Raw genomic sequence first — 44,545 nt, forward strand, 5'->3', positions numbered from 1 at the left:
ACCGCCACCCTGGACGTGATAGCGCTCCATCCCGGGCACAAGCAGGCCAGGCTGCACGATCAGGCTCGGACGCGGAGGGGCGGCGACCACATCAGGATAGATCACACCAGTCGCAACCATCACCACCCTCCTCGCAGCACGCCGCAGCCACCGGCCAGACTAGCAGCCGGCTGTGAACCGGTCCGCCGCGGCAGGTTAAAATCAGCGCGCCAAATGTGAAAAATTGTTATCGGCTACTGCACGTCGAAGGTCGGCTTGAACCAGGCTGGCGCCAGGCTGCGCTCGAGGTCGAGCGCCTGGATGTTGTTCCTGTCGATCACCTCGACAGGCGGCCCGACATGGCGGTAACGCAGCGTGCCCTCGATCGCCCGGATTGCTTGGTCGATGGCGATGCGGCCCTGCAGCGGCGGTGAGTCAGTCGGCGCCGCCACCACCTTGCCCCGATTGATCTCGCGGAACGTGCCGTGGGTGAAATAGTCTGCCAGCACCTGGACGTGGTTGGCGCGGCCCTGCGCCCTGAGGATGCTGACCGCCGCATCCGCCGTCGGCGCGCTGCCGACGATGTAGTCGATGTCGGGCTGGGCCTCCAGCATTTCCTCGATCAAGAGCAGCTGGATCTCGACACCGGTGTCGCCCCATTTGACAGACGATATCTCGGCCGAACTCTGCTTCAGCGCCCGCTGGAAGCCGGCTTCGACGAACTTCACCCAGCCGGCACCTTTCGGCCCGGGAAACCAGGCGACGCTGACCGGCATGGTGCCGGCCGGATGCATGCGGGCGAGATAGGCACCGATCGACTGCCCCATCTCCTCCCAGGAGACGCCGGTCTTGGCCGAGATGCCGGCGTCGTCGATGTCGTTGACCGCGGCGATGACGGGGATGCGCCTGGCGATGTCCTTGATCGTCGGCGTCAGGCCCTCATAGGACACGGTGCCGACGATGAGCGCGTCGGCGGTGGCGCTGCAGGTGCGGATCTGCTCGATCTGGCGGTCGAGATTGGGATAGCCGCCGGCCTCGACGACGGTCAGCTTGACCCCCGCCGAACGCGCCTGCTCGACCATGCCGTAGTTGACGCTGACCCAGTAGGAATCCTTGAGATGCGGATAAGACGCGCAGATGCGCCACGGCTTCGCCGCCCTGGCGACGGGCTGGTAATCGATCGTCGCCGGCGGCCTGGAATAGTCGAATGGCGGCTCCCAGGCGTTCAGCTTCCATGTCGTTTCGGCGGCATCGGCGGACTGGACAATGCCACAGGCGAGAAATGCCGTAGCGATCAGGTTCAGGCAGTGGCTTGGGGCGGGGGCACGCATCGTCTTACGCTAGTGCATGACCCCGAAAATCGAAATCGATTTTCGGAAAGGATCATGCCCACTCAAAAGCTGCAGCTTCCGCTTGCCGCGCAAACCATGGTTATATGAGCCATGCTTCATAAGTTCGGCATCGGCGGGAGGCTGTTTCTCGCCTTCCTGTGCATCACGGCGTTGTCCCTGACATCCGGCATCGTCAGCTGGCTGATCCTGCGCAACATTGCCGATGCACAGGCCGTGGTGAACGCCCAGGCCCTGCCTGCCGTGGCCGCGACCCAGCGTACCGCCGAGCTAAGCGCCAAGCTGATCGCCACAGCGCCCGCGCTGGCCGCTGTCACCTCGCGCGACGGCCTGCTCGCCGAACAGGCCAAGCTCGCAACGCTGTCGCAGGAGATCGTCAAGTCGCTGGCCGAGGTCCGGCGCCTGTCGATCGACCCCGAGCTCGTCGAGGTCTTCGCCGGCTCGGTCGAGAAGATGCTGGCCAACCTCAAGCAGAACAACGAGCTGGTGCGCCAACGTCTCGACGAGGACAAGGCTTATCGCGACAGCGCCGAGGCCGCGACCTCGGCGGCGCAGTCGGTGCTACTGCTTTCGGAAACCTTGATCTCCAATGCCTCGGCCGGCGCTTCTGCGGTGACGGCAAGCCTCTACGGCCTGATCGGCGATCCCGGACGCCGGGAGGACGCCTACATCGCGCTCGACCGGCTGATCGAGCACGATATCTACCTCATGGAGCGCATGTACGAGCTGCGCCACCGCAGCGCCCAGATCAGTCTGCTGATCAACCGCCTCGGCCGCGCCGAGACACGGGCCGAAATCAACGAAATCAGCGGCATCTTCCACGACCACGCCAAGGTCATCAGGCGCCGCATCCTCAGCATCGACGACCCTGTCCGGCGCAAGCAGGGCATGGAGTTCTTCGGCGCCATCGAGGCCGCGGCCGGCGACGTGCCCGTGTCCAGTTCGATCTTCGGCCGCCGCCAGCGCGTCGTCGACCTCGCGGGCAGCCTGAACGCCATGGCGGAGGCCAACCGCGACCTTGCCGTGACGCAGAACCAGATCGCCCGCAACATCCTCGACCGCTCCGACGAGTTCGCCCGCACCACCGCCGAGCGCGCCGACAATGCGGTGCGCATCGGCGTCATCGTGCTTGTCGTGACCCTGCTCGGCGCCATCCTCGCCTCGGGCGCCATCGTCTGGTTCTATGTCGAGCGCAATCTCGTCCGTCGCCTGAGCGGCCTGTCGCGCGCCATGCAGCGCCTGACGGCGGGCGATCTCGACGTCACCGTCACCGACAGTGGCGACGACGAGCTGCGCACCATGGCGGTGGCGGTCAACCAGTTCCGTGACGAGTCGCGCCGCCGGCTCGAGCTGGAGCAGGAACGCGCCCGCATCACCGACGAGCTCCGGCGCCACCGCGAAGAATTGCAACAACTGGTCGAGGAGCAAACCGAGCAGATCAGGCTGGTCAACACGCGCCTGCGCCAAGAGGCGATCGACCACGACGAGGCGCGAGCCCGCGCCGAGCAAGCGAGCAGTGCCAAGTCAGCATTCCTGGCGACGATGAGCCACGAAATCCGTACGCCGATGACCGGCATGCTGGGCATGATGCGCCTGCTCTCCGACACCAAGCTGGGGCCAAAGCAGCGCGAGCACCTGTCGGTCGCGGCCAGTTCCGGCGAAGCCCTGCTCGGCATCCTCAACGCCATCCTCGACTACTCCAAGGTCGAGTCGGGCAATGTCGCCATCGACAAGGTCGATTTCGACCTCGGCAAGCTGGTCAGCGGCGTTGTCGCCTTCATGCGCCCGATGGCCGCCGAAAAGGGGCCCGACCTCAGGCTTGCCCTCGACAGCAAGATTGCGCCCGCCTTCAGCGGCGACGCCGGCAAGATCCGACAGATCCTGTTCAACCTCGTCAGCAACGCCATCAAGTTCACCGAGCACGGCCACGTGATGGTCGAGCTCAAGGTGACGAGCAACCGCAAGGACATACAGGCTTTGCGCCTCTCGGTCGCCGACACCGGCATCGGCATCGCGCCCGAGCGGCAGCAGGACGTCTTCCAGCCCTTCACCCAGATGGACGCCTCGATCACCCGCCGCTTCGGTGGCACCGGTCTCGGCCTTGCCATCAGCCGCGAATTCGCCGGCCTGATCGGTGCCGAACTGCGCGTCGCCTCAGAGGCCGGAAAGGGCAGCACCTTCACCCTCGACATGCCGCTGCGCAAAGCGAAAGTCGCAGAACTCTCGACCGAAAAGCGCCAGCGCGGCCGCAAGACCAAGCCTACGGCCTGCAACATCCTGGTGGTCGAGGATGATGACGCCACGCGTCTGGTCTCGACGACCGTGCTGGCCAATGCCGGTCACCGGGTCAAAGCGGTCAGTTCCGGCTATCTCGCGCTTGAGGCGGTCGGCGAATTCAAGCCCGACCTTGTCGTCATGGACGTCAGCCTGCCCGGCATCGACGGCATCGAGACGATGAAGCGTATCCGCGACAAGCTCTCGGCTCCCGACTTGCCGGTCGTTGCGATGTCCGCGCATGTGTTCAAGACCGACGTCGCACGTTATCTCGATGCCGGCGTCGATGCTTTCGTTGCCAAGCCGATCGTCCACGAGCAATTGCTCGACGCCGTCGCCTCGCTCGGCAGCCCGGCCGCGTCGTCGCAAGCTCAAGGCGTGGCCGCTCTCGACGTCGCCGCCTTCAAGGCCGATGTCGACATATTGGGCTCCGAGACGGTGCGGCGGCTGCATCGCATCGCCCATGACAGCCTTCCCAAGCGCTTCCAGGCGATGCGCGATGCGCTCAAAGCGGATGACCGCGAAGCGTTGCGCGACCTCGCCCATGCCACCCGCAGCACCGCCGGCTCGCTCGGCTTCCCACGGCTCCTGCAGGCGGCGGAAACGCTCGAGTCGGCAGCAGCGCAAGGCCCGACGGCTGAGCTCAGGCAGATCGTCGGCGCCTGCGAAACGGCCTTCGCCGACGGCTCGCGGCAGTGGGAACAGATGCTCGAAGGCAGCGCCGTCCCCGTCCAGCCTGCCTAGGTCAAGGCTTACGGAGTCGCAGCGACTCGCACCGGTTGGACAGCATCGGGCGCAAAGAAATAGCCCTCGCCATGGGCGGTGACGATGATGCGCGGCGTGCGCGGATTGTCGTTCAGCTTCTGCCTGAGTCGCCTGACCAGCACGTCGACGGTGCGGTCGCTGGCATCCCATTCGCGCCGCGAAATCTCGTGCAGCAGCCGCTCCCGCGACAGCACCTGGCCGGGATTGGCGGTCAGCACCGACAAAAGCTTGAACTCGGCCCCTGTCAGCTCGACGAAGGTGCCGTCGGCGGCCTGCAGCGTGCGTCGAGCAACCTCAAGCGTCCAGCCGTAGAAATGGCGCGTGGCCGAAGCCGGCTGCGGTATCCGGCCCTTGCCGACGCGGCGCAGCAGACCCTTGACCCGGGCGAGCAACTCACGGTGCTCGACCGGCTTGGTGACATAGTCGTCGGCGCCGATCTCCAGCCCGACGATGCGGTCGACGGTGTCGGTTCGTCCGGTGACCAGGATGATGCCGACGTCGGACCGCTCGCGCTGCTCGCGTGTCAGCTTGAGCCCGTCTTCGCCGGGCAGGTTGATGTCGATCATCAAGAGATCGGCCGGGTGCCTGGACATGATGGCACGCATCTGTTCGCCGTCGCCGGCCTCGCTGACCTTGTAGCCTTCGGCCAGGAAATAGCCCGCGAGCTTCGCCCGCGTGACCGCGTCATCCTCGACGATCACGATGTGATGCTGAGCCCGCATGCCATTCTATCCTCCCGACTTCTGTTGACATCATTTCACAAGTCGGGCCGCGCGGGCAACGACGGAAGGAGCCGGCGCCGCACTTGTCGTGGCGTCGCCGGCCCCTGCGTCTGGCCTGGGATCTGTCACTTCAGCCTTTCTTGGCCGAGAAGCATGGCAGGACGTCCTCCTCGAAATACGGCTCCTGGTTGACCCAGAACATGTAGCGGACCTTCAGGAAATCCTGCGCAAAGGCATGAAGGCTTGGCACCAGGTTCGCCCGCTTCGCCACGACATTCGTCGAGCCCGTCTCGCCGATGTAGTTGCCGTCCTGCACCGCAATGCCGAGCGGCACGCTGAACTTGCCTTCATGCATCATGGCCAGGGCATGGTTGAGCTGGCCCTTTTTCATGTACATGAGATCGGGAGCCCCCATGCCGACGCCGATCTTGTCGCCAAACTCATAGATGCCGCGCAGATATCCCTTATCCTCCCAGGGCAGCCATTCGCCGGGCATGAAGTTCGCGTAGAGCATGGTGGTCGAGGTCGGGAAGGCGGCTTTCATGGCTTGCATGTTGGTCTTGAGCGCCACCACATACTTGTCCGGGGTAAAGGACGAATCCGTTTCCGGCGAAACGCCGATTGCCGTTTCCTGGAGGTTGATGCCTTCGATCACACCGTCGAACTCCTTGCCGAGTGCTGCAAGCAGTGCCGCGAAACGCAGCTGGACCTTGGCGTTCCAGCGCTTGGCAACCCAGCCTTCGACGGCTCCGTCGTCGGTATGTTGCGCGGTGACGCCGCCGTCGTAGTCACCCTTCAACAGATAGTCGGGCACCGGCTTGTATTCGGGAGAGAAGGACGCTTCCTGCAACTGAATGAAGAGCCGCTTGCCGTGTTTGGCGAGATAGTCGACGTCGGACTGGATCAGCGAGAAATCGTAGTGCCCTTCAGTCGGCTCAAGCTGGCGCCACGAATACATGATCTGCGCGCCGACGAAGCGGCCGCTGGTCAAGAAGGCATGGTCGCGGATCGCATCGCGATCCCGGCTGAAATAGACGAAATGTTCGATCTTGTCCGCCGCCAGCGGACATGTGGCGCCCGTATATTGCTTGTAGGCGTTCTCGTATCGATTGGCGGGATTGTCCCACGCCATGGAGGATGTGGCGGCAATCGCAGCACCAAGCGTTACGACAGCGCCAAGAAGACGGTTCAGCTTCATAGGTCTACCCTTGAGTGGATCGGGGCCAGCAGCCCGTTGCCCTCAATTGTCTAGTTTTCGGACAGCGCGCTTTCGACCTCGAAGTGGTGCAACTCGCGTGCAGATTCTGTGCAGGCCCGCCCGAGCGCAAACTCTCCGATTGGAGCTAGCCGAACGCGATCTCGAAAATGGCACCGCCCGGAGCGGCAACTGGCGTCAATCGCGCGCCATAGAGGTCCAGGATGGCCACCACGATGGCCAGGCCAAGGCCCGTTCCGCCATCTTCCCGGCGCGTGGTGAAGAACGGTTCGGCCAACCGGCCAAGATCGATGTCGGCAAATCCCTCGCCATTGTCTGAAAGCCTAAGGGTGCCTCCATCCCAATCGAGCTCGAACCTGGTCGCCCCATGGTGGCGTGCATTCTGCGCCATGTGCGCCAGTATGGTTTGTCCATGCGCAACCGACAGCGGCAGGATGGCATCCAGGGGAGCCAGGCTGATGTCGAGGCCGGCAATCTCGGGCAGCATCGCCCGCGCCGGGCCAGCTTCGCCGCGCATACCCTCGCGTGACCTTGTCATGTCGCGGAGTTGCTGGAGCAGCAGATCCATCCGCTGCCCTTGGGTCTTGATGCTACCTATGAGGCTCTGCTGTGCAGCGCCGGACAGGTCGCCATCCTCGAGCAGTTCTGCAGCACCCATGATGGAGGTCACCGGCGATTTGAGCTCGTGGGTGACGTGGTTGGTGTAGATGCTGATTTCCTTGCTGCGCCGCGACAGCGTGCCGGCCATGATGATGACGGCCTCGCCAAGTTCGGCGATCTCCCGCATACCGTAATGGCTGAGCGGGGCAAGCTCGGAATGGCCACCATTGGCGACCATTCTCGACTGGTCGCGCAAGGCGCGGATCGGCCGGAGCATCGTCCGCACCAGCAGCGTTCCCACGACAGCGGCGCTCAACAGTGTCACGGCGACAAGGACGATGGCGGCGATGCGCTCTCCGGCGAAATACTCCGACAGCCCGGGAGCGGTCCTCGACAAATAGACCGCACCGATAACTCTGTTGTGGCTGATGACGGGATAGGCAACCATCACCCTGAAACCTGTCCCGCCGCCAAGCGCAGCCAGGCGAATCCGACTACCCGCGTCACTCCGCCAGCGCAGCGCGGCCCCGACATCGCCTTGCAGGGCTTGCTGGACTTCCGGCACCGCGGCAAAACTCGCCGCCTCGCCAGCGAGCAGGTCAATCCCCTGATGATCCAGGAAAACGACAGTCGAAAGCGTCGTCCGGCTGGCATTGTCGGCCAAGGCGCCCAGCCCCGGTGCAATCCTGACATGGCGCGGATCGAGCCTCTCGGTGGTCGGTATGGGATCGGGGCGAACGGGCTCGACAACATCCTGGCGAAGGTTCAGGAGCGGTCGAAAGGTTCGTGAGGCGGCACTCCAGAAAATGCGCTTGGGTGGCGGCAGATAGTATCCAGGTATCGGCCCCTCTGCTTCGGGCGGCACAGCCTCGAAAGCTACGGCATAGGCGCCGGCATAGATCGCCGCTTGCTTGATCAGCGAAGCCTCCGTCTCGTTGACGAGCCGGTTTGTTCCGATCTGCAACGCCAGCGTGGTCAGGACAGGCACCGCAAGCAGGCTTGCGCAGACGATCGACACCACCAGCGGCATGGACGGCCGCCATTTCCGGGTTATCTGGCTCACGCGGTGCCGGGTCCCGCGACGCAATTGCCAAGCCGCAGGCCCACTCCTCTCACTGTTTCGATCACGTCGGAATAACCAAGTGCCGCGGCCTTGGCGCGGATGTTGCGCACATGGCTGTCCACCGTACGTCCTGACAAGGTGTTGTTCCCGCCATAGGCCTTGTCGATCATCGCCCCTCGGCCGACGACGATCCCGGGCCGGGCCGACAGGATCTCCAGCACCGAAAATTCCGTTGCCGTCAGCGGCAGATCCTTGCCGGCAAGCGAGCAGACGTGGCGTTCGCTGTCGAGGCTGAGGTCACCATGCCTCGTGATGCCCTCCGCCTGCTTGCCGCGTGCCAGTATGGCCTTGATCCGCAACAGCAGTTCGCGCGGCGAGAACGGCTTGCTGACATAATCGTCCGCCCCAAGCTCGAACCCCACGATCCGGTCAACCTCGTCGTCATGCGCGGTCAGGAAGACGATCGGAACATGCGATCTGGCACGGATGGCCTTGCAGCATTCGATGCCGCCCATGACAGGCATTCCAATGTCAAGCACCACCAGGTCGGCATGGTGCCGCTGCAAATGCTCCAGAGCCAGTCGCCCGTTGGCCGCCTGCTGGACATGCATTCCCGCCCTTTCCAGCGCAATGCCGAGCACGTTGCGGATATCCGGGTCGTCATCGACAACGAGAATGCTGGGGTTCATAGCGCGATCACCAAGGAGACATGCCACCGGACGGCCGACACCAGCTTCTTCTATCGAAGCAGGCGGTTGCAAGCCAAGGACTGTCCGGCAACCTCGAATACAAAAGCGCGAAGATGATGGCGCCTCCCCGCTGGCCTTGGAGCCCTCGGCCTGAAAATAGCCCGCGCGTTCCGTCGCGCGGCCCGGCTTGCCATTAACATCATTTCACAAGTCGGCTCACGACTTTTACACCCCGGCCGACACCGGTTCACTTCTCACCGCTATGTTTGCGGGGATGGCGCGGAAATCCAACAGGCCCACAGAGGCCAGCATCCCGCCTTCCATGGGAACAATCGCAACATACGGAACGGGAGGTTCAATGACCAATTTTACCAAATCCGCAAGCATGGCCACGATCATGGCTTTTGCGGCCGGCACGGCGTTCGCCCAGGATTCCACTGACGCCATCAAGATCCCGACCCACAACTGGTCGAGCCAGATCGTCGGCGCCCACATCGTCGGCAAGCTGCTCGAGAAGGGCGGCGCCAAGGTCGAATACGTCTCCGCCGACAGCCAGGTCGTCTACACCGCGCTGTGCGAAGGCGACGTCAGCCTCGTGCATGAGGTCTGGGAAGGCGCCTTCGGCGTTGCCTTCCAGAAGGTGGTCAAGGAAGGCTGCGTCGTCGATGCCGCCACCCACGACGCCAAGACGCGCGAAGAGTGGTGGTACCCGACCTATGTCGAGGAAGTCTGCCCCGGCCTGCCCGCTTGGGAAGCGCTGAACGCCTGCGCCGACAAGTTCGCCACGGCCGAAACCGCGCCCAAGGGCCGGTTCCTCGGCGGCCCGGTCGACTGGCTCAAGCATGACGCCGAACGTGTCGAGGCGCTCGGCATGAACTTCGAGGTCGTCAATGCCGGTTCGTCGGCAGCACTGTGGGCCGAGCTCGAGTCCGCGTTCAAGCGCAAGGAGCCGATCGTCCTGTTCAACTGGACGCCCAACTTTGTCGAAGCCCTTTATGACGGCAAGTTCGTCGAGTTCCCGGCCTTCGATCCCAAGTGCAAGGACGATCCGGCCTGGGGATCCAACAAGGAGCTCAGCTACGACTGCGGAAACCCGAAGGACGGCTATCTGAAGATCGCCGCCTGGAAGGAATTCCCGACCAAGTGGCCCAAGGCCTATGCCATCCTGCAGAAGATCAATTTCTCCAACATGGACATCGCCGTGCAGGCGAAGCTCGCCGACATCGACAACATGGAGCCCGAGGCGGCCGCCGACAAATGGCTGGCCGACAACGAGGCACGCTGGAAGGCCTGGCTGGGTTCGGCCAGCTAATCTTCCGCATCCATCCGTCCCGTCATGGCGTCGTGACGCCCGCTTAAATGCGTGCGCCACCTCGCCGCGCGTACCCATCGGCCCCCCTTTGGCGAGAGGCAGACATGTCCGAAGCAAAAATCGCATGCCGCAACCTTTGGAAGCTCTACGGCTCCGATCCCGCCGGCTTCCTGCGCCGCAACCAGAACAACCCTTCCATCGAAACCATCAGGGCCGAAGGCTACGTCCCCGCTGTCCGTAACGTCTCCTTCGACGTGATGCCGGGCGAGATTCTCGTCGTCATGGGCCTCTCCGGTTCGGGCAAGTCGACCCTGCTGCGCTGCCTCGCGCGCCTGATCGAGCCGACCTCGGGCGAGGTCATGTTCGAGGGCCGCGACATCCTCGCCGCTTCCGAGCGCGAGCTGATCGAGCTCAGGCGCCACAAGATGGGCATGGTGTTCCAGCACTTCGCCCTGCTGCCCCACCGCACCGTACTCGACAACGTCGCCTTCCCGCTCCAGGTCCGCGGCACCGACCGGCAGAAACGGGAAAGACGCGCCCGCGAGGTCATCGAACTCGTCGGCCTCAAGGGCCGCGAGGGCTATTATCCGCGTGAGCTCTCCGGCGGCCAGCAGCAGCGCGTCGGCATCGCCCGCTCGCTCGCCGTCGGCCCCGACGTCTGGTTTCTCGACGAGCCCTTCTCGGCGCTCGACCCGCTCATCCGCCGCGAGATGCAGGACGAGTTCCTGCGCCTGCAGAAGGTGCTCAACAAGACGATCGTCTTCATCACCCACGATTTCGACGAGGCGATCCGCGTCGCCGACCGCATCGCCATCATGAAGGACGGCGTCGTCGAGCAGCTCGGCACCGCCGAGGAGCTGGTGACTTGCCCGGCCACCCCTTATGTCGCCGAGTTCACCCGCAACGTCTCGCATGATCGCCTGCTGTCGGTGCGCGCCGTCATGGCGCCCGCATCCTCCCGCACGCCCAACGCCGCGGCGGTACAGGCACAGGCTTTGCTGGCCAGCGTCGCACGCCAGGTGCTGACGTCGGAACGTCCTGTCGACGTCATCGACGATAGCGGCGCGCTCGTCGGCACGCTGACCCGCGACGGTCTGATCGACGCGCTCTACGGCAAGGAGCAGTGCGCATGAGTGCCGCGATACTGACCCGCCAGGAGGCGATGGAACCGCAAAAGCCGCTGGCCGCAATGACCAAACCGCTGCTCGTCGTTCTGCCTTTCCTCGTCCTTTTGCTTGCAGCCTCGCTTTTACCCGACTGGGCGGTGCATGTGCCCAAGGGCTGGACGATTCCCTTCGTCGACTGGGCAAACACCGTCTTCGATCACCTGCGCGACGACGCCATCTTCGGGCTGTTCTCATTCCGCGACCTGACACGCGCTATCGCCGAGCTGATCACCTGGCCACTTGCCTTCGTCGAGGGTCTGCTGGTCTCGGGCCTCCCCAAGATCGGGGTGCCCGCCATGCCCTGGGTGATGACCGCTGGCCTGTCAGGCGTGCTCGGCTGGTATCTCAAGGACTGGCGCCTTGGCGCACTCGCCGCTGGCTGCGTCGCCTACATGGCGATCTTCGGCAAATGGGAACTGTCGATGATCACCCTGTCGGTGGTCCTCGTCGCCGCCCCCATCGCCGGTCTCATCGGTTTCGGCATCGGCATTCTCGCAGTCAAGAAGCAATGGTTCGAAGCGCTCATCGTGCCGCTGCTCAACGTGCTGCAGTCGCTGCCGCATTTTTCCTACCTGATCCCGATCGCCGTGTTCATCGGCGTCGGCCACAAGGCCGGCACGATCGCAACCGTCATCTTCGCCATCCCGCCGATGGCCCGCCTGACCATCCTCGGCCTCAAGGGCGTTGCCGAAGAGGTGCGCGAGGCCGGCAAAATGGCCGGCTGCACCCGCTTCCAGACCTTGTGGATGGTCGAGATCCCGTCGGCGCGCCAGCCGCTGCTCGTCGGCGTCAACCAGGTCATCATGCAGTGCCTGGCGATGGTGGTCATCGCCTCCTTCGTCGGAGCCCGCGGCCTCGGCCATGACCTGTTGTTCCGCCTCCAGGCACTGAAGATTGGCCAGGCACTGGAAAGCGGCGTCGCCATTGTCCTAATGGCGATCACGCTCGACCAGCTGAGCCGCGCCGCAGCCCACAAGGAGCCTTCGCATGTCGCGCCCGACGCCAGCCTGCTGCAGCGCTTTCCGTTCCTCGCCGCATCCCTGGCCGTCATTGCCGCTTCGCTGCTACTCGCAGCGATCACGCCCTACGCCCAAGCCTGGCCTTCGGAGCTTGCGCTCAGCACGGCACCCTTCTGGGACGCGCTCGTCGACTGGGTCACGGTCACGCTCTACGACCCGCTGCAGTATCTCCGCAACGCCATGCTGCTCTACGTGCTGATCCCCATCCGCGACCTGTTCCAGTCGATCCCGTGGACGGCGATGGTCGCCCTCGTCGCGGCGGCGGGGTGGTCGCTCGGCGGCCTGCGCCTCGCGCTCACCGTATCCGGCTTCGTGCTGTTCATCGCCTTCGCCGGCTACTGGGAGCGCTCGCTGATCACCGCCTATATGGTGACTGTCGCAGTCCTGCTCTGCATCCTGATTGGTCTGCCGATCGGAATCTGGGCGTCGCGCAGCGAACGCCGCACCGGCATCGCCAAGCTGATGTGCGACACCTTCCAGACCTTCCCGTCCTTCATCTACCTGATCCCTGTAATCATGCTCTTCAAGGTCGGCGATGTCGCGGCGATCTCGGCGATCATCATCTATGCGATGATCCCGATCGTGCGCTACACCATCTTCGGCCTGCGCAACGTGCCGCAGGAGATCGTCGAGGCCGGCATCACCTCGGGCTGCACGCAAAGGCAGCTGCTGTGGAACATCCGCATGCCGCTGGCCTTCCCCGAGATCATGCTCGGCATCAACCAGACGATCATGTTCGCCTTGTTCATGGTCATCATCGCCGCCTTCATCGGCACCAAGGACATCGGCCAGGAGATTTTTCGCGCGCTGACCTTCAACGACGCCGGCAAGGGCCTCGTGCTGGGCCTCTGCGTCGCCTTCATGGGCCTGACCGCCGACCAACTGATCACCGCCTGGGCGACGAAGCGCAAACAAAGGCTGGGTCTGGCAGCCTGACCATCGGCCTTCGGCCAGTCGCAGCGACGGGACGATCGACAACCCGACCCGGCCCGCAGCCATCGCCATGCAGGAGGAACTTGCGTGGCGGCCCGCTGCGCCGGCGGAAGCGTGCTTCTCGCCGGCGCAGCCAATCCCGTCAGGACAGATCAGAACTTGTAGTTCAAGCCGACCTTGCCGCTTGATAGGCTGAGGTCGTAGGTATCCCCATCGAACTCCTGCTCGCCAAGCCCGTAATAGGCGTACTCGCCGAAAACCGACCAATTGGCATTGAGTTTCAAAGCGACGCCGGCGCCAGCCGTGTACCCGGTGTATGTGGGGTCGGCGGATCCTCCCGGGTACTTTATTGTCGTATCCGCCACGGCCAGACCGGCCAGGCCGTAGAGCAACACGCTGTCGAAGGCGACACCGCCACGAGCGGTCAGGCTGGCCAGCCAGTTGACCTCCATGGAGATGTTGGGAAATGGCCCGAAGCCGAAGTCGTAGTTGCCGCTCAGGCCACCCCCGGAGACATCGCCCTGCACACCGAGCACAAAGTTACCGAACTGCGCCAGAGCGCCGACCTGGGCGCCGGCGAGCAAGCCATCAAGCTCGAAGCCTGCCTCAAAACCAGGAACCCATTGTTCCCCTTGCGTCGCGGCGCCGTCAGCGAAACCGGCATGCAGGCCGGCGTAGATCCCACTCCAGTCCGTCGCGTCAGCATACGCCGTGCCGGCTGGGGCGGTCTCGGTAGTCACGTTTTCCGCCCGCGCCGTCCCCGCGCTCATCGCAATCAACGCAGTGGTCATCAAAAGGCTAAACTGTATCTTCACAGGCCAATATCCTTCAACATATGTCGCTTCAGTTTCAATATATATCGCTCGGTAGCGTCGCCTGACCGGCGCTGCCGCCATCGCAAAAAGTGTAGACAGTGTGCTGGGCAGTCAGACCTTTTTGTTCCGGGCTGTCAACCAAGCAAAGCGATATAGTGCTCGGGATCTGGCGCAGGACGTCTCGACCATCCGGCACTACACGATCGAGGAAGCCTGCGAAGTTTGGCCGACGGCCGTCCGCTTCATTCTGACACCTGGCGCAAAGCGCGGCGAGATCGAGCTACGCTGTATGGGGAACTGGGCACGATCCTGAACTGGAACGAGCGACAGGCTGTTGGGACTGCAACCAAAAACACTCCCGGAGCAAGGCTCACGGGAGTGTCGTTAGCAATGGTTTTGGTTCCAGGCTTTGGCTTTTTTGTCGCGCTTGGTCGGCTTGTTGCCTTTGTTGCGGGGCGCTGCTGCGCTTCAACTCGAGCCGTCACCGGCGTGCGGATAGCAAAAAGCCCGCGGTGGTTTTCACCTTGGCGGGCTTTTGAGTTGGTTGCGGGGACAGGATTTGGCCTTTTTGTCCCGCTTCGTCGGCTATCGCCTCCTTGCGGGCCCCTGATGCAGGTTCAACTCGACCGTCACCAGCGTCCGAATAACAAAACAGCCCAGACGAGCTGGGCTGTTTTGTTATTTGGTTGCGGGGACACGCAACTACCGATTCCGACATTTGCTTCAGATCGCAGTTTGACAGAGATAGCCCCAAAAACTTTCGAAGCTCAGCGACATCAGGCGGCAGGAGTTGCGGCGCGCGGCAATGACCGTAATGCAGCGCGAAGGCGCTGCGGCGACCACGCTCAAAAAGGTGGCGACTGAGGCGGGTGCCTCCGAGCCGACACGTCCGAGGCTGAACCAATATGGTCTGAATTCCTTCGCCGCTGGCCGGAGCGTCCTGCGCGGGATCAAGGCTCAGCGTCTCCTCGACGTCCATGAAGATCAACGCCTGTCACTAGGTGCTCTGCATTTGCCACAGGGTCCATCACGAGACAGTCGCGATGGACCCATAGACAAGCCGCAACGGTTCAAGCAAATGCGATCGCTAAGGTCATTTCGTGAGTGCACCCGACTTCTTCGCCGTCCAGGTGGCGATGTAGTCCATCAATCCAGGCGACAGGCAGTCATAAGGCTCGAGGCCGAGTTCCTTCAGCCGGCCACGCACGCCGTCCATCTCCGCGGGATCGACGCCCGCCTCGATGATCGACGACACGAAAGCGGCAAAGCCGGGCTCGGCCCAGCCGGCTTCCTCGAAGCGCTCGGGATGGATGAAGTCGAGGCCCTTGAAGGCGTGGTCGCGCTCGACCGGGCCGTACATGTGCACGCCGCAGGCCTTGCAGGCATGGCGCAGGATGAGTGCTGAAGGATCGACGACGGCAAGCTTGTCGCCATTCTCCAGCACCGTCACGTTTTCATGCGCGGTGACAGCCACGACCGAAAACTTGGCGCCTTCCGGCTTCCAGCATTTGGTGCAGCCGCAGGCGTGGTTGTGGGCGACCTGGCCCTTGATCGCCACCTTCACCGGCCGGTCGGCGCAGGCACAGACAAGCGTGCCACCAGTGAAACTGGCACTGCCGGGCCTGACCCCGCCGTCGAGTGCTGGATGTATTGAAGCCATGTCCTGTTCCTCCATGTGATGACAATTCGAGATATGCGAACTCTGACAATGGGGCGCTAGTAAACGACGACGCTGCGGATGCTTTCGCCTGAATGCATCAGGTCGAAGCCCTTGTTGATGTCTTCGAGCTTGAGGGTGTGCGTGATCATCGGGTCGATCAGGATCTTGCCCTCCATGTACCAGTCGACGATCTTCGGCACGTCGGTGCGGCCACGCGCGCCGCCGAAGGCCGTGCCCTTCCAGGTCCGGCCGGTGACCAGCTGGAACGGCCGCGTTGCGATCTCCTGGCCGGCACCGGCGACACCGATGACGATGCTTTCGCCCCAGCCGCGATGCGATGCTTCGAGCGCCTGGCGCATCACCTTGACGTTGCCGGTGCAGTCGAAGGTGTAGTCGGCACCGCCGATCTGGTCGGTCCCACGCTTGGTCAGGTTGACGAGGTAAGGCACGATGTCGCCCTCGACCTCCTTCGGGTTGACGAAATGCGTCATGCCGAACTTTTCGCCCCAGGCCTTGCGCTCATTGTTGATGTCGACGCCGATGATCATGTCGGCACCGGCTAGGCGCAGGCCCTGCAGCACGTTGAGGCCGATGCCGCCGAGCCCGAAGACGATCGCCGTTGAACCGATCTCCACCCTGGCGGTGTTGATCACCGCACCGATGCCTGTCGTCACGCCGCAGCCGATGTAGCAGATCTTGTCGAACGGAGCGTCGGGGTTGACCTTGGCCAGTGCGATCTCGGGCAGCACGGTGAAGTTCGAGAAGGTCGAGCAGCCCATGTAGTGGAAGATCTTGTCCTTGCCGATCGAGAAGCGGCTGGAGCCGTCAGGCATCAGACCCTGGCCCTGGGTCGAGCGGATCGCGGTGCACAGGTTGGTCTTGCGGCTGAGGCAGGACGGGCACGAACGGCATTCCGGCGTGTAGAGCGGAATGACATGGTCACCCTTCTTGAGCGAGGTCACACCCTTGCCGACATCGACGACGACACCTGCACCTTCATGGCCGAGAATGGCAGGAAAGATGCCTTCGGGATCGGCACCCGACAAAGTGAACTCGTCGGTGTGGCAGATGCCGGTCGCCTTGATCTCGACCAGCACCTCGCCCTCGCGCGGACCCTCGAGGTCGACCTCCATGATCTCGAGCGGCTTTCCAGCTCCTACGGCAACGGCGGCGCGGGTTTTCATGGATATACTCCGATTATTGTGGTAAAATTATCAGGTTTTGGTAGTTGTAGCTCCAAGATGTTATGAGGCGAATTGATTCATTGTGTTGTGGATGCCGCCTGCCTTGACCGCTGTGTCACCAGCGAAATATTCCTTATGGTCATCGCCAAGGTCGGAGCCGGCCATATTCTGGTGCCTGACGCAGGCAATGGCTTGCCGAATTTCCTGACGCTGGACGTTGGCTACGTATCCTAACATTGCCTGCTCGCCGAAGTATTCTTTGGCGAGATTGTCAGTCGACAATGCCGCAGTGTGATAAGTTGGCAAGGTGATGAGATGATGGAAGATGCCCGCGCGCGCTGCTGAATCGCGCTGGAAGGTTCGGATTTTCTCATCTGCTTCTTGACCAAGTTCCGAACTGTCATATTCCGCGCTCATCAACATCGCGCGGTCATAGCCGGTCAGGTCTTTGCCGGAGGAAAGCCATGCATCAAAGACCTGCTGTCTGAAATTAAGCGTCCAGTTGAAAGACGGCGAGTTGTTATAGACCAATTTCGCATTGGGGATGACTTGGCGGATGCGGTCGACCATGCCGGCGATCTGATCGATATGTGGCTTCTCGGTCTCGATCCAAAGCAGATCTGCACCGTTTTGCAGCGCGTTGACGCAGTCCAGAACGCACCTGTCCTCGCCAGTGCCTTCACGGAACTGGAAGAGGTTCGACCGCAGCCGTTTTGGCCGGAGGACCTTCGAGCCCCGCTTGATGAGGACATCCCCGTTTGCGAAATCGCCTTCCGCAACCTCTTCGCAATCGAGGAAGGAATTGTAGACGTCACCGTCGTCGCCTTCAGCGGCGCTGAATGCGATCTGCTTGGTCAGGCCTGCACCGAGCGAGTCAGTGCGCGCAACAATGATCCCGTCATTGACCCCAAGCTCAAGAAATGCGTAGCGACAAGCGCGGATCTTGGCAACGAAATCCTCGTGCGGAACTGTGACCTTGCCGTCCTGATGCCCGCATTGCTTTTCATCTGATACCTGGTTTTCGATCTGAAGGGCGCACGCACCGGCCTCAATCATCTTCTTGGCCAGAAGGTACGTGGCTTCAGCGTTACCGAAACCGGCATCGATGTCGGCGATTATGGGAACGACATGGGTTTGATAGTTGTCTATCGCATTAAGCGATTGCTGCTCGAGGGAGACGTCTCCGCTCTCTCTGGCCCGGTCCGCTTCGCGGAACATCATGCCAAGTTCACGAGCATCAGCTTGGCGCAGAAAAGTGTAAAGCTCAGCGATTAGTGAGGGAACGCTGGTTTTTTCGTGCATGGACTGATCCGGCAGTGGCCCAAACTCCGAGCGGAGCGCTGCAACCATCCAGCCAGACAAATATATATAGCGACGCTCGGTTGTTCCAAAATGCTTCTTGATAGAGATGACCTTTTGCTGACCGATGAAGCCGTGCCAGCAACCGAGAGATTGAGTATACTTGCTAGCGTCCTGATCGTAGGCAGCCATGTCATTACGTATGATTTTTGCTGTGTACTTGGCGATGTCGACGCCGGTGCGAAATCTATTCTGCAGTCGCATCCGAGCAACCGCCTCGGCGGATATGCCCGTCCAGTTTTTGTTGGCGTTAATTGTATTGCTCGCTTCGTCAGTGATAGCGCGGTATGACATTGTCTCTCCAGGTCCGAAAGCGGATTTCATCGCCCAGCTAGCCTCACGAGCCGAGCATGGCCAGACCCCGCAGTGTCACGTTGTAAAACTTTACAAGCCATTGGTGTAATGCTGTAATGATGTCATGGAGAGAAATGGTGTTTACCTTGGTCCGCGGCTGCGGCGCCTTCGCAAGGACCTCGGCCTGACACAGGCGACCATGGCCGCCGACATCGGCATTTCTCCCTCTTACATTGCGTTGATGGAGAGAAATCAGCGCCCGGTGACAGCCGAGGTGCTGATCCGTTTGGCAAGGGCCTACTCGATCGATGTGTCGAGTCTGACGGAAGACAACGGGGCAGGTCTGATAAGTCGGCTACAAGCCGCAATGAGGGATCCGATATTCGCCGATATCGAGGTTTCACCGATTGAACTGGGGGATGTTCTCAGCAACTTTCCAGGTTTCACCGAGGCGATGCTTCGTCTGTATACTGCCTACAAGAGCGATCAGTTTGCCTTGGCTGACCAGCAACAGCTCGCCGTCAGTCCTGCAATGGCAGACGTTGCCCTCGATCCGGTCGCCTCTGTTCGAGCATTTCTGGCTGCGCGGCGGAACTGCTTCCCTGAACTGGATGCGGCTGCAGAAACCACGGCATCGCACATCAACAATGCGGGCGGACTGATAGCTTTTCTCAAACAGCGTCACGGGCTCAACGTCAGACGGTTGCCCCAGGACGTAATGATGGGCTCGGTTAGAAGGCTTGACCGTCATCGGAGAGAGATCCTGCTGGATGATTGTCTTGACCTCGCGAGTCAGAATTTCCAATTGGCCCAGCAGCTTGCCTATCTGGAAGTCGACGGCGAAATTCGGAAAACTGTCGAAGCGGGTAATCTGTCCTCTGAGAACGCCCGCCACTTGGCCCATCGGGCTTTGGCTGGGTATTTTGCAGCTGCAGTGCTTATGCCCTATGCACAGTTCGCAAATTCTGCCGAAGGCAAGCGATATGATGTCGAGGCAATTGCGCGTCAGTTTAACACAAGCTTCGAGCAAACTTCGCATCGCCTTACCACGCTGCAAAGGCCGGGCCAGGAGTGTGTTCCCTTCTTCTTCATCCGTGTGGACGGCGCGGGCAATGTTTCTAAGAGACTGGACAGCGCTAACTTCCCCTTTGCGCGGCATGGGGGGGGATGCCCGTTGTGGAGTTTACATCAGGTATTCACTTCGCCGAGGGTCGTAGTCACGCAGTGGCTGGAATTGCCAGATGGTCAAAGATTCTTCTCGATTGCTCGTACCGTTAGTTCGGGAAGAGGGGCATATCCGACAGCACGCGTAACTCGTGCCGTTGCATTGGTCTGCGAGGCGCACCACGCCGAGCGGATGATTTACAATGATCGAAATAGTCCCCCCCACTTCACCCCGATAGGCATCTCCTGTCGACTCTGCCACAGATCCACCTGCACGTCCCGATCAGCACCACCGATTAGCCGCAGCATATTGGCTGATGACTACAGGCGCACTGAAGCCCCATTCGGCTTCTCCGATTGATAGGTCGATTGGTGAAGCGAAGTCGAAGGATCGATTCCCACCACCCCCACAAGACCAAGTATAAAACCTACGGGGCGCCAGAAAGGAGCGTCGAGTGGTATAGCCAACGCGGTTGGCGCTGCGGAGAAGCATCTGCAGCAAGTTGGGTCTGGCTGACGCACCTTGTCGAGCCGTTCCCAAGGGTCTTCGGTCAGGAAGCGCATCGCAACGTCGAAGTTGCCCCCCAGCATCCGAGCGACAAGAGCTGTGGCAGCGCGCGGGCAAGTCCCCGCATCTTGGCGATGTCGTGGGTGCGCACGCGCGTCGCAAGCGGCGACTGTGGCATCGAGCTTCTTGATAGGGTTACGTTCAAAGCCAGGGACTGTCGCAACAATGAGCCACTTTGTCTGGCTGTCAGTCGTCTCTGCGAAGAAATTGCCAGCAAAGGGAAGGCCTTCGAACGGCCGACCGAGGATTCTATGTCGCCGCCAAAGACAAGCGGCGCCTGCGCTTGCCGCTTTTCGTACATCGCAGCGGCCAGCTCTTCTAAATCGTCACCTTCGTAGCGCCCGGACACGATGCAGGTCAGCAAGGGGTCAGTGGAGCCGATCACCCGACCATCGACCCTGCGGACGCCAATGATAGCAACGGGGCCGATCAGGCAGCAGCGAAACGCCTACCGTGAATCTGTGTCGCAATAATGCACAGGGCCTGTTTTCCTCTGAAAGTACGAGACCGAAAGACTGGAATCCTTACGGTACCAATGACCTCTAATGGAGGCACGACGATAAATTCAAGAAAGTTGGCTCTTGATACCCCACGCGGACACAGGTCGAAGATGTGCGACTTGCCGTCCCAGGCATCAGCTGAATCCCGCAGAGTTCGCTCGATCACGGATGGGCGTTGCGTAGCATGATGCCCCATGGAGACGAGGATCATGGCCTGTGAGATATCGATGCGCTGTTCGTACCGCCACCAGGCGTCGCTCCCGGATCATCCATCCGAACGTCCGTTCGACGGCCCAGCGACGCGGCAGAACCCTAAAGCCTTTCAGGCCCTTGGTGCGGGACGATCACAACGATGAAGTCGAGATCGCAGGTCTCATCTATATGCTTGAGCCCGTGATAGGCCACATGCGCAAACGGAATCCCTAAAATCCGATTATCCAAACAGCTTCTAAGCTACGGGATGGCCGTAGCAAGGGGAGCCAGCGGCCGCCATTCAACGAACACGCGATCGTAAACGGCGGCGCGCGCGAATCAACATCGCAGGAAGGCGGCGGCGTTGCTTGGGAGGTTGAGGTCGTGCCGGTCACGCGATCAGGGTCCCCGTAGGCCACGAAGAGCGAGGAATCGAACATAGCGCGATCACCGATATTGCCGTCCACGCCAGCAGTTTGGCTCAGGTCGCTATTCGCCGTACCGGCGCTCCAGCGCGTCGGCAATTCGCTCGCAAAGCAATTCTGAGGTCACGACCGTGAGGTGGAGACGAAGACGAACTCCGTGTGTATCAACTAGGGTAGTGACAATACCGCGGTCAGAGTACTCGGCGAGGTCGAGAACATCGTTGATGATAAAGTCTGGTCTTTCGCGAAGGCTCTTTGGGCGCACCGGGTTCTCCTCCCAAATTGGTGGCTTTCCAGGCATGCCGAGCCGAACACGCTGGAATTCGGCGTAACTCTCTGCAACGGCTTGAGTGTCGAATAAATGCCGAGTTACTTTGCCATTTTCGACGACCTGGACAATCCATTGGCTGTCGACAGTTTTCAGTCGCACGTCATTCGGTTCTCCGGCAACCATCTCCGTCATCCGTTTCAGCAATCAACATGACATTCAAATCCAGATTTTCTGACAGCACGTCGTCGCTACACGACGGCAATCCTTCGATTCAGTCAGATTCGACGATCTAGATAACGCCGGTGACCATGGCGACGCATGCAACAGCAACAAGGGCCCTGCACCAGGGTTTCGCCACGCGGAGCGGGGCGAAGAAGCCAACCAGCGCCATGCTGCGGCAACCATGGCCCTAAAGCCAAGCGCGACTGCGGTTCCGCGTATAGATCGACAGGCCGATGCTAAGCTCGACAAAGGGTTACCGGGGTGCCCGCGAAACCGACGGCGCCGCCAAAGGTCATACCGAAACGAGGTAGCCGGCACCAGTGCCCGCCCGTCCAACTGGGCGGCGAACAGACCGACCATGACCCTGGCGAGCATATGGTCGACCCCGCCGCGAGCATGGCCATATCGGTCAATGCGGTAATCGGAGTTCTTTTCATCTTTATTCTCCTTGCATTCGCGTTGTCGTCTTTGATCATGACCGTCGCCTCTTCTTTCGGCGTGGTGTCGGCGGCCGGAGAGCGCAAACAGGCGTTCGACAAGGGCTCGCGCCGTTGAGGGATTAACTGGTTCGATTAAATGTCTGAATCCGTCCATACGTTCTTGAACGAATGCCAATTCTGCCGTGGGTTCCGGAAGCCCTTGACCCGCGGATGATAGCAGACTGAACCGCGCCGCAAAGTCAGCATCGGGAGGACTGGCAGTTCATTCATGATCAATGAATGCGCATCCCGATACAGTCGGCAACGTTGCTTGTCGTTTGTGGTTTGTCGTGCTTCGTCCAGCAGCCGATCTACATCTGAATTGGAGTAATATCCCGCATTAAAGCCCCGGGGCGAGCTGTTCATAGAATGCAACACCTGCTGTAACCACATATCACATGACATTCCCCAGCTCATCTGTGACATACCTGCGCCCTCCGGCAAACCAGATCGCCACTCGTTGCAGTAGGAAACCCAGTCTTCTGTCCGGACGATCTCGGCTCGCAGCCCGACCGCCTCGAGATTTTCCGCCAGATGCTCGCAGATCCGGACGGGCACGAGCTGACCGGATCCGGCGTTGGCCGTCACAATGCGCAATCGCCACTCCGTAGGGACGCCGGCTTCCGTCAACAGCTGCCGAGCACGATTGGGATCGTATTGGTAGGGGAAACTGTACTCCTCGTCGAAGGCTGGTGAAGCTGGCGGCAGCATTCCAGACGCGACAGCTGTGTGTCCGCGGAAAATGTCGTGGCTTAGCCTGTCGCGGTCAACCGCATGCGCGATCGCGTGACGCACTCGGATGTCGCTCAGGACCGGATCCCGCATGTTGAAAATGAAATACCAGACATAAGGCGCCTGGCCTTCGAGGACGACGAAGCCGCGCCGCACCAATTCGTCGAGATCGCTCCCCTCAAGGCCATAGGCGAGATCCGCTTCACCATCTACCAACGCCCGATAGCGATCTTCAAGGTTTGGATACGGCTTGAACTCAATGGCCTTGAGTTTGGCGCGCCCACCCCAGTAATCCTCGTTCCGACGTAGCCGAACGCCACTGCCAAATGGCGTCGAAAAGCGACTGTCGAAACGAAATGGACCTGTGCCCGGTGCGTGGTCCGCGATGCCTGAACTACCAAGCTTTGTCAGGGCCTCTGGGCTGATGAAGACATGAGCGCCCGGTGCATCCTCCTGCGTCATGTAGCGGAGGAACTCGGGAAAGGGCTCCTTCAGGGTGAGCAGGATCGCCAGCGGCCCTACCACCTCCACAGACTTGAGCGTTTCGAGACCGATCCGGTTGTAATCCGCTGCTAAAGGCGAATATTGCGGCGCATCAGGTTTCCACATTCGCTCTATATTAAACCGCACGGCCTCCGCATCGAACCGAGTTCCATCATGAAACCTCACATCCTCTCGCAATCGAAACAGATACTGAAGTCCGTCGTCGGAGATATCGACCGAAGTGGCAAGCGCGGGTACAAGCCGCGTCGGACTGGCTACTTCATCCTCCAGATCGTCCTCATATAGGCTCTCGAATATCTGCTGGACAACTCTACCTGTATTCCAACCTCCAAACGAGGCCGGCGGATCGATCGCATCTACCTCCCAGTCAAGGGCGACGCGAAGTACAGAGTCGTTGGCGCGTTGAGATGTAATCATAATGCTTCCTTCGGGTTAATTTGAAAATTTGGATCGCTCAACTCGGACCCGCAGGCCAAAACCTGGTCGGCGATTTTGGTCATCGATGCGCGGCCTTCAAGAGACCAGCGCCGGATGCATTGATACGCATTTTCCTCGCTGATCGATCGCTCCGCGGCGAGATGCCGGACCGCGTTGTTCACGACCCGACGCGACCGCAAGGTCTCTTCCAGCTTCGCGATCTTACTGTTCTGCCGCTGTTCGAACCGGGAACGGGAACTAGCAACCGCCAACGTTGACAATATACCGAAAGCGCGGATGGGTTTGCCGATGATGGCCTGCACGTCCGCTTCAAGAAGTTCGCGGACGATCGTGGGGCTCTCATATTCGACGATGCCAATGAGGGTCCCATCGCGACCTCCCGTCAGCGCGCTCATATCGAGCGATGGGTGGCCGCCGAAGATGCAGAAGACGACATCGGCATGAGCCGGCCAACGATCAGGAGCTGGCCACAAAGTGTCGACTTGGCATCCGATCCGTTTCAAATGTCGGACAAGTTCATCACAGGCCGAATCCGGCGGATGGATCACACACGCCCGAAGTTTCCGCAATTCCCGGATCAACGCCTCACCGGACATTGTCCATTTCCTCCTGTCCGTGATCCCGGTCGATGCGGCCGAGGCCCACATAGTTCACAAGGTAAGGGTCCGGTTTCATCGATTTCTTGAATTCGGCTACGACCTCAAATTTCCGCCCAGCTACCGTCTTGCCAATTCTCGGCCAGAGATAAGTATGGCTATTGTCCGGATCCACCATGACAACGCCTTGGGGAGCGGAGACCTCGAGACCCAGTACCTGTGCGCGAAGCCATTCCGGGTCTAGCGTCCCAGCTCGTTCCAGCGCCCGAGCAAAGAGTAGCACGGTAAAATATGCAGCCTCCGCACATGCATCGGCCGGGCGCTTGGCACCAAAACGTTGGTGATAATTGGCGACAAAACTGTTATTTCGCGGCGATTGGACCGTTTCAAAGTAAGGCGCGGAGACGATATGGCCCGGCCGGGGCTCGAACCACATTTCCTGAAGGTGCGCCTCGTTAGTCGTAAGAGAGGCGATCGGCATAACGGCTGGATCGAGTTTCTCGACCGCGTAGGCATCGTAAAGTGCTGCTATTCCCGGCCCCACCACCGTCGAGAAGATTACATCGGCACCGAGCAATCGCGCTTCCTTGATCGCATCCAGAAAGGCATCCCTTTGAGCGCCGAACGGCAGATAATATTCGCCGACGATGCTGCCGCCGATTTCAGAAAGAAGATCGCGCATGATCCTGTTGGATTCGCGCGGGAAGAGATAGTCCGTGCCGACGCACATCAGCTTTCGTCCGTAGCGTGGGAATAGATATTCAGCGAGCGGAAGGTGCAGCTGGTTCGGAGCGGGGCCGGTGTAGATGACGTTCGAGGAATATTCGAACCCCTCGTAGCCGATCGAGTACCATAGCAAGCCTCCGCGATGCTCGACGACCGGAACCACCGCCTTTCGGCTGTAGGACGCCGAACAGCCGAATATGTTAGTCACGCCGCGGTCCATTAAAAGCGAACTGGCGAGCTGGGTGTAGCGCTGCGGATCGGACGCCGGATCAAGGATCAAGGGAGAAATCGGCTTACCCAGCACGCCGCCTGCGTCATTTATCTCCGAAATTGCGAGCAAGGTCCCTTGCAGCTGGGAAATCTCTGCAATCGCCGTGATTCCGCTTCTCGAGTATAGCACACCCACCGGCCATGTACCCTCCGAACGATAGGACTCATGCAGTGCGCCAATGCCGGACATCCTCGTGCCTTCCTGCTATGTTGCAAACAGACGCAGTGGATTACGTTGAAGCTGCAGCATCGCAATTTCCAATTCGAGCGTGGTCGAACTCATGTCGTCCAGATCCAAGGCCAAGGCCTTTTCTGCAGCCTGAACAATGATCGGGACACATTGGCAGAGATGAACCTGCGCTTCGGCCGATCCCATCCGGCCGAGCCGTACGGCTGCCGAAAAGAGACTGCTTGCCGTGCCGCGCAACTCCGCCAGGAGCGTGTTCTCAATGCCCATTCCCCGGGAGGCCGACACCGCTGCTGCCACGACGGCGAGATTTCCGGCCTCGCGCAGTTGCACTTCATGGCAGAATGAACCCAGCACTTGGTGCGGCCAGACCTGAAGGGCAAGTTTCGCCAGCTGGCGACCACACGAGGTCGATGCGTTCCGGGCCGGAACCGACAACTTTGTGGCGAGAAGACGCTCATCTACATAATGCAATTGGTCGAGATCGCCGACCGAAAACATCCGATGTGCGTGAGCGGCAGCAACGGCGTCGCAGCGGCCCGCGCCGTGGAGCAGGACCGCTTTCACGACTTCCGCGATTTGAGCTGAATTCTTAGGAAGCTCCTCTAGAATGCCTTCCAATCCGCTGGAGTGAACATAACGCCCGATCGGCAGCGAACTGTCAGCCAACTGAAGGGCCATTAGAAAACTCGCGTCTATCGCCCTTCCCGCCAACGTTTCATTCATGAGCGTGCTCTGTTTTAAAAAGGGGACGGGAGGCGCCCAGCCGGACGTAGTCGAAACGCAGCGACAGTTCGCCAAGTTTGAGATCTCGAACCGTCTTCGTCATGAGGTCCTCACTCGACAGCATCGGCACGTGGATGGAGCAGGCGTTCACCTCGACCGGTACATGCTGGTTGCCGAATGCGTGGCCGATGAGCGCAGCCTGCCGAATAATATCCGGAACCGAGTTGGTTTGGCTGAGGTCGACAACGAGGGCGAGTTCCTCCGGCCTGCACACGACCACCGTGTGTTCTTCGTTGTTAAATAGAACCGCGCCGTGAAAAAGGTACTGGCTATGCTGCATCGATACCGCAAAATCGAGACCGCGCTTTGTGCGCTGCCGAAGCCGCCGCTTGCCGGCCTCAGTCCAAGAAATGTCGATAAAATCCAATGTGGCGGCGCTGTGAACCACGTCGTCCAAGGCGCCAACTATTCCATTCGAGACAAGCATGGGACCTATTTCCTCCTAGACGGCGCTGGCGCCCCAATCATCTGCATTCGAATCCGTGACCACGCGTCGTCGATGAGCCGCGTCATTGTTGATGACGACAGGGCGAGCACGCGCACGATGATGCCGACAGCCCCGGGCAGGGCCCCTACACCCAATCGAAAATCTTCGCCCGTCATGTCGAGGGACGAAGCAGCATCGTAAACGCCCTTTGCATTGCCGCCTGGAACGAGTGCCAGCAGCGTTCCCGAATAGAGAAAAGTGCCGAGAGCGCCTCTCATATTGATCGGAATCGTCGTCGGCTCCATGAGCATGCGCTCTGTGAAGAGCGTGCTTCCGTCGACGCTAATCCGAGTTGCAAGTTTGAGGCGGGTGAAAGCGAAAATCTCGCCGCGGGCCAACCGGCCCGGCGCGATGATTTCGCTCGCAATGAGCATGGACCCCCGATCGATATCTATCGTCGTCTCTTGGTCGTAGGAGGATTGCGCCTGCGGTATGATCTGGTCCGGCAGGTATTCAATGTACGACCCCTGCTTTGCCTCCAAATGCACCTTTTGATACGCTGATCCGTCGAGCATCCGGTGGAGCTTTGTCGCAGATGTGCTCGTGACATGAAGTTTTCCGCCGTTCCGCGCAACAATCCGCAGTTCCAGCTTGTCACCGCTAAACACTGCACCCGAGGGATTCAGTACATAGACGAAAGCCATGCCAGGCTGACTTTCGTCCAGAAAAAGGGGTGTGGTGAAATGCAAGGGAAACCTTTGAACCCGCTGCATGAGGTGTGTTTTCCCCAGGCAGTCAGCCGCAAACTCCAGGTTGAGAAGGCCAGACGCGTGCGTCATACTTGGTCACTTTTCCGCACAGCTGAACAAGGCATCCCTTTTTATGGTCGCAAAGACCTCTGCTGCACCCTCCGGCGAACGCAAATTCGTGTAAATGGTAGCCTTTTGAGGGCGGTTGACCAGAACGTCGTGACGGATACGGTCCAGGTCAGCGCCCACATGCGGAGCGAGGTCAATCTTGTTGACAACGAGAAGATCAGCTTGAAGCATTCCAAGTCCCCGTTTGCGCGGGATGTCATCACCGGCGGCGCAGTCAATCACGAAGATCCAATAGTCAACGAGTTCCGAGGAGAATGTCGCCGCCAAATTATCTCCACCGCTCTCAATCAGGATGAGATCGAGCGGATTGTCGCGCTCCAGCGCGTCAGCAGCCTGTATGTTCACCGAAGGATCCTCGCGGATCGCGGTATGAGGGCACGCTCCGGTTTCTACGCCGATGACCAGAGTCTCTTCTATGAGGCCGCTCGCCTTGAGCCGGATGGCGTCCTCCAGAGTCACGAGATCATTGGTGATAACCGCGGGTTTCAATCCCGCCTCATGGATAAGAGGCAGGAGGCGCTCAATTAATCTCGTCTTACCGGAGCCCACCGGACCACCGATGCCGATACGAATGGCCTTAGCGGACATGAAATTCTCCTATTTCAACGTATAAAGGGCGCCCAGCGGCACCTTGCTGGACGGAAGCGACGTGCAATGCTCCCCGTCGACTTCCACTCTGTATGTTTCCGGATCCACCGTTACTTTGGGAACCTTGTCGTTCCAAAGCATGTCTTGCTTGGAGAGTTTTCGTGTTCCAGACACGGGCACGCAACGCGCTCGCAATTCCAGCTTTCCAGCGACGTCGCGGTCGATGGCCATTTGGGACATGAAGCGCAACGAAAGTGACGGAGCAGCGCGTCCGAACCAGCCCCATTGCGGCCGGTAGCGCAGGGGCTCGCAGCAGTAGAGAGAGGCGTTCGCTTCGCCCATCACGGCCATCACCGGGAAGCCTGACTTGAAAACGGCCTCCGGCTTGACGCCAAACATCCCAGGTTTCCATAGCACGAGATCGGCCAGCTTGCCCGGCTCGAGCGAGCCGACATATTTCTCTACGCCGAATATGCGTGCCGGATTGATGGTGTATTTGGCGATGAACCGCTTAATTCTAGTGTTGTCATTGTCGCGACCGGCGTCTTCGGCGAGTGCGCCACGCTGCGCCTTCATGCATGACGCGGTCTGCCAGGTACGACTGATAGTTTCGGCAATGCGACCCATCCCCTGGGAGTCCGATCCTATAGCGCTAATGGCGCCGATATCGTGCAGCACACCTTCGGCCGAAATGGTCTCATGGCGGATCCGGGATTCGGCAAAGGCGATATCCTCCGGCAGTCTTGGATTGAGATGATGGCTGACCATTGCCATGTCGAAATGCTCGTCGAACGTATTAACCGAGTAAGGATTGGTCGGATTGGTCGACGAAGGCAGGACGTTCCCGTACCCACACACCTTGATAATGTCTGGGGCATGGCCCCCGCCGGCGCCTTCGACGTGGTAGGCGTGAATGGTACGGCCGTCGATTGCCTTCAAGGTTCGCTCGAGAAACCCAAACTCATTCAGCGTGTCGGTGTGCAATTGGATTTGCACGTCCGCCTCGTCAGCAGCCACCAGTGCTGAATGGATCGCGGCAGTTGTGGCACCCCAATCCTCATGAATTTTTAGCCCTGCGGCGCCTGCCTCGAGCTGCTCGATCAGGGGCTTATGATTATCCGAGGCCGCCTTTCCCAAAAAGCCGAAATTGAGCGGGAACGCTTCCGCTGCCTGAAGCATATGTCCGAGGTTCACTGTGCCGGTGGAGGCGATCGGAACGGTGGTGGCCCCAAGACCACCGCCGAACAGGGTAGTGATGCCACTGGCCAGGGCCTCTTCGCACTGGCCCGGATCGATGAAATGGACGTGGCAGTCTAGGCCACCGGCCGTAACGATCAGGCCCTCCGCTGCGCGAACGTCGGTGTTGGTACCGACGATCAGTTTAGGGTCAACCCCGTCCATGATCCGGGGGTCGCCAGCCTTGCCGATCCCGGCGATCAGGCCATCCTTGATCCCTATATCGGCCTTGATGATGCCGAGGACCGGATCGATGATCGTGGCATTCGTTATCACCAGATCGAGCGCACCGTCTGCCGCAGTGATATGGCCATGACAGCCGGTGCCCACTCTAAGGGTTTTTCCCGCCCCGAAGACGAGTTCGTCACCCGGAACAAGCAGATCCCGCTCGACCTCCGCCCAGAGACACGTGTCCCCGAGACGGACCCGGTCTCCCGTCGTCGGCCCATACAGCTCAACATATTGACGTCGCGACAGCACCTTAGCCATGGTGAGCTCCCCTGAATCCTTCGGCTGCTGCTCGTGTAACCGCCCTGCGCTTGACTTCCGGGTTGTCCAGGTCACCATCGGTGAGGTTGTTAAGCCCCTCGACCCGCCTTTCGCCACCGATGGCGACAAGGTCGACGGTTTTTTCATCCCCTGGCTCAAACCGGACCGTGGTTCCCGCTGGTATGTCGAGACGAAAGCCGAACGCTGCGGCCCGGTCAAAATCCAGCTCGGCGTTCACCTCAAAGAAGTGGAAATGAGAGCCGATCTGAACGGGGCGGTCGCCAAAGTTGCGAACTATCACACGCGTCGTCGCACGACCGACATTGATCTCTATCCCTTCTTTCGCCAGGCGATAGCCGCCTGGCTCGTCCTCTTCCTCGCTTTCATGGGGCCGACCGAGGGGATCGTGGACACAAACGAGCTTTTGACCGTCCGGAAACATCGGCTCGACCATCAACATTTCCAGAAGCGGCACGACACCCGGCTGAACTTCCTCAGGCTGCAATACGGTGCGGCCCAAAGCCATCAATTCTGAGACCGAGCTACCTCGTCTGGCCCCTTCGTGGATCGCATCGGCTATTACTGCTCTGGCCTCCGGCAAGTTCAGCCGTATGCCTTCTGCGCGGCGGCGCTGAGCCATCCTGGCCGCTGTGAAAACAAGAAGTCTGTCGCGTTCCCTGTTGGTCAGATACACGAGATGCCCTCGCCCATTTTGAAGTCGTTTCAGGATGATCAGAGGCTTATGTGGGCCGCGATCTTGTCATGCGTATCCGGGTCACGCGTGTTTCCGAACCCCGATATTTCACCCTTGTCCAGGAGAACGTATCTGTCAGAAACGGCACGGGTGAACGGAATGTTCTGTTCAACCAAAAGAACGCCGAGCCCAGAACGATCCCTCTCCCTCTTGATGATTTCCACCAGGTTGGTGATAATTGACGGCTGCATGCCTTCGGTTATCTCATCGATCAGGAGTACCTTGGCGCCGACGGAGAGAGAGCGTGCGATCAAAAGCATTTTCTGTTCGCCGCCACTGAGCGTGCCGGCTTTTTGCTGCAACCGCTTGAGGAGGAACGGGAAGCAACGGCGGATCGTCGCCTCCGCCTCGTTCCAGCTAACCGAGCCACGCAGCGCCAAGCGAATGTTTTCCTCGACCGTAAGGTCCTGAAATAACGCCTTTTCCTGCGGCACATAAGCCACGCCAAGCCTAGCAATCTGATGGGGACGACTTTCGCTGATTGCATGCTGCGCCATCGATACGGAGCCTGAAAACTTCGGCAAATACCCCATGATCGACTTGAGCAGCGTACTCTTGCCCATACCGTTCTTGCCCACCACGGCGACGATTTCGCCGTGGGCGATCTTCAAATCCAGGTTCCGTATTACGGTGGCCTGTCCATATCCGCTGCTGAGACCATTCACAGCGAGCACTGCTTCTGTCATGAGTTCATCCTCTCAGTGCCCCGAACCAGCATAGACCGACTTAACGAGTTCGGAATTCACGACCTCATCAACCGACCCGTTAAGAACAATCCGACCTTGATGTAGAACGATGACTCGCGAAGAAATTTCGCGGACGAAGTCTAGATCGTGCTCCACGAGCAGAATGCACAGTTGCTCCGCTTTGGTCAGTTCCACCAGGATCGTTCCGATCAGCGTGCGCTCGGCTTTTGTGAGACCAGCCGTGGGTTCGTCCAAGAGGATCACCTTGGGCTCGAGAGCCAACACCATTGCCAATTCGAGCGCCTGCTTTTTTCCGTGCGACAGCACTTGTGCGGGCAAATGCAGCTCGGTGTGAAGACCGGTGGCCCTGACAACGTGCATGGCAGAAGGCGGCAGGCTGCAGACACCGGATTTCTGCCATTTGGACAAAGGATCTAGGCGCGCCCGAGCAATCTGGAGGCACTCACCTACCGTCAAGGTGTCGAAAACGTTGGCCATTTGGAACTTGCGGCCCACACCGAGACCTACGCACTCTTCAGGCGGACGATGGCCGATGTCCTGGCCAGCGACCGAAATCGTGCCACCGCTACGCTTTGAGCCGTCGGCGATGCAGGTCATGAGGGTCGTCTTGCCGGCACCGTTTGGCCCCACGAGACTAACGATCTCGCCATAGGTGGCTTCGAAATCGATGCCGGACAGAACTTCCAGACTACCATATCGCTTTTCCACCCCGCTCACTATAAGCGCGGGTCCGCTGGACTCGGCCGCAATGATGTTGCGCTCGCTCCTGCTTGCCTTGTGCAGCTGGAGCTGGGCGTATTGCTGAGGCTGAGCTTTTCCGGTGCGAACGCGTAACCAGTTGGCGGCATGCGAAACCAAGGGCAGGATACCGCGCGGCAGGGCGACGATGACCGAAACGAAGACTATTCCGATGACAAGCTTCCACACGAAGGGAAAATCGCCCTGCAGCTGCGCACTGGCATAGTCGATAATAATCGTTCCGATCACTGGGCCAAACAGCGTACCACGCCCGCCCAATGCAACCCAGATCAGAAGCTCGGTTCCGAACGTGAAGCCAGCGATTTCGGGGGCGACCACCATCGTGTAGTTAGCGTACATCCAGCCTGCAATCGCGCCGATTGCTGCACAGATCAGAAAGATCACTGCCTTAATGTTTGAGGTGTTTAAGCCGAGATACTTGCAACGTTGCTCATTTTCCCGGATCGCGATCAGAAGCCGCCCGGCGTCGCTGCGCGTGTACATCCAAGCCGCTGACGTCAGTACGACTAGCCAGACTCCGACAGCCCAGAACCACGCCTCAGAGCTGAGCGGGATTGTTTCGAAGCCGGTCAGGCCGCTGCTTGAGCCCGTGTAGGTTCCGCCGGAAAATAGAACCTGCGTGACGATGATCGGCAGGACGAGGGTGATCACGGACGCATAGAGCGACGAAGCGCCATGCCAGAAGGCAAGGAATGCCACCAACCCGGCGAGGGCGACTGCGACTGCGATGCCGATCAAGACGGCGGCCAAGGCATTTCCGGCCGAAAAGCCGCCATAGGTAAAGACCAATGCCGTTGCGTAGGCGCCGGCCGCGAAGAATGCCGACTGACCGAAAGTCAGAACTCCGAGGTAGCCCCACAGAATGTCGACCGAGAGCGCGATTGATGCATAAATCATCGACCTTACGAGGACGTTCACGGAATAGGCGTCCATGAAGAAGGGCGCGGCGCCAACCCCGATCAGACAGATCGCGGCGATGACCACCATCCTTGTCAGCGGGGCGATCTGCGGTCGTTGAATGGAAGCGCTTCCAAGTTCCTTCACGTTTGCGTCACTCATAAGAAAACCCCTGCGGACGGATGCGAAGTATGACAGCGGCCAGCGCAGCAATCGTCATGCCGCCGAGGACCGAACCGAAATAATTGCTCACAATGACTTGGGCGCCCCCCAGGACAACGCTCGCGACAGCCAGGCTATAGAGGGAGGAGCCCGAAACGAGCACGAGCATGAAAGCGCTGATCAGCCAGGCAACGCCCATGTTTGGATCGACGCTGGACAGTGGAGTTATCAGAGCTCCGGCCACCGCCGCCAAACCGGAGCCGAGCGTAAATGTGATGGAGCGAACTAAGCCGCTGTTGATGCCGAGCCCGCGCGCGAGGTCCTCGTTCATAATGACCGCGCGTGTGGAGAGGCCCAGTGAGGTGCCCCGAAGCGCCATCGTCAAGCCGACGCCGAGCAGCAGCGCAACGGCTGTCAGGATCAACCGATAGGTTGAGTAAGGCTCACCCAAGATACTGATCACGCCTCTGATCGGAGGCTCAGCGAAATGGACACCGCGATCGAAGACCAGGGTAATAACCTGCCCAATGATAATGCTCAGGCCCCACGTCGCCAGAATGGCATCGAGGGGGCGATCATAGAGCGAGCGCACGACGACACGTTCCATTCCGAGACCGACAATTCCGCCGAAAATCGCCGCCAGGGGTATACCGATCCAAGGATTCATCCCCATCGCGGTGGCGATGACGGCGGCATAGCCCCCAAGCGTCATCAATCCGCCGTGTGCGAAGTTTATGAGCTTCATGACGCCGAACACAAGCAGCAATCCCGAAGATACGATGTATAAGATTGCTGCAGTCGTTATGATATCAAGTAGTACCGGAACCATCTAAGTCTCCGAAGTTTCCTCTGTAGCGAGCTGTATTGAACTTCCGAGTGATCGATGACGAAAGATGGGTTCGTACATCGCCGCGTCTGAGGGTCAACACAGCATCGCCATATTTGGTCAGCAGTCAGACGGCAGAAAGCGCCGCCTGTCCGGTCACAGATTGGGGCACTGCTCGCCCGGATCTACATTGGGATAGGACTTGATGATGGTTGTGTCGCCCTTTGCATCGACCTGCGCGAGATACATCGTCAGCGGAGCATGACGCTGTTTCGACATCAGCACCGAACCGCGAGGGCCGTCGAAAGTCACTTCGCTTAGCGCCTTTACGACCGCATCCGTATCCGTTGTCCCGGCCTTCTTGACCGCCAAGGCGTAGAGATGCACAGCATCGTATTGCGGCACGGACAGCTCATTCGGCGTTTCAGTCTTTTCCCCGAACTTGGCTTTCAGCGCTTTCAAGAACCGGGCGTTTTTCTCCGAGGCGATACCGGTGTAGTAGGTACCGCCGAGATAGATCCCCTCGGCATCAGGCCCAAGGGTCTTTGCCGTACCTTCATCAAGCGCGTAATTACCGTATTTGGCAGTGATGCCTGCCGATCGCAATTGCTTCGTGAAGGTGACGTTCGGCGCACCAGCGGCTGTGGAAGTAATGATGGCGTCCGGGTTGGTCGCGCGGATCTTACTGACGATTGCCGTCCAATCCGTAGCATCCATCGGATTGTATTCTTCTCCTACAACGGTTCCGCCCTTCTCGGCGATGTACTTGTTAGTATCACCAAGAAGACCCCGACCGAACGCGTAGTCGCTGCCAACCAGGAAAAATTTCTTCGCGCCATGATCCGACATGAAATAATCAACCATGAGGGAAACCATCTGTTGTGGCACCCAGGCGTTGATGTGCTGATACTTGTTGCAGGAGGCGCCTTCATAGAAGGAGGTGTAGATGTACGGAATTTGCCCCCGCGTGATGATCGGCAAGCCGGCGTTGCGAGCCGCCGTCGTTTCCATTGCCACGATGGCGTCGACTTCCTTTTGAAAGACAAGGGAATCGTAGGCCTTCTGAGCCCCGGCGGCGCCGGACGCATCGTCGGCGACTTCAATGACCAGCTTTCTGTTCAGCAACCCGCCCGCCTCATTGATTTCGGAGACAGCGAGTTCGGTCGCCTGAATCACGGACGGTGCCACGACGCTGTTTGCCCCGCTTAGGCCAACGGGAATCCCCAACACGATCGGTTCCTCTTCCGCAACTGCGCTCCCGGTCCACAGGACAGTTACGGCAAGCAACACGGAAATCTTCTGCATTGTTGTTTTCATTTGCGTTCCCCTTGTTTTTGTTGACTGCTCAAAGCGCCAGCTGACATCGGTTCCGTTGAGCAAACGGCAGTCGTCGGCTTCGCGAAAAGATGTCGGCAATTTTGAGATGAAGGTGGACCACAACTGCTAGCCGGCAGGATTTATCCTGAGGGGCGGCGCGTGGTACCAAAAGGTGACTATCCCGCCACCTGATTGAATGCTTGCACAGATGCAAAGCGACGTCAATATTAAAAGACGGTTAGGCGTCGTTATCAGGATTCATGCTAAGTTGGTTCTTCCGATCGACAATGACAAATCGAAGGTCGTTAACGGTCCTGACATCCCAGGGGGCGCCTCGCCCTGTTGATTAAGCTCGGCTTGCCGCGCGCGAACGCTGCCTGGCAGCCGTCTGGAGGCTTATTGTTTCGTATCCATGACAAACAGCGCCACCGCCATTGCCCGATTGCGGACGCCGAGCTTGTCATACAGATTCTTCAGATGGTACTTGACTGTGTTCTCCGAAATACCGGTCCTGGTGGCAATCTGCAAATTGGTCCAGCCATTGGCGAGCACAGCGAGCAATTCCAATTCGCGCGGCGTCAGGCGTGATAAGGGCGTCTCATTGATTTTGGAGACCTCTATAAAGGGAATGCAAATACGGCCGTTTGCGACCGCAGCAAGCGTGCCGAACAGGACGCTGGGATCATCGAACTGATAGCAAAAGCCGTGCGCGCCAAGGCGTACGCACTGCTTCAGAATGCCTGGGTCATGATCGTTGCTGAAAATAACCACGCGCATCGCGAGCTGCCGGCGATGAAGCTCGATTAGCAGTTCGGAGGCGTTCATGTCGGATAGTTTCCAGCCCACGATTGCCACGTCGAAGGCCGTCTTCGTTTCTTCCACGGCCTCCAGAAACGCCTTACCGCTATTGATGCCGGCAGCGAAGTCGAAACGTTCGTCGCGGCTGATCATGTCGCGCAACGCTGCGATAACCAGCTGATTTCGCTCTACAATCAGTAGCCTTGGGCGGTATCGGCTTCTTTCTGAGGCCTCCATGCACCGGTCAACTGTAAGCGTCGAAGTCAAACGCCTGACCTGCCGCGCGGAAGGCCGAGGTGACCGTATTGGCCATCAAAAGTGCGATCGTCATCGGGCCGACGCCGCCCGGCACCGGGGTGATGGCGCCAGCCTGTTCTGCCGCACTGGCATAGTCGACATCGCCGACGAGCTTCGATTTGCCGTTGGCGTCTGCGCTGAGGCGGTTGATGCCAACATCGATGACCGTTGCGCCCGGCTTGACCCAGTCGCCCTTGATCATTTCAGGACGGCCGACCGCTGCCACCAGGATGTCGGCGCTGCGGCACAAGGCCGGCAGGTCTTTGGTGCGGCTGTGGGCGATGGTGACAGTGGCATTGGCATTGAGCAGCAGATTGGCCATCGGCTTGCCGACGATGTTGGAGCGCCCGACAACGACTGCATTGAGGCCCGACAGGTCGCGGCCAAGCGCACGCTCGATCAGCAGCATCGAGCCGGCCGGCGTGCAGGGCACGAAGGCGGTATCGAGTTCGCCGGTACCGAGCTTGCCGACATTGGTGAAATGGAAGCCGTCGACATCCTTGTCGGCCGAGATCGTCTGGATGATCTTGCCGGCGTCGACATGGTCGGGCAGGGGCAACTGGACGAGGATGCCGTGGATCTTGGGGTCGGCGTTGAGTTTCTGCACCAGCGCGACCAGATCAGCTTCAGAGGTGTCGGACGACAGCGCATGTTCGATGGAATGAAAACCGCATTCCTTGGCTTTCTTGCCCTTGGAAGCGACATAGACCTGGCTTGCCGGGTCATGGCCGACGATGACCACCGCGATGCCTGGAACAACACCGGTCTCGGCGATCAGCTTTTCGGCTGCGATCCGGACCTTGGCGACTACATCGGCCGCCACCGCTTTCCCGTCGATAATGATTGACACGTATTTCTAATCCTTATGTTAAGACGCGTTCGCCTTAGAACAGACCTTCGATCTGGCCTTGTTCGTTGAGGAAGATCTTTTCCGACGACGGTGCCTTGGGCAGGCCGGGCATGGTCATGATCTCACCGCAGATGGCGACGATGAAGCCGGCACCGGCGGCAAGCCTGACCTCGCGCACCGGCACGACATGGTCGACAGGGGCGCCACGCAGGTTGGGATCGGTCGAGAACGAATACTGCGTCTTGGCCATGCACACCGGCAAATGGCCGTAGCCCGCCTGTTCCCATTGATGCAACTGGTCGCGCACCGACTTGTCGGCGATCGCCTCCGAGCCGCGGTAGATGCGCTTGACGATGGTGTCGATCTTGTCGAACAGCTTCATCTCGTCGGGATAGAGCGGCGAGAACTGCGAAGCACCCGATTCAGCGAGCTGCACCACCTTGTGGGCGAGCTCCTCAATGCCGGCCGAACCCTTGGCCCAGTGCTTGCACAGGATTGCCTCGGCACCCATCGAAGCGACATAGTCCTTCATCGCCGCGATCTCGGCGTCGGTGTCGGAGACGAAGTGGTTCATCGCCACCACCACCGGCACGCCGAACTGCTTCACATTCTCGATGTGGCGGCCAAGATTGGCGCAGCCCTTCTTCACCGCATCGACATTTTCCTTGCCGAGCTCTTCCTTCTTGACGCCGCCATTCATCTTCATCGCGCGGACTGTCGCCACGATGACCGCAGCGGCAGGCTTGAGGCCAGCCTTGCGGCACTTGATGTCGAAGAACTTCTCGGCACCCAGATCAGCGCCGAAGCCGGCTTCGGTGACGACATAGTCGGCGAGCTTGAGCGCGGTGGTGGTCGCGACCACCGAGTTGCAGCCATGGGCGATGTTGGCGAACGGGCCGCCATGGACGAAGGCGGGGTTGTTTTCCAGCGTCTGCACCAGGTTGGGCTGGACGGCATCCTTGAGCAGCACCGCCATCGCGCCGTCGGCCTTGAGGTCACGGGCATAGACTGCCGTCTTGTCGCGGCGATAGGCAACGATGATGTCGCCCAGACGCTTTTCGAGATCCTTGAGGTCGGTCGCCAGGCACAGGATCGCCATGACTTCGGAGGCAACGGTGATGTCGAAGCCGGCCTCACGCGGAAAACCGTTGGCAACGCCGCCGAGCGAGCAGTTGATCTCGCGGAGCGCCCGGTCGTTCATGTCCATCACCCGGCGCCACACGACGCGGCGGGTGTCGATGCCGAGCTCGTTGCCCCAGTAGATGTGGTTGTCGATCAGCGCCGACAAAAGATTGTGCGCGGTGGTGATGGCGTGGAAGTCGCCGGTGAAGTGGAGGTTCATGTCCTCCATCGGCACGACCTGGGCATAACCGCCACCGGCAGCACCGCCCTTGACGCCGAAGTTGGGTCCAAGCGAGGCTTCGCGGATACACACGATCGCCTTCTTGCCGATGCGGTTGAGGCCGTCACCCAGGCCCACCGTGGTCGTGGTCTTGCCTTCGCCGGCCGGCGTCGGGTTGATCGCGGTGACCAAGATCAGCTTGCCGTCCTTGTTCTTGCGCGCATTGGCGATGAACTCGGCCGAGATCTTCGCCTTGTCGTGGCCATAAGGCAGCAGATGTTCGCTCGGAATGCCGATCTTGGCACCGACCTCCTGGATCTGCTTCTTCTTCGCCGCACGCGCGATCTCGATGTCGGTCTTGAATTCGGCCATGACTCTCTTCCCTTGAGTTTGGTTCGATTTCCGCGGAGCCCTAGGCTCCCAGATTAAAAACGAGGTGCTGACTGGCCTGCCGCACGGCAGGCGGAGGCCGCCCTATTCGCCCTCAACAGCGCGATAGTCATCGGCTGTCGCGCGGCGCTGAACATAAGCGGACCGGGTCTTTTGAACGCTGTTCGACTGCTTTGACGAAGCAAAATTACGGCCGATATCGCTCGCCCTGCGGTTGCGATCAGATGAGACCGGCCAAAATACCCAGCCCTAAACCGGTCACAGCCCCACCTGTCAGCCTGACAAGCGGCGAGCCACCGATTGCTGCAACTCCGGCGCCAAGCGCCGCGCCTGCGGCATGAAGCAGTGCGGTCGTCAACACAAAACCCAGTGCGTAGCTCGTGGCGCTGCCATCCAATGGCATTTCGGCTACATGAGCGTGACCATGGAAAACGGCAAAGAACCCGGTCATCGCGAGTGCAACTGAGCCGGGAACGTTAGGTGCGATTAAAATCAAGGCTCCGATTATAATAACCGAGAGTACAATCGCAGCCTCCACTGCCGGTAGAGTGATGCCGCTGACGCTGACCGCGCCACCCAAGACCATCATACCTAGGAATGCAGCCGGCAGCAGCCAACGAAAGCAACCGCCGAGTAGGTATCCCAGCAGGCCCACGGCCGCCATAGCTAGGACATGGTCCAAACCGCCAAGCGGATGAGAAAGACCGGCGGCAATCCCATGTGCGTGACCGGTTCCGGGATGAGCCTGGGCCGCCGCGGTTGCAAGTGAGAACCCAGTCGTCAGAAAGAATCTGTTCATAAAGGCTGCTCCGATCGGGAACAAAGGAAAACCATGCCGGTTGAAGCCTCCCCCTAGGAGGAAGCTTCAACTCTAATGGATTAGGCGAAGTTCTTGGTGCGGGTGTCTCCGGGGTCATATAGCGGCATAACCGACAGCTTCGCATTCGATCGCGTGCCATTGTCCAGCAGGACCGTAACGTCCAGGCTCGGGACGGCGTGGGCGGGGTTTACAAAAGCCATGGCAGTTCCGCGCTTTCTGGTCGGCGAGAAGGATCCGCTGGTTACCGTTCCGATTTCGCGGTCACCGACAAATATCTTGTCGCCGGTTTCAGCTACGTCGCCGGAGAGAATGTCGAGCCACACCATCCGGCGGGTTACCCCCTCGCGGACGATTCGCTGCAAGGCAGCCTTACCGATGAAATTCTCTTTTCCAAACTTCACGGCAAACCCGATACCAGCTTCGAAGGGATTGGTACTGCGGTCGTGGTCCTTGCCGACCAAAAGATATCCGGCTTCCTGACGAAGGCTCTCCAGAGCGGCCTGGGCACATGGAACAATGTCGTAGGCCTGGCCAGCCTTCATGACCAGGTTCCAGATGGTCGGTCCTTCAGTCGACGCGAAATGGAGCTCGAAACCGGCTTCACCCGTGTAGCCCATGCGCGCAATGATGCACTCGATACCGGAAATCTTTGCTGGCCTGAACCGATAGTAGCCTATGGTCGAGAGGTCGATGTCGACCAGTGGCTGCAGCACGCGATTGGCCTTCGGTCCCTGCAGTGCAAGCGTTGTGTGCTTATCGGTCACGTTTGTAGTGGCCACGTCGTACGGCTTCGCCTGCTTGGAAATCCAGGCGTAATCGTCTTCTGAACCGCTGATGATCATATACTTGTTCTTGTCCATGACCCAGATCGTGCAGTCGTCGATCATCCGACCGTCTTCGTCACACATCGCGGTATATTGCACGGAGCCGATATTCTTCTTGGAATAGTCGTTCGTCGCGAGCATCTGAACCAACGGAAGTGCATCGGGTCCTTCGATCACAAATTCGGCCATGTAATCCAGATCACACAGTGAAACGCTCTCACGTGTTGCCAAATGTTCCCGCGAATGTCCGGCGCTATATTCCACTGGCAGCCAATAGCCGAACAGCTCGGCCATTTTGGCCCCATATTCAAGGCCACTGTCGTAAAACGGAGTCTTCTTCATGGCGCGTATCTCCTCCTAGTGCGCAAAACAAAAAGGCCCCCGACGGCGCTATCGCGCCAGTCGGGGGCCTTCAAATACCCCAATTCCGATGCAGCTATCCCGCTGCAGTACCTTTCTTATTTTCTTTTCGCGATTTCTGTCAAGACATTTGTCGCCCGCCGACAAATGAGCCGTTCTTACGCGAGATCTTTGTAAGCGATTGCTTGGTCGAGTTGCCTCCTCAACTAGGCTTCGGGGACAAAGCACGACGCTCGACTCGGCGTTCAATTCAACGGTGTCTTTTGGAGGCGGCGCTAGGCGATCGGATCGGGGTTGCGGACGAGGAATGGGGTTTGATCGGGCTGCGGCTGCCCCTGAGGAGGGCGCGGATGCCGACCGGCACAGGACAACCGGCTCTATTCGAGAGCATAATGTGGATGGCGCGGGCCGGGTCGCAGTGGCGACGCCTGCCCGACGAATATCGCAAGTGGAACAGGGTGTTCCGCCGCTACCGACGAAGGGTCGTGACCGGCGTGTTCGATTCCACTCGAAACGCTGTGAGATGGTCGAGAGAATTGTGCAGTCGGCATAAAAAGGGAGTCACGAATCGAGGCGCTTGGCCCATCGCGTCGCGGCTTCCCTACTAAACTCCATGCACGATGCGATGCCAGGGGTCGACCGCTAGGCTTCGTGCTGACGCGGGGACAAGCGCACGACACCCAAGGCTTTGGCCCTTTGTTCCGTATGCTTGCCGACCGTATCGAGGCATTGCTCGCCATCGGCAACGAGATCGCCTGCGCCGGCGTCGAAGCTGTAATCCCCTCCTAGACCAACCGCAAAAAGTCCTGCTCCGCACGACCGGCAAAAATACCGTTGGCGCAATCTCGTCAGCGCCTGTTGTTCAACGAAAACTGGCCGCCACCGCTAGGACAAAACAAAGATTCCTACCTCGGCTTCATAGCACTCGCCTATCGCGCGAACGCTCGTCTGCTCCTTTAGGCCGTGCGAGCAGCGCCAGGCTTGAGCGTCGGCACCTTGCCTGCCGTGGAGAGCGGCTACGGCGGACATGTATCTTGTTCTTCGGGGCGTATTTTTTTCGCCTGAACAATCGTCAATATGTCCCGAGGGGATCGCGCTGAAGCACGCGAACGTCAATGCCGCCATCGTTCGAGCCGGGGCCAATCTCACACGTAAAGCCTTGGTTTTGAAAGATTCTAAATAGCAAGATTTCGAACTCGCGCCATGTGAGCCGATGCTCTGGCCGCTTGGCGAAGTGCGAATACACGCGAGGAACGCGGCCATCGAATTGATCTCGTTTGAAGGATCTTCTTCCCCTCCGCTTCACCGCCTTCGTTCTCTTCGGCCTCGGGTTCGTTCGCCGCAACATGGGGAGCAGCAATCGCTCGACGTTGCCCTCGACGAGCACGGCGCCATCCGAGAAAAACAAATCGCAGTGGCTGAGCCTCAGATCCCTTTGCAGAAAATCGCGATGCTCTGTTTCCTGCGCGTAGAACGCGGAGAGGTTGAGCATTTCGGTGACCTGATCGTTTCCAACTAAGTCGTGCCGGAAGTAGCGGATCGGCTGAAAGCCGCGCTCGTAAAGGATGTGCGGCGAGTGCATCGTAATAATCGCCTGGCCGGCGAATGATCCCCCGACCTCACCCGGCATGACTAGCAAATCGAGAATGTTGCGAATGAACACCTGCTGGAGTTGCGCATGAAGGTGCGCCTCGGGCTCCTCGATGAAAATGAGATGGAGGGGAGCGCGCTTGTCCTCTTCGGCCTTCCAGCGTTCCTGAAGGTCGAGCACTTCGACCACCATATAAATCAGGTTTTTGAAGCCGAGTCCGTTGTAGGTGTCAGGCAGCATGATCGTCTGCGCGCCTTCGCCCACGATATAGTAGACGCGCGCGTCCTGCGTCATGATGGACGCGGGGTTTAGCGCCGACTTGATTTCGAGCTGTGGGTTATTGAGGCCGGGATAATCCAAGCGCCCCAATCGCTCCAACGTGTCCTTAAAAACTTCCGCAAGATGCTTGTCGAGGCCGACCTCAGACTCGAACAGCGCCTTAAGCGCCTGATGGTCGTCCTGACGCTGATCAAGATTGCGCTATAGTGGCTGGTATCCTTCCTTCGCCTGAAACTTCGCATCAAACTGCGTGTGATCGAGGACGAAGTAGCGCAGTTCGTGCTCGCGTCTCAGTTCCCCAAGCAGGTAAGCCGACAGCGATTTCGGCCATGGCACATAGTCGCCCGCGCCATGGTCCAGCGCGGCCGCCTTCGCCCGGCCATCATCACGAGCAGCGCGGTAACGCTCGATCAATTCGGCGATTTTCTTCGGCCCGAGTTCTACACGGGCGCCGACGAGCGTTCCGGCCCAATCGGTCGAAGGCAGGATAAAGGTAACGAGATAGAGGTCTTCCGCTCCTAACCTCGAACCAAAGGTCGAGCGAGACGGTAGGAAACTCGAACTCGGCGATCTCGTCCTCTCGTTCGCCGATCTCGTCCAGCAACGGCCAGACATGCGTGCTGAAATCATACAGCGAGAAGGCATCTTTACCGCCCGAGAGAAACATCTGCATCGCCTGCGTGGCAGATGTTTTTCCGCTGTTGTTTCGCCCCAACGAAAATGGAGATGTCAGATGCAAGCTCAACGTGCACGTCCCGAAGCCGCCGGAAATTCCGCAGTCGATAGGAATGTAGATGCATCGTGTCCCCCGGGGGATGGAGACTACCGGCTAACGACCGCGTGGGAATCTTAAACACACACACACGGATTCGGCCGTTTAATCTGGGGATGCGGGCTGTCCCTAGTGTCGTCGGTTTCCGATACAGCTCATGAGCGTCGCTTTCAGAACCCGAATCGCCGAGGCTGAATGTCCGAGATAAGGCAAAGCCTTCGTTCAGTAGGGGTGGCGAAAGCGACTGCTTCGAGTGGGATCGGCCATACCGTACCGCTGAACCTCTGTGCGTGACCGGAGGGAGCACAGTCCCGACCTGAACGTCCCAACACGCAACCCTTTTCAAGAGGCGTTAGATCTGCTGGCCGATCTGCAGCTCAAGCGCTTGTGCATGTCCCCGATCTCCCACCTTATGCGAGGCTGCCGGCTGCCGGAGCAACTATCATGTGCATGCGAAGGTACTGAAATCTCCCATAAAAACCGGGCAGTATGCCCGCGACCGATCGTCATGCACCGGAAAACGCAAGCCATGCCAATGGCTTAACGCGTTTCGGGCATGCGCTTTTATCTCGCCCTCTTATTTGGGGTCTGTAAGCGTCCGGTCCTGACACCTCGTTGGCGTAGTGCAAAATCGCAGCATGTGGAGTTCCTTCGTAGGATGGAGGATCTCCGGTGAATTTGAGACATTTCGAGAACACGGCGCGTAAGTCCTTCTGGGTGATC

General features: G+C 59.7%; 38 protein-coding genes and 3 pseudogenes. 8 read left to right on the forward strand and 33 right to left on the reverse strand.

Translation table 11 applies throughout. The features are described 5' to 3' along the window. Nucleotides 1-233: 233 nt before the first annotated feature. Nucleotides 234-1,310: a TMAO reductase system periplasmic protein TorT gene (gene torT, locus ACSQ3E_RS29825; RefSeq protein WP_436125414.1), complete on the reverse strand. Its 1,077-nt coding sequence runs from the start codon at nucleotides 1,308-1,310 to the stop codon at nucleotides 234-236. A gap of 111 nt (nucleotides 1,311-1,421) precedes the next feature. Here torT and torS point away from each other — a divergent pair, with 111 nt between their 5' ends. Beyond that, nucleotides 1,422-4,346, forward strand: coding sequence for a TMAO reductase system sensor histidine kinase/response regulator TorS (gene torS, locus ACSQ3E_RS29830; RefSeq protein ID WP_436125415.1), 2,925 nt, complete (start codon nucleotides 1,422-1,424; stop codon nucleotides 4,344-4,346). Nucleotides 4,347-4,354: 8 nt separating this feature from the next. Here the strand turns inward: torS and torR are convergent, their stop codons facing one another. The 5 genes from torR to ACSQ3E_RS29855 form a co-directional block, all read right to left on the reverse strand. Beyond that, a complete protein-coding gene (gene torR / locus ACSQ3E_RS29835) occupies nucleotides 4,355-5,089 on the reverse strand; it encodes a two-component system response regulator TorR (RefSeq protein WP_436125416.1) in 735 nt (244 codons plus the stop codon). A 130-nt stretch (nucleotides 5,090-5,219) separates the two neighbouring features. Further along, nucleotides 5,220-6,287 (reverse strand): hypothetical protein, encoded by a 1,068-nt coding sequence (locus ACSQ3E_RS29840; protein WP_436125417.1) that lies wholly within the window; start codon nucleotides 6,285-6,287, stop codon nucleotides 5,220-5,222. A 145-nt stretch (nucleotides 6,288-6,432) separates the two neighbouring features. Continuing rightward, the gene (locus ACSQ3E_RS29845) at nucleotides 6,433-7,968 is read right to left on the reverse strand and encodes a histidine kinase dimerization/phospho-acceptor domain-containing protein (protein WP_436125418.1); all 1,536 of its coding nucleotides are present in this window, start codon (nucleotides 7,966-7,968) and stop codon (nucleotides 6,433-6,435) included. After that, nucleotides 7,965-8,657 carry a response regulator transcription factor gene (locus ACSQ3E_RS29850; protein ID WP_436125419.1) on the reverse strand — a complete coding sequence of 231 codons (693 nt, stop codon included), beginning with the start codon at nucleotides 8,655-8,657 and terminating at the stop codon, nucleotides 7,965-7,967. The genes ACSQ3E_RS29845 and ACSQ3E_RS29850 overlap by 4 nt, the downstream gene beginning before the upstream one ends. 225 nt (nucleotides 8,658-8,882) lie before the next feature. Beyond that, entirely contained in the window at nucleotides 8,883-9,056 is a 174-nt protein-coding gene (locus tag ACSQ3E_RS29855; RefSeq protein ID WP_436125420.1) for a hypothetical protein, read from the reverse strand. Here ACSQ3E_RS29855 and ACSQ3E_RS29860 point away from each other — a divergent pair. The 3 genes from ACSQ3E_RS29860 to ACSQ3E_RS29870 all read left to right on the forward strand — a co-directional run bounded on the left by ACSQ3E_RS29860 (nucleotide 9,043) and on the right by ACSQ3E_RS29870 (nucleotide 13,090). Next, on the forward strand, nucleotides 9,043-9,969 hold the full coding sequence (locus tag ACSQ3E_RS29860) for an ABC transporter substrate-binding protein (RefSeq protein ID WP_436125421.1): 927 nt from the start codon (nucleotides 9,043-9,045) through the stop codon (nucleotides 9,967-9,969). The genes ACSQ3E_RS29855 and ACSQ3E_RS29860 overlap by 14 nt on opposite strands. A gap of 104 nt (nucleotides 9,970-10,073) precedes the next feature. Continuing rightward, nucleotides 10,074-11,102, forward strand: coding sequence for a quaternary amine ABC transporter ATP-binding protein (locus ACSQ3E_RS29865; RefSeq protein WP_436125422.1), 1,029 nt, complete (start codon nucleotides 10,074-10,076; stop codon nucleotides 11,100-11,102). Then, on the forward strand, nucleotides 11,099-13,090 hold the full coding sequence (locus ACSQ3E_RS29870) for an ABC transporter permease (protein WP_436125423.1): 1,992 nt from the start codon (nucleotides 11,099-11,101) through the stop codon (nucleotides 13,088-13,090). The genes ACSQ3E_RS29865 and ACSQ3E_RS29870 overlap by 4 nt, the downstream gene beginning before the upstream one ends. A gap of 149 nt (nucleotides 13,091-13,239) precedes the next feature. Here ACSQ3E_RS29870 and ACSQ3E_RS29875 read toward each other — a convergent pair whose 3' ends face one another. Next, nucleotides 13,240-13,902, reverse strand: coding sequence for an outer membrane protein (locus tag ACSQ3E_RS29875; protein WP_436125424.1), 663 nt, complete (start codon nucleotides 13,900-13,902; stop codon nucleotides 13,240-13,242). A gap of 775 nt (nucleotides 13,903-14,677) precedes the next feature. On the opposite strand from ACSQ3E_RS29875, the pseudogene ACSQ3E_RS29880 reads away from it, so the two are divergent. Then, a pseudogene (locus ACSQ3E_RS29880) lies at nucleotides 14,678-14,782 on the forward strand (choline-binding transcriptional repressor BetI); the annotation flags it as partial. Between the two features lie 213 nt (nucleotides 14,783-14,995). Here the strand turns inward: ACSQ3E_RS29880 and gfa are convergent. Genes gfa through ACSQ3E_RS29895 form a run of 3 tightly spaced genes read right to left on the reverse strand, consistent with a single transcriptional unit; the run spans nucleotide 14,996 to nucleotide 18,399 of the window. Beyond that, nucleotides 14,996-15,562 (reverse strand): S-(hydroxymethyl)glutathione synthase, encoded by a 567-nt coding sequence (gfa, locus tag ACSQ3E_RS29885; RefSeq protein ID WP_409014727.1) that lies wholly within the window; start codon nucleotides 15,560-15,562, stop codon nucleotides 14,996-14,998. A gap of 56 nt (nucleotides 15,563-15,618) precedes the next feature. Further along, complete coding sequence (locus ACSQ3E_RS29890) at nucleotides 15,619-16,746, reverse strand: S-(hydroxymethyl)glutathione dehydrogenase/class III alcohol dehydrogenase (protein ID WP_436125425.1); 1,128 nt, start codon at nucleotides 16,744-16,746, stop codon at nucleotides 15,619-15,621. Nucleotides 16,747-16,806: 60 nt separating this feature from the next. Then, on the reverse strand, nucleotides 16,807-18,399 hold the full coding sequence (locus ACSQ3E_RS29895; protein WP_055980156.1) for an isocitrate lyase: 1,593 nt from the start codon (nucleotides 18,397-18,399) through the stop codon (nucleotides 16,807-16,809). Between the two features lie 124 nt (nucleotides 18,400-18,523). Between ACSQ3E_RS29895 and ACSQ3E_RS29900 the strand changes: the two genes are divergently transcribed. Further along, a complete protein-coding gene (locus ACSQ3E_RS29900) occupies nucleotides 18,524-19,924 on the forward strand; it encodes a helix-turn-helix domain-containing protein (protein ID WP_082496693.1) in 1,401 nt (466 codons plus the stop codon). A 96-nt stretch (nucleotides 19,925-20,020) separates the two neighbouring features. Here the strand turns inward: ACSQ3E_RS29900 and ACSQ3E_RS29905 are convergent. The 3 genes and pseudogenes from ACSQ3E_RS29905 to ACSQ3E_RS29915 all read right to left on the reverse strand — a co-directional run. Beyond that, nucleotides 20,021-20,243: pseudogene (locus ACSQ3E_RS29905) on the reverse strand (2-oxoglutarate decarboxylase); the annotation flags it as partial. Between the two features lie 522 nt (nucleotides 20,244-20,765). Further along, nucleotides 20,766-20,969 (reverse strand): annotated as a pseudogene (locus tag ACSQ3E_RS29910) (hypothetical protein); the annotation flags it as partial. Nucleotides 20,970-21,312: 343 nt separating this feature from the next. Beyond that, nucleotides 21,313-21,711, reverse strand: a complete 399-nt coding sequence (locus ACSQ3E_RS29915) for a hypothetical protein (RefSeq protein ID WP_184117387.1) — start codon at nucleotides 21,709-21,711, stop codon at nucleotides 21,313-21,315. A gap of 405 nt (nucleotides 21,712-22,116) precedes the next feature. Between ACSQ3E_RS29915 and ACSQ3E_RS29920 the strand changes: the two genes are divergently transcribed. Continuing rightward, the gene (locus tag ACSQ3E_RS29920; RefSeq protein WP_055980163.1) at nucleotides 22,117-22,296 is read left to right on the forward strand and encodes a hypothetical protein; all 180 of its coding nucleotides are present in this window, start codon (nucleotides 22,117-22,119) and stop codon (nucleotides 22,294-22,296) included. Between the two features lie 17 nt (nucleotides 22,297-22,313). On the opposite strand, the gene ACSQ3E_RS29925 is transcribed toward ACSQ3E_RS29920, so the two are convergent. The 18 genes from ACSQ3E_RS29925 to gcvT all read right to left on the reverse strand — a co-directional run bounded on the left by ACSQ3E_RS29925 (nucleotide 22,314) and on the right by gcvT (nucleotide 41,162). After that, the gene (locus ACSQ3E_RS29925; RefSeq protein WP_436125426.1) at nucleotides 22,314-23,873 is read right to left on the reverse strand and encodes an ABC transporter substrate-binding protein; all 1,560 of its coding nucleotides are present in this window, start codon (nucleotides 23,871-23,873) and stop codon (nucleotides 22,314-22,316) included. Next, complete coding sequence (locus ACSQ3E_RS29930) at nucleotides 23,870-24,490, reverse strand: ANTAR domain-containing response regulator (protein WP_159091614.1); 621 nt, start codon at nucleotides 24,488-24,490, stop codon at nucleotides 23,870-23,872. Before ACSQ3E_RS29930 ends, ACSQ3E_RS29925 begins: the two co-directional genes overlap by 4 nt. Next, on the reverse strand, nucleotides 24,480-25,676 hold the full coding sequence (locus ACSQ3E_RS29935) for a transporter substrate-binding domain-containing protein (protein ID WP_055980174.1): 1,197 nt from the start codon (nucleotides 25,674-25,676) through the stop codon (nucleotides 24,480-24,482). Before ACSQ3E_RS29935 ends, ACSQ3E_RS29930 begins: the two co-directional genes overlap by 11 nt. A gap of 15 nt (nucleotides 25,677-25,691) precedes the next feature. Beyond that, the gene (locus tag ACSQ3E_RS29940) at nucleotides 25,692-26,399 is read right to left on the reverse strand and encodes an urease accessory protein UreF (RefSeq protein WP_082496695.1); all 708 of its coding nucleotides are present in this window, start codon (nucleotides 26,397-26,399) and stop codon (nucleotides 25,692-25,694) included. After that, on the reverse strand, nucleotides 26,392-26,886 hold the full coding sequence (locus tag ACSQ3E_RS29945; RefSeq protein ID WP_055980179.1) for a hypothetical protein: 495 nt from the start codon (nucleotides 26,884-26,886) through the stop codon (nucleotides 26,392-26,394). The genes ACSQ3E_RS29940 and ACSQ3E_RS29945 overlap by 8 nt, the downstream gene beginning before the upstream one ends. 5 nt (nucleotides 26,887-26,891) lie before the next feature. Then, on the reverse strand, nucleotides 26,892-27,590 hold the full coding sequence (locus ACSQ3E_RS29950; protein ID WP_436125427.1) for an urease accessory protein UreD: 699 nt from the start codon (nucleotides 27,588-27,590) through the stop codon (nucleotides 26,892-26,894). Between the two features lie 141 nt (nucleotides 27,591-27,731). Further along, nucleotides 27,732-28,352 (reverse strand): urease accessory protein UreG, encoded by a 621-nt coding sequence (gene ureG / locus ACSQ3E_RS29955; RefSeq protein WP_055980183.1) that lies wholly within the window; start codon nucleotides 28,350-28,352, stop codon nucleotides 27,732-27,734. Nucleotides 28,353-28,361: 9 nt separating this feature from the next. Next, nucleotides 28,362-30,077 carry an urease subunit alpha gene (gene ureC, locus ACSQ3E_RS29960; RefSeq protein ID WP_055980186.1) on the reverse strand — a complete coding sequence of 572 codons (1,716 nt, stop codon included), beginning with the start codon at nucleotides 30,075-30,077 and terminating at the stop codon, nucleotides 28,362-28,364. Next, entirely contained in the window at nucleotides 30,070-30,771 is a 702-nt protein-coding gene (ureB, locus tag ACSQ3E_RS29965; RefSeq protein ID WP_082496696.1) for an urease subunit beta, read from the reverse strand. The genes ureC and ureB overlap by 8 nt, the downstream gene beginning before the upstream one ends. 38 nt (nucleotides 30,772-30,809) lie before the next feature. Beyond that, nucleotides 30,810-31,517 carry an ABC transporter ATP-binding protein gene (locus tag ACSQ3E_RS29970; RefSeq protein ID WP_436125428.1) on the reverse strand — a complete coding sequence of 236 codons (708 nt, stop codon included), beginning with the start codon at nucleotides 31,515-31,517 and terminating at the stop codon, nucleotides 30,810-30,812. A 12-nt stretch (nucleotides 31,518-31,529) separates the two neighbouring features. Continuing rightward, complete coding sequence (locus ACSQ3E_RS29975; protein WP_082496697.1) at nucleotides 31,530-33,356, reverse strand: branched-chain amino acid ABC transporter ATP-binding protein/permease; 1,827 nt, start codon at nucleotides 33,354-33,356, stop codon at nucleotides 31,530-31,532. Next, a complete protein-coding gene (locus ACSQ3E_RS29980; protein ID WP_055980195.1) occupies nucleotides 33,349-34,185 on the reverse strand; it encodes a branched-chain amino acid ABC transporter permease in 837 nt (278 codons plus the stop codon). The genes ACSQ3E_RS29975 and ACSQ3E_RS29980 overlap by 8 nt, the downstream gene beginning before the upstream one ends. Nucleotides 34,186-34,338: 153 nt before the next feature. Beyond that, complete coding sequence (locus tag ACSQ3E_RS29985) at nucleotides 34,339-35,487, reverse strand: substrate-binding protein (protein WP_108606927.1); 1,149 nt, start codon at nucleotides 35,485-35,487, stop codon at nucleotides 34,339-34,341. 408 nt (nucleotides 35,488-35,895) lie between these two features. Then, a complete protein-coding gene (locus ACSQ3E_RS29990; RefSeq protein ID WP_055980200.1) occupies nucleotides 35,896-36,534 on the reverse strand; it encodes a response regulator transcription factor in 639 nt (212 codons plus the stop codon). Between the two features lie 7 nt (nucleotides 36,535-36,541). Then, nucleotides 36,542-37,444, reverse strand: coding sequence for a bifunctional methylenetetrahydrofolate dehydrogenase/methenyltetrahydrofolate cyclohydrolase FolD (gene folD, locus ACSQ3E_RS29995; RefSeq protein ID WP_436125429.1), 903 nt, complete (start codon nucleotides 37,442-37,444; stop codon nucleotides 36,542-36,544). Nucleotides 37,445-37,478: 34 nt separating this feature from the next. Beyond that, nucleotides 37,479-39,158 (reverse strand): formate--tetrahydrofolate ligase, encoded by a 1,680-nt coding sequence (locus ACSQ3E_RS30000; RefSeq protein WP_436125430.1) that lies wholly within the window; start codon nucleotides 39,156-39,158, stop codon nucleotides 37,479-37,481. Nucleotides 39,159-39,396: 238 nt separating this feature from the next. After that, a complete protein-coding gene (locus ACSQ3E_RS30005; protein ID WP_055980209.1) occupies nucleotides 39,397-39,975 on the reverse strand; it encodes a HupE/UreJ family protein in 579 nt (192 codons plus the stop codon). Between the two features lie 80 nt (nucleotides 39,976-40,055). Then, a complete protein-coding gene (gene gcvT, locus ACSQ3E_RS30010; protein ID WP_055980212.1) occupies nucleotides 40,056-41,162 on the reverse strand; it encodes a glycine cleavage system aminomethyltransferase GcvT in 1,107 nt (368 codons plus the stop codon). Between the two features lie 281 nt (nucleotides 41,163-41,443). Here gcvT and ACSQ3E_RS30015 point away from each other — a divergent pair, with 281 nt between their 5' ends. Next, a complete protein-coding gene (locus ACSQ3E_RS30015; protein ID WP_409014729.1) occupies nucleotides 41,444-41,788 on the forward strand; it encodes a transposase in 345 nt (114 codons plus the stop codon). A 464-nt stretch (nucleotides 41,789-42,252) separates the two neighbouring features. Here ACSQ3E_RS30015 and ACSQ3E_RS30020 read toward each other — a convergent pair whose 3' ends face one another. Together ACSQ3E_RS30020 and ACSQ3E_RS30025 are read right to left on the reverse strand one after the other, a co-directional pair. After that, nucleotides 42,253-43,206 (reverse strand): AAA family ATPase, encoded by a 954-nt coding sequence (locus ACSQ3E_RS30020; RefSeq protein WP_436125432.1) that lies wholly within the window; start codon nucleotides 43,204-43,206, stop codon nucleotides 42,253-42,255. A gap of 45 nt (nucleotides 43,207-43,251) precedes the next feature. Beyond that, a complete protein-coding gene (locus ACSQ3E_RS30025; protein ID WP_436125431.1) occupies nucleotides 43,252-43,464 on the reverse strand; it encodes a hypothetical protein in 213 nt (70 codons plus the stop codon). Nucleotides 43,465-44,545 lie beyond the last annotated feature (1,081 nt).

It is taken from the genome of Aminobacter sp. LjRoot7, assembly GCF_964252895.1.
In the GTDB taxonomy this organism is placed as follows: Bacteria; Pseudomonadota; Alphaproteobacteria; order Rhizobiales; family Rhizobiaceae; genus Aminobacter; species Aminobacter aminovorans_B.

Excerpts from the sequence above, each read along its gene's own strand:
- torT (WP_436125414.1), bottom strand. The coding sequence starts at position 1,310 with ATGCGTGCCCCCGCCCCAAGCCACTGCCTGAACCTGATCGCTACGGCA.
- torS (WP_436125415.1), top strand. The coding sequence starts at position 1,422 with ATGCTTCATAAGTTCGGCATCGGCGGGAGGCTGTTTCTCGCCTTCCTG.
- torR (WP_436125416.1), bottom strand. The coding sequence starts at position 5,089 with ATGCGGGCTCAGCATCACATCGTGATCGTCGAGGATGACGCGGTCACG.
- ACSQ3E_RS29840 (WP_436125417.1), bottom strand. The coding sequence starts at position 6,287 with ATGAAGCTGAACCGTCTTCTTGGCGCTGTCGTAACGCTTGGTGCTGCG.
- ACSQ3E_RS29850 (WP_436125419.1), bottom strand. The coding sequence starts at position 8,657 with ATGAACCCCAGCATTCTCGTTGTCGATGACGACCCGGATATCCGCAAC.
- ACSQ3E_RS29860 (WP_436125421.1), top strand. The coding sequence starts at position 9,043 with ATGGCCACGATCATGGCTTTTGCGGCCGGCACGGCGTTCGCCCAGGAT.
- ACSQ3E_RS29855 (WP_436125420.1), bottom strand. The coding sequence starts at position 9,056 with ATGATCGTGGCCATGCTTGCGGATTTGGTAAAATTGGTCATTGAACCT.
- ACSQ3E_RS29865 (WP_436125422.1), top strand. The coding sequence starts at position 10,074 with ATGTCCGAAGCAAAAATCGCATGCCGCAACCTTTGGAAGCTCTACGGC.
- ACSQ3E_RS29870 (WP_436125423.1), top strand. The coding sequence starts at position 11,099 with ATGAGTGCCGCGATACTGACCCGCCAGGAGGCGATGGAACCGCAAAAG.
- gfa (WP_409014727.1), bottom strand. The coding sequence starts at position 15,562 with ATGGCTTCAATACATCCAGCACTCGACGGCGGGGTCAGGCCCGGCAGT.
- ACSQ3E_RS29890 (WP_436125425.1), bottom strand. The coding sequence starts at position 16,746 with ATGAAAACCCGCGCCGCCGTTGCCGTAGGAGCTGGAAAGCCGCTCGAG.
- ACSQ3E_RS29895 (WP_055980156.1), bottom strand. The coding sequence starts at position 18,399 with ATGTCATACCGCGCTATCACTGACGAAGCGAGCAATACAATTAACGCC.
- ACSQ3E_RS29900 (WP_082496693.1), top strand. The coding sequence starts at position 18,524 with ATGGAGAGAAATGGTGTTTACCTTGGTCCGCGGCTGCGGCGCCTTCGC.
- ACSQ3E_RS29915 (WP_184117387.1), bottom strand. The coding sequence starts at position 21,711 with ATGACGGAGATGGTTGCCGGAGAACCGAATGACGTGCGACTGAAAACT.
- ACSQ3E_RS29920 (WP_055980163.1), top strand. The coding sequence starts at position 22,117 with ATGGTCGACCCCGCCGCGAGCATGGCCATATCGGTCAATGCGGTAATC.
- ACSQ3E_RS29925 (WP_436125426.1), bottom strand. The coding sequence starts at position 23,873 with ATGATTACATCTCAACGCGCCAACGACTCTGTACTTCGCGTCGCCCTT.
- ACSQ3E_RS29930 (WP_159091614.1), bottom strand. The coding sequence starts at position 24,490 with ATGTCCGGTGAGGCGTTGATCCGGGAATTGCGGAAACTTCGGGCGTGT.
- ACSQ3E_RS29935 (WP_055980174.1), bottom strand. The coding sequence starts at position 25,676 with ATGTCCGGCATTGGCGCACTGCATGAGTCCTATCGTTCGGAGGGTACA.
- ACSQ3E_RS29940 (WP_082496695.1), bottom strand. The coding sequence starts at position 26,399 with ATGAATGAAACGTTGGCGGGAAGGGCGATAGACGCGAGTTTTCTAATG.
- ACSQ3E_RS29945 (WP_055980179.1), bottom strand. The coding sequence starts at position 26,886 with ATGCTTGTCTCGAATGGAATAGTTGGCGCCTTGGACGACGTGGTTCAC.
- ACSQ3E_RS29950 (WP_436125427.1), bottom strand. The coding sequence starts at position 27,590 with ATGGCTTTCGTCTATGTACTGAATCCCTCGGGTGCAGTGTTTAGCGGT.
- ureG (WP_055980183.1), bottom strand. The coding sequence starts at position 28,352 with ATGTCCGCTAAGGCCATTCGTATCGGCATCGGTGGTCCGGTGGGCTCC.
- ureC (WP_055980186.1), bottom strand. The coding sequence starts at position 30,077 with ATGGCTAAGGTGCTGTCGCGACGTCAATATGTTGAGCTGTATGGGCCG.
- ACSQ3E_RS29970 (WP_436125428.1), bottom strand. The coding sequence starts at position 31,517 with ATGACAGAAGCAGTGCTCGCTGTGAATGGTCTCAGCAGCGGATATGGA.
- ACSQ3E_RS29975 (WP_082496697.1), bottom strand. The coding sequence starts at position 33,356 with ATGAGTGACGCAAACGTGAAGGAACTTGGAAGCGCTTCCATTCAACGA.
- ACSQ3E_RS29980 (WP_055980195.1), bottom strand. The coding sequence starts at position 34,185 with ATGGTTCCGGTACTACTTGATATCATAACGACTGCAGCAATCTTATAC.
- ACSQ3E_RS29985 (WP_108606927.1), bottom strand. The coding sequence starts at position 35,487 with ATGCAGAAGATTTCCGTGTTGCTTGCCGTAACTGTCCTGTGGACCGGG.
- ACSQ3E_RS29990 (WP_055980200.1), bottom strand. The coding sequence starts at position 36,534 with ATGGAGGCCTCAGAAAGAAGCCGATACCGCCCAAGGCTACTGATTGTA.
- ACSQ3E_RS30000 (WP_436125430.1), bottom strand. The coding sequence starts at position 39,158 with ATGGCCGAATTCAAGACCGACATCGAGATCGCGCGTGCGGCGAAGAAG.
- ACSQ3E_RS30005 (WP_055980209.1), bottom strand. The coding sequence starts at position 39,975 with ATGAACAGATTCTTTCTGACGACTGGGTTCTCACTTGCAACCGCGGCG.
- gcvT (WP_055980212.1), bottom strand. The coding sequence starts at position 41,162 with ATGAAGAAGACTCCGTTTTACGACAGTGGCCTTGAATATGGGGCCAAA.